Below are 55,954 nucleotides of genomic sequence, written 5' to 3'. Positions count from 1 at the left end.
ATCCGCGCGGCAGCGAGGCGCGCGAGGTGGAAGCCGGACAGGCGACCGGGTATCGGTCACGGTGTCGGTTTCGCGCGCTACAAGAACATGGGCGCATATTGTGCCGCGGTGGCCGAGGTCGAGGGCGACGAAGATATCCGCGTCACCAGGCTGACACTCGCAGTCGATGTCGGCGAGGCCATCAATCCCGATGGCGTCGCCAACCAGATCGAGGGCGGCGCGATTCAGGCTGCGAGCTGGGCGCTGAAGGAGCGCGTGCGCTTCGACCGGCACCGGATCACCAGCACGGGCTGGTCGGACTATCCGATCCTTCGCTTCAGCGAAGTCCCTGATGTTGAAGTCGAGGTGATCCAGCGATCCGACCTCGATCCCGTCGGCGCCGGCGAAGCCGCGCACGGACCGGTTACTGCCGCGATCGCCAACGCCGTGTTCGATTGTCTTGGCGTGCGCGTCCGCAATCTCCCGATCACCCGCGAAAGCCTGATCGCGGCCATGGAACTGAGCCGATGACAAGCTTGAATATCCTGAGTGGCGGCGCGGCGCAGGGCCTGGTGGCCGCCATCGCTCCGGCTTTCACCGCCGAAACCGGCTTTGACATCGCCGGCCAATTCGGCGCGGTCGGCGCGATGGCCGACAAACTGCGCGGCGGGTTGCCGGCCGATATCGTCATCCTCACCGCGGCGCTGGTGGCGAGGCTTGCCGACGAAGGACTGGTCTCGCGCAATTCGAAGACTGACGTCGGGCTGGTCGAAACCGCGCTCGCCGTCCGTGACGGCGATCCGCCGGTGAACGCCATCGACGCCGCCAGCCTGCGCGATGCGCTGCTGGCGTCGGATGCGATCTTCGTGCCCGACACCAAGGTGTCGACAGCCGGAATTCACGTCGCCAAAGTCCTCGCCCAGCTCGGCATCGCCGAGCAGGTCGAGCATCGGCTGAGCGTTTTTCCGAACGGCGGGACGGCGATGCGCCATCTCGCGGAATCCGACGCGCGTCGCCCGATCGGCTGCACCCAATCGACCGAGATCATCAGCACCCGCGGCGTCTCACTGTCGGGCTCGCTGCCGCCGGGATGCGAACTCGCGACGATGTACACAGCCGCCGTGACGACGCGGGCATCCGCGGCGCTACAGGCCGAGCGGCTGATCGCGCTGTTGACGTCGCCGGACGCGCAGGAGACGCGTCGCCGCGCAGGCTTCGTGGCGGCCTAGCGCGCCAACGCGGTCAGGCCAGTCGGCGGTCCATCGACCGTGGTCCAGCCTCCATCGACGAACAACGTGCTGCCGCTGACATAGCTTGCGGCGCGCTCGGATTTGCCTTTAGTCGAAAATTCATATACTAATATATCAATTTTGGGAGCAGAAATGCCGTCGCGAGCGTCGAAGACATCAGAGATCGCGTCCCGCTCTCCCGGCCACCGCCGGGCCGGCCGGCCCCGCGCCGCGACCGCGGCGGCTCGCATCTACACCAATCTGCGTGCCGAGTTGGTCTCGCTGGAGCGCCGCCCGGGCGATGCGATCTCGGAAACCGAGATCGCGCTGTCCTACGGCGTGAGCCGCACGCCTGTACGCGAAGCGATCCTGAAACTGTCGGACGAAGGCCTGGTCGAGATTTTCCCGCAATCGGGCATCTTCGTCTCGCGCATTCCGCTGGCCGCGCTGCCCGAGGCAATCATCATCAGGAAATCGCTCGAGGAGACCACGACGCGCATGGCAACCGAGCGTGCCAGCGCGAGCCAGATCCTCAACCTGCAGTCCATCATCCAGCGCCAGCGCGAGGCCGATGCTGCCGGAGATCGCGACGCGTTCCACCAGGCCGACGAGGCCTTTCACGCCGCCATTGCCGAGATCGCCGGGCACCCGGGCATCTGGAAACTGATCCTGCAGGTCAAGGTCCATGTCGACCGCTTCCGCCGCCTCACGCTGCCGCAACGGGGACGGATGGCCGAGGTGATCGCCGAGCACGAAGGCATCGTGGCGGGTATCGAAGCGCGCGATCCGTCTGCCGCCGGGGCTGCGATGGCCCGGCACCTCGAACGTCTTCGCACCGACATATCGGCCACGCAACACAACAATCCGGAGTTCTTCGACCAGCCCGACTAGCCGACACGACCGCGGCGGGAAGCCGGACGCGTATTCGGGGAAGGAAACAACATGAACAGGACACTTCAACCACGGCGCACCATCGCCCGCCTTGACCGTCGTGATTTCATCAAGATGGGCGCCGGCCTTGGCGCGGCCCTCGCAACCGCGACGTCGCCCGCCCGCGCGCAATCCAAAGCGGTCTTCAAGGCATCCGACGTGCAGCCGCCCGGCTACCCGACCGTCGTCGCGACCGAGAACCTCGGCAAGAAGCTCGCGGCCGCGACCAACGGCCGCCTGTCGGTGCAAATGTTCCCATCGATGCAGCTCGGCGGCGAGAAGGAGACGATCGAGCAGACCCAGATCGGCGCAATCCAGATGCTGCGCGTCAGCGCAGGGACCGTCGGCCCGATCGTCGACGACATCAACGTCGTCAACATGCCCTTCCTGTTCAACAACATGGCGCATGCCGAAAAAATCATGGATGGCCCGATCGGGCAGGACCTGCTCGACCGGATCACCGCCAATGCCAACGCCGGACTGGTGGCCCTGTGCTGGATGAACTCCGGCGCACGCAGCCTCTACAACACCAAGCGAACGATCCGGACGATCGCCGACGTCAAGGGACTGAAGTTCCGCGTGATCGGCAATCCGATCTTCATCGACATGATGAACGCGCTGGGCGGCAATGGCGTTGCGATGGGCTACGACCAGGTGTTCAGCGCGCTGCAGACCGGCGTGATCGACGGCGCCGAGAACAACCCGCCGAGCTACGTCTTCAGCAACCATTACACGGTCGCGAAGCACTTCTCGCTCACCGAGCACCTGATCGTTCCCGAAGTGCTGGTGTTCTCGAAGCGAGCCTGGACCGCACTTTCCGCCGACGATCAAACACTGATCAAGACGTTCGCGCGCGAGGCACAGATGGAGGAGCGCGAGCTCTGGAACAAGTATGAGCGGCAGGCGATGGAGAAGGCCAGGGCCGCCGGCTGCGAGATCGTCGAGATATCAGACAAAACGCCGTTCCAGAATGCGGTCAAGCCGGTCTGGGACAAATACGGCCCCAAATATCAGGACATGATCAAGCGCATTCAGGCGGTCTAACCAAACGCTTTCCAGGGAATACGGACATGGCCGGAACATTCCGCCGAGCGATGGATCTCCTTTATCTGATTTGCGTCGTCATCGGTTGCGTGGCGCTGGTGCTGATCTCGGCCGTGATCCCCTGGGCCGTCTTCACGCGCTATGTGCTGAACAGCGCCGCGTCGTGGCCCGAACCGCTCGCCGTCCTGCTCACCATCGTGGTGACGTTCATCGGCGCGGCGGCAGGCTACCGGCTCAACCTGCACATGAATGTCGCCTATTTCGCCAGCAAGCTGCCCGGTCCGTTCCGCTCTCTCGTCGATCTGATCGTCCAGCTCCTGATGGCGCTGATCGCGCTGTTCATGATTATCTGGGGCTGGCGGCTGGTCGAAGTGACCTGGCACAACACCATCGCCGATTTCCCGTTCCTCTCCGTCGGCGTCACCTATCTGCCGATACCGGTCGGCGGCGTCTGCCTGCTGCTGTTCATCATCGAGCGGATCGTCCTTGGCGCGCCGCCCGATCCGATCGCGCAGCAGCGCGATGTCACCTTCGACTGATCGCGCGAGGCCGCCATGGACATCTTCATCATGCTCGCGACGATGCTGGCCTGCTTCCTGATCGGCATGCCGATCGCCTACTCGCTCGCAATGGCGGCGATCGCCGGCGCGTTGTCGATCGGCATCCCGCTCGAAGCCGTGATGCTGAAGATCTCGGACGGCGTCAGCAAGGTTGCGATGCTGACGATCCCGTTCTTCGTTCTGGCCGGCGCGATCATGGCGGAAGGCGGCATGGCACGGCGGCTCGTCGCGTTTGCGGACGTTCTGGTCGGCCTCACCCGGCTGCGCGGCGGGCTTTCCATCGTGAACGTGCTGGCCACGACCTTTTTGAGCGGCATTTCCGGCTCGGCGGTCGCCGACACCTCCGCGATCGGCTCGGTGATGATCCCGCAGATGGAACGGAACGGCTATCCGCGCGTCTTCGCCACCAATCTGACCATCACCTCGTCGGTTCAGGCCTTGCTGGTCCCACCGAGCCACAACGCGGTGCTGTACTCGCTCGCCACCGGCGGGACCATTTCGATCAGCGCGCTGTTCATGGCCGGTGTCTTTCCCGGCCTGTTGCTCGGTTTCTCGCTGATCATCCTGTGCCTTGCCGTCGCCTATCGCGAAAAACATCCGCATGGGCAGACGGTGCCGGCCAAGGACGCAATCCGGATCACGATCGACGCCGCATGGGGGCTGATCACGCTGGTCATCATCCTGGGCGGCATTCTCGGCGGCATCTTCACCGCGATCGAGGCCGGCGCCGTCGCCTGCGTCTGGGCTTTCTTCGTGACTATGTTCATCTACCGCGACTATCGCTGGCGCGACCTGCCTGTGTTGCTGCATCGCACGCTGCGGACGGTTGCGATGGTGATGACGCTGATCGCTTGCGCCTCGAGCGTCGGCTACATCATGGCATTGACGCAGATGCCGGCGAAGATGACGGCGTTCTTCCTGTCGATCTCGGACAACAAATACGTCATCCTGTTCCTGATCAATATTCTCCTGCTCGTGCTTGGCACGCTCGTCGACATGGCACCGTCGATCCTGATCGCAACCCCGATCCTGCTGCCGGTGATGACCAATTTCGGCGTCGATCCCGTTCATTTCGGCATGATCATGCTGCTCAATCTCGGCATCGGCCTGTGCCATCCGCCGGTCGGCGCGATCCTCTTTGTCGGCTGCGCAGTCGGCAAGGTCACGATCGAGCTGGTGATGCGCAAGATCTGGCCGTTCTACGCGGTGATGTTCTTCGTCCTGTTGTGCGTGACCTACCTGCCGGAACTCTCGCTTTGGCTGCCACGTCAACTCCAGGTCCCGCACTGAACGCGACTTGCGCGCCGAGGCAGAATGAAGCGCCGGCGCGACGTCGTCACAAGAGCTCGATCAAGTCGCTCTGATCAGATCAAGTTTGCGCGACACGCAGGGCGTGCAGTCTTGCGGGAATTCCCGCATCTCCCTACGCTGCCTTCCACAACAAACAAAATAAGGGGAGGCAATCGTCATGACCACACGGCGCAATTTCCTGAAGGCGGGGGTGGCGGCCGCTGCCGGCATCGTGTTCTGCAGCTGCGGAATGGTGCACAACGCAAGCGCGCAACAGCCGCGCCAGAAGCTGCCGGTCGCCGCGGGTGGCAACCGCGTCAAGACCATCGATATTCACGCGCATTGCCACTTCCGCGAGGCGGGCGCGCTACTCGGCGCCGATGCCGACAAGCTGCAGCTGCCTCCGGTCAACGGCGCGCCCGAGGCGTTCGTCGAGATCGACAAGCGCCTCGCCGCCATGGATTCGCAGGCGGTCGACATGGAGGTACTGTCGATCAATCCATTCTGGTACGACCGCGACCGCGATCTCGCCGGGCAGATCGTCAAGCTCCAGAACGAGAGACTCGCCGAACTCTGCGCCGCAAAACCCGACCGGTTCGCGGCGTTCGCGTCGCTGACGTTGCAGGCCCCGGACCTCGCCGTTCACGAACTCGAAACCGCAATCAGGAAGCAGGGCCTGAAGGGCGCCGCAATCGGCGGCGTCGTCAATGGCATCGAATTCTCCGATCCGAAGTTTCATCCGGTATGGGCCAAGGCCGAGGAACTCAGCGTGCCCCTGTTCATCCATCCGCAGGGCGTGCCAGAGCTCGGCAAGCGGCTCTCCGGCAATGGCTGGCTTGGCAACACGATCGCCAATCCGCTCGAGACCACGATCGCCCTCTCGCATCTGATCTTCGAGGGCACGCTCGACCGCTTTCCCGGCCTGAAGGTCATCGCGGCCCATGGCGGCGGCTATCTGGCCTCGTATGCCGACCGATCGGATCACGCCTGCCTGGTCGGGCCGAAGGGGTGCAATCCCGAGGTCAAGCTCAAGAAGGCACCGAGCGAATATCTGAAGCAGATCTATTTCGACTCGCTGGTCTTTACGCCGGAGGCGATCCGCCACCTCGTCGCGCAGGTCGGCGCGAGCCAGATCGTGCTCGGGAGCGACTATCCCTATCCGTGGCAGATGGCGCCGGTGGACCACATCTTCGCCTCCGCATCGCTGAGTGACGACGATAAGGCCAATATTCTTGGTCGCACGGCAGCACGACTGCTTGGCGTGGCGGCATAAGGCAGGCCAATCATCGGTCCATTCGACAAGGTCACGATTGGTGTCAACCCGGCTCCCGGCGAGGCGCCAATCCTGGGCTGTTTGCCTTCAGTAGACCCCCACCGTGCGGATTTCGTTGTGCGGCTCGGCAACGCGTGCCGGCGGCGCAACGTCGGGCACGAAGTCGGTCCCGGCGAATTCGGCCTGCGCCGCGTCGGACACCCATTTGACGGCTGCCGGATGACTGACCACCAACCCGATCAGCGCGATGATGATGAGCACAGGCAGCGCAACAAGCTTGATGCTGAAGCTCTGGTAGTTGCTCTGTTCGTCCGGTGCTCGCTTGTCCAAAGAGCCATGCATGGATTCCTCCACACGGTGAGCGTGCTCCCCGAACGGTCACTTACCGCAGCGCACGCAGAACCAATGTGAATGGTTTCACAGGCTTACCCAGTTCACCGGTTTGTGAGCTGCGGGCCGCCCCGGTCCACGGGCGCTATTCGCCGTCATCGGATCCGGCGTCAACCAGCTCCTGGAGCGCCTGCGGCTTCAGCACGACGATGGCGCCGTGTTCGAGCCGGACCCAACCGCGCCCCGCCCACGCACGCAGCTGCTTGTTGATGCTTTCGCGCGTCATGCCGACCATCTCGCTGATCTCCTGCTGAGTGATCGAGATGGTGCGTCCCTGGGGCTCGAGCTTGTGCTTGTCACTCAGCCGCAGCAGCGCGCTGGCGAGGCGCCCAGGCAGGTCCTGCAGGATGACCTGCTCGACCTGGTCGCTGGTCCAGCGCAATCTCGCGCAGAGCAGCTCGATGAACTTCATCGCGAGCGAGGGCTGGCTGCGCACGAACGGAATGAACTCGCGCCGGTCGATGACAAACAGCTCGCAATTGGTGTTGGCGGTAGCGTCGGCACTGCGCGGCTGCCCATCAAGCAAGGCGATCTCGCCGAAGATCTCACCGGCCTCTATCAGATTCAAAATCGCGTTCCTGCCATCGGGCGAGGAGATGCTGATCTTCACAGTGCCAGAGATGACAGCGATCAGGTTGTTGCCCGGATCGCCCTTGGAAAAGAGCGTAGTTCCCCGCTTCAGGGTGACGTGCTTGGCATAGCGGCAGAGCTGGTCGAACGCTTCAGGCTCGAGATCGGAAAAATAAGGGTGCTTGCGCAGCACTGACAGCTTGCTGCTCGGAAACGGCGGCGCCCCGGCAGTTCTTTCTATGGGCGCAGCGGTCATCGTCATCCAGACAAATTGTGATATCGGAACGGCGCGCCTTCGCAGGAAACGCCAGCAAAACCATCGATCAATGAAGTGGGCTTAACTATAGCCCTGCTGATTGTCTACAGCAACAAAAGGGCGAACGCCGGCACGATGGAAAACGGACAGGCTACAATTCTCGATAAATAGTGCCTGCCTGGAAGACCTTTGATTGGGAAGTGTGGCAGCCCCTGATTCGGGAACCCGAGGCTCTCCCAATCCGCGGATAATCTCGCCTGGCGAAACCAGGCCGTGGGTCGCGATGACTTTGACCCGGGATTCCGGCTATTCCCTCGAAATCCCCATTTCCTTCATCACGCGGGCATATTTGGCGAGTTGATCGCGCGTCGCCGAGCGCAACTCCTCGGCGGCACTTCCGCGCACGGCAAATCCCAGCTCCTCAAGCCTGCGACGGACCTCGGCATCGCCCAGTGCCTTCCGCACCTCGGCGTTGAGCCGGGTCACAATTTCCGCAGGTGTGCCTGCGGTGGCGACGATCGCAAACCATGAGTTGAAGAAGAAGCCCGGCAAGCCGGATTCCGCAACCGTTGGCACATCCGGAATTGTGCCAAACGCGCCTCGGTGGCGACGCCGAGCAACCTGAGTTGACCGCCTCGCACCAGCGCAGCCACCGTGCCAAGCCCCTGGAAGCCGACCGGCACCTGGCCTGCCGCAACATCGGTCGCAGCCTGCGTTGCACCCTTGTAAGGCACATGCGTCAGCGATATGCCGGCCGCAGACGCAAACATAGCCATGGCCAGATGCTGCGGGCTCCCGGGCCCGCCCGAAGCATAGTCGATCTTGCCGGGAGCAGCTTTTGCGGCGGCGATCAGCTCGGCTACCGACCTGAAGCTCGTCGTGTTGCTGGCAACAAGCCCCCACTCGACTATCGCGACCAGCGACACCGGTTCAAAATCCCTCAGGACATCCCATCGCAGGTTTGGCTGCAGATTGGGCACCATGGTCATGATGCTGTCGTTGAAGCCGCCGATCGTGTATCCGTCCGGCGCAGCCCGCGCCACCTGCTCGGCCCCGATCGATCCGGAGGCGCCTGGCTGGTTCAGCACGATGAATTGCTGCCCCATATTGTCCACCATCTTTTGCGTCACGATCCGCGCCGCAACGTCGACGGCGCTTGCGGCCGCAAGCGGAACGATCATCTTGATCGGCCGGTCCGGATATGTGGCCTGCGCCATGGCCCTTGGCGTGGACAAGTGATCTGGTCATCTGCATCGCGACGATCCTCCCCTCGCCAGGCTATGTGGTTAGCGGACCATTATCTTTTTAGCGAAGATTGCATGCATCGTCACAGCCTGCAATTCGCTTAACCAAGAACATTGCTTTACGCCGTGGGCGCGTTTCTCGCCCGTGCAGGCAATAGCCTGTTCATCAAGTTTCGCCAGTCTCCCTACCAAAAGGGGAGAGCGCAATGCCGCAAATTTGGATGACCTACAACGAAATCGCCGACATGCTGGGTTGCGATGCGCGGGCCGCACGCACCGTGACCATCCAGCGCTCGCTCGACAGGAAAAAGAGCCGCGACGGCATGACCCGCGCCAAGCTAGATGCCGAGCTCACGGCGCGATTTGTCGATGCGATCCGGAACGCCGACGCTGCCATCGATGAAGCTGTACGCGATCTGCGAATGCTGCACGAAATGATGCGAGGCAGCTGGTCGAACACTGCGATCGCAGACGCTCCCGCGCGCACCGCCGCGGGCTGATCGCGGCGGATCACCTCAGAGCAGCTTGCCGTCCGGTCCAAAGAACGGATGCGGCCCGTCGAACTGGCCGACCGGGACCTGATGCGTGACCAACCGTCCGAAGTCCTCGCCTGCGAACCAGGCATGGAGATGGAAAGCAGGTGGCTCGATCTTGAAGGACGGCTCGCGGAGCTGTCCGAGGTCGAGATCGACGGCGTGGTTTGGCGCAGGACATATCGTGACGGGAATTCCGGCAAGCGTCGTCAGCATCGCGCGGTGAACGTGGCCGCAAGCGATGAGTTGCACGCGCGGACGGCGTTTGACGATCTCTACCAATTGATCCGCGTTGAAAAGATCTTGCCGATCCATGTGCCAGATGCCGCCCTTGAACGGCGGGTGGTGGAGGAAGAGCAGCGCCGGCCGATCAACCGACGTCGCCAGGGTCGCATCTAGCCATCGCAAGGTCGACCCCTCGAGCAGGCCGTGCGGTTTGCCGGGTAAACTTGAATCAAGCAGGATGAGATCGAGGCCGTTGACCTCGATCTTTTGATCCAGCGGCCCCGAGACATGGGCATAGCCTGCGGCTGGAAATGTGGAACGCATCAGCTCGCGCGAATCGTGATTGCCGGGAATGCCGGCAAACGGAATCTTGAGGGGGGCCAGCAATTGCTTGAGGTATTCGTACTCCTCTGCTGCCGGGGTGTCGACGAGGTCGCCGGAGATCACCACGAAATCGGGCGCCGGCTCGAATGCATTCAGCGCTGCCACACAGCGTTCCAGCGCCTTCGCGGTGTCGACGCGACCATAGGCAAGCGTTCCCGGCGGCTTGATGTGGAGGTCGGAAATCTGGGCAATGAGGACAGGCATCTCGGGCATCGATCAACTCAATCTTCGGGCAAGAGACGAATGGATTCGGGCGCGACTGACAGTCCGATCCGGTCTCCGGCCTTGGCCTGGATCGTATTCGGCGCGTCCACATTGAGCAGCTTGCCGGATGCTCCGCTCACGACCAGGCGCAGGCGATCGCCGACAAAGCTGACGCTATCGATGATACCCGAGAGCGATCCGCCCACGGGTTCCATCACGCGAATGGTTTCGGGACGGATCATGGCGATCGTTCGTGGCGCGGTTGCGTTACCGTCGACTTGCAGACGTCCGCCCGGCAGCACGAGCGCGCCGTTCTCGATCGGCGCTTCAATAATATTAGCCGCACCGACAAACTCCGCGACGAATCGATCCTTCGGCGTGAAATAGATCTCGCGCGGCGACCCGATCTGGGCGATCGCGCCCTTACGCATCACCACGATGCGATCGCCCAATTCCATGGCTTCGGCCTGGTCGTGCGTCACATAGATAGTCGTGATCCCGAGCGCGCGCAGCAACCGATTGAGTTCGCCTCGCAACCGATCCCGCAAGGCGGCGTCAAGCGCGGTCAAAGGTTCGTCCAGCAGCAGGATACCCGGCCGGATTGCCACCGCACGCGCGAGCGCCACGCGCTGGCGCTGGCCGCCGGAAAGCTGATCGATGCGGCGGTTTTCCAATCCGGTGATGTTCGTCAACGCCACCAGCTCGGCAACGCGCGCAGCGCGCTCCTGCTTCGGTACACCACGAATCTTCAGGCCGTAGCCGATATTGTCGGCCACCGTCATGTTGGGGAACAGGGCGTAGGACTGGAACACCATGCCGACATTGCGGCGCTCGATCGGCACGGACGTCATGTCCTTGCCATCGAACAGGACCTTGCCGCCGGGATCCGGCAGCTCGAGGCCGGCAATGATGCGGAGCATGGTGGTCTTGCCGCATCCCGAAGGCCCAAGCAGCACCAGCGTCTCGCCACGGGCGATATCAAGCGTTGCGGGATCGAGCGCGCGCGTGCCGTCGGCAAATGTCTTGCCACAGGCTTCGATCCGCACCGCGGCGCCGTGTCCTGCCGCACTCATCGCTTGTGATCCTTGTCGGTCAACAGCTGCATCGCGACCAAAAGCGGGATGATCATCACGAAGAAGATCAGGGTGTAGGCGGATGCCACCTCGAGCCTCATCGAAGCGTAGCTGTCGGCAAGTCCGATTGGCAGCGTCTTTGTCAACGGCGTATGCAGCATCCAGGTCAGGTTGAATTCGCCCAGCGACAGCGTGACGACCATCAGCGCGCCGGCCAGAATTCCCGGAACGGCGTTCGGGACGATCACGTCCCGAAAGCGCCGCCAGGGGGACGCGCCGAGCGACGCTGCGCCTTCATCCAGCGTCTTGATGTCGACGGTTGCGAACACCGCCATCACCGACCGCACCATGAATGGCATCGTGAAGATGACGTGCCCGACAAGGATGAAGAGCCATGAACGTCTAAAATTGCCGAAGCCGCCATAGGCCAGCAGCAGCGCGAGCGCAATCGCAAGGCCCGGAATCGCGAGCGGTAGCGTGATCACCTCCTCGACGATCCGCGCGAGCCGACCGCCTCGCACGTGCAGCGCATAGGCAGCGGGGACGCCCGCGAGCAAGGTGACCGCAAGGGTCGCGAACGCAATCACGAAGGAAAGCAGGATGGTGCCGGCGTAGAGGTCCCAGACCTGCACGACCCATTGCAGGGTGACGCCGGACTGGATGCCGCGGAAGTAGTTGACGGTGACGCCGGCAGAGATCGAAAGCCCCGCCGGCACGACGAGGAACGCCGCGACGAGCAGCGTGAAGATGAACTGGCTGGTGAAGATCAGGCGATCGCGCATGTCTACCCGGCTGCGGCAACGGCGCTGCCGCTGAACGAGCGGGCAAGCATAAGGATAAGCCAGGTGATCAGGCCAAGACCGACCGACAGGGCCGCCGACGTAGCAAAATTCGCGGCCAAGGTGAATTCGGTGTAGATCAGCATCGGCAGCACGTCGATATTCGTCGCCAACGTGAAGGCCGTACCGAACGCGCCCATCGCCGTTGCGAACGCGATCGCGCCGGAGGCGACGAAGGCCGGCGCCAGCGCCGGCAGAACGACGTCGCGCTGCACGGCCCACGGGCTAGCGCCGAGCGAACGCGCGGCCTCTTCCAGACCGACGTCGAGCTTCTGCACCGCCGCCATGATGGTGAGGATCACGCGCGGGATCGAGAAGTAAAGATAACCCAGGAAGAGTCCATAGATGGAATAGGCAAACACGATCTTGTCACCGAACATGCGGTTCGAGAAATCGCCAATCAGCCCCTGCCGCCCGGCCAGCAGGATGATCATGAAGCCGACCACAACGCCGGGAAATGCCAGCGGAAAGGTCAGCATGGCGATGAGGACGGCGCGGCCGGGAAAGCGATGCCGCTGCAGGAACATTCCGGCAATGGTCGCCACGATCAAGGTGACGATCGTGGTCGCCGCCGCGAGAAGCACCGTATTGATCAGCGTCGCGCGGTAGCGCGGTTCGGCAAGGATAGCGAGATATCCGGCAGGCCCATGCGGGCCTTCGGCACCGGTCACGACCAGCCTCGCCATCGGCAGCAGGAAAAACGCCGTCGTCACCACCGCAAGCGGCAGCAAACAGAGCCAGACGAAGGATCTTTGCGACATCGTAAGCGTGGTGCCCCCAAGCGAGGGGCACCATATTGCCTCAGCGGACCTCGGCGAGATAGCGGTCAACGAAGCCTTTTTGCACGTTTTCCATTTCGCCCCAGTCCACGCTCTTGGCGCGGGCATAGTCGCTGTCGGGCAGGAATTTGCCCTTCACCGCGGCCGGCAGCTCGATCGGACGGGCCGGACGCAGATAGGCATTGGTCCAGATCGCCTGGCCCTTGTCGGAGAGCAGATAGTCGATCACCTTCTTGGCCTTCTCTTTGTCCGGCGCGTTCTTCACGAGGCCGACGACATAGGGAAACACCACCGATCCCTCGCAGGGAATCACAAACTCGAAGTTGCCCTTCTCGGAATATTTCGCGCGATAGGCGTTGAAATCGTAGTCGAACAGGATCGGCATCTCGCCTGAGACCACGCGGGCATAAGACGTCTGCTTCGGCACGATCGGATCGTTCTTGCGCAGCTCCTTGAAGAAGCCGACCGCGGGATCGAAGTTGGTCGACGAGCCGCCGAGCGCTAGGTTAACCGCAACCGCGCCGACATAGCCGACGGCGGCGGACGACGGATCGAGATAGCCGACCATGCCCTTGTAGTCGGGCTTCAGCAGGTCCTTCCAACAGGCAGGAACCGGCTTGCCGCCAAGGGCGTCCTTGTTCACGAACAGGCCGAGCGTGCCGGAATGGATCGTGGTCCAATAGCCGTCCGGGTCCTTGAGGCCCGCAGGGACCTGATCCCAATGGGCCGGCTTGTAGGGCTCGAGCGCGTCCTGCGCCTTGGCCTTCATGCCGAAGGTGACGCCAAAATAGCCGATATCACCGACCGGATTGCTCTTCTCCGCAAGGATCTGCGCCAGCGCCTGGCCGGAATTCTTGTTGTCATGGGGGATGTCGTAGTTGAGGTCGGCCTTGATGGCCTTCAGCATCGAGGCCCAGTCCGCCCACTCCGGAGGGCAATTGTAGCAGATGACGTCGGCCGCCCTGGCGGATTGCAACGGCGCGAGCAGCGTCAGCGCCAGCAAGGCAAGGACGAAGCGGACGGTCTTCATGGGGGGCTCCGGTTTTGGCGGGGAATCCGTGGGGGGATTTCAACATCAACCGGCGGACCAAGTATAGGCCGCGCATGAAGGTTTTGCGACGTCCGTTTTGCTATGCAGCAAACGGGGCCCACGAAACGGGCGAGGCGCATTGCTCGCGGCCCACTGTCGTTTTGCGGTAGGAGTCAGCTCCAAAAGACGAAAGCCCCTGTATCGTCCTGCCGGCCTCACGACGTCATCATATCTTCCCATTCCTGACCGGATGAAAGCCTGGATTCCCAGCGATCCTGACGAGCTGCTGCTGCGTGAAGATCGGCTGCCACACCCAAGTCGATCAACGACCATTCTGAATCTTCTCGTTCGGTTCTCCCATTGAGAACAACGAAATCCTGCGTTCAGAACAAAATCGTTCCATTCTCCGCACCTACCGCCGCGACGACCAAGTCTATGTCAGCCGCCTGGTTGGCCCCACCAAACCAGATACTCTCTCCATCACCTCGCCGAGGCGCCGGAGGACCGGCGCGTCAAGGAAACGGGCGCCTTGCGAAAATGCGGAAGTCCCACCGAGAAGTTTGAAGCTTTCACGCGCGTGCGCCCGCTCTTGCGCCCATTCTACTGCTCTCAGCGAATTCCTCCCACTCCATGGAGAGCAAACGGAATCCCTGAACGACGAGCTTGCAGCGCACCGCAAGGACTCGCGCTTACATGCAGGCAGCAAGCACGCGGTGGCTCACAACGACTAAGTTACGATTGGGGCGGCGGCTCCTGGCGACTGCGGGAGGCGGACGCCTCACCAAAAAGAGCAACTTGAGGCCCACCACGGATGGGAATAGGTTTCCTGTATTGGCGAAGCCAGGAAGACATGGCCCGATAACCCGTCAGCATAGGCGTGGTTTACATGCGCCATACGACTGAGACAGCACCAAACGTCGTCATCCTCGAGGCGTCGCACGCGCGGCGGGGATTTGCAATTTCCTGGATCGCCGCACCCCTCGTCACGACGGCGCTCGTCGGCATCTGTCTCCACGCCGAAGTCGTCGCCTATTTGGCGCGACACGCCAGTGAGCAGGAGATATCCAAGCTCATCACGATCGTCCCGCAGGCCATCGCGCAACAGACCCCATCTCCGATGGGCGACGAGGCGGCGCAGCCCAAGCAGGCGGTCGAGAGCGCGACGGCGGAATCGCAGCAGTCTCCGCAGCAGGAGCACGACACGGCCTTGGCGCTGGCAACCGAGCTGACGAAGGCGTGGCGAGACGTCGAGATGCGCTTACGGGACGTCGAGACGCTGTTATCGGAGCGAAAGATCAACGAGGCGGCGCAGCTCAAGCAGGCGGTCGAGAGGGCGACGGCAGAACTGCGCCAGTCTCTGCAGCAGGAGCACGACCGGGCTGAAGCGCTGGCAATCGAACTGGCGAAGGTGCGGCAGGCCATGGAACAGAAACCTGCTGCCGTGGAAGAGAGGCCCGCTATCTCCTTGCCCGCCTGGGCAAACAGCAACGCCTTCCTGAAGCCCGCCCAGACCGCAGTGCAACCGGACGCCGCGACGGAGAGCGGCAAATCGGCAACTAGCCCGGGTGAAACAGCTCCATTACCAAAGCGCGTTGAGCACGAACCGCGCGGTGGGAATGCCTACGCCTGCCAGCACTATCGGACCTACGATCCGGCGTCCGGAACCTACATGGGCTATGACGGACGGCGGCATTCCTGCCCATAAGTTCGGACGGCGTTTTGGAGACGAGTCTAGCTGACCTGCTATGGACACCAAGATGCACCCGCCCGTCACCTCAGCCGCTGCTTCCTGAGGACGTCGCCGAACGCGGTCATCGAGCCCCATCCATCCCAAGGCTATGCCGGCCGGCAATGCTAACAACCGACAAGGAGCGCGACGTCTGGATGCGCGCGCCATGAGATGAAGCGATGGTGCTGCAGCCGCCATTGTCTGACGATGCGATCAAGTTCGTCATGCGTGGCGAGGCAAAGGACCCTAGCGACTTCACGGCCTCCCGGCTTACCCGGCTCTCGTCGGCTACGCGAGCTTTCGGTCCGCAGCTCATTTCGGCGTAGCCGCTTTCTCGCCGGTCGGCTGTTGTGCGAGGTCGTAGTGTTCGGGATCGGAGCCGATCTCTGTCACCCCCTTCGCAAGCTCGGTTCGGAAAGAGGTCTGGAAGTCCTCTTCGTAGGTCGCGATGCTTGTACTGATTGCCGCTCTCCAATGATCACCGCGATCCCAGGCCTCCACGAATGCGGATGCTAGGTCAGCGTGCTGGCGGTTCGCAATCATGGCTTCGATGATGGATTTGGCCTGAAGGCGATCCTTCGAGCTTTTTGCGCTAGCGTCGCCGTCGGTCTTTCGGCGGGATCCGACAATGAGCTTGTGAATGGCGTAACGTTCCGGTGACGGGATGAGAACCGGCACGCCGGCACCATGTAAGAGAACCGCGCGGATGGGTTGATGGATCAGGAAGTCGAGGAACCGCAGCGGAAATTCCGCGGCTCCACCCAACGCCGGCATGTGGACGGGCTTGCCTGCCTGATCATCCGACCACTGATTGGGCGTAAGGAATTCGACCTTGAACTGGTCTCTTGAAACGAATCGAGTTGAGACCCTGCTATCCGTCTGACTGGGTATCTCGCGAAAAGTTGGATCGACTTCCTGCAGAACTTGCAGGATGGGAGGGATGGAGTCCTTGATGGCCACCGAGGTCTCGTGGAATTGCGCGAAGTCGGCATCACCGGTTTGCATGGCGACTGCGTCGAGACGCCGACCGAGAACGGCGGAGTAGCATTGGTAGGCAACCGTGCCGACAAGCACACCCCTCATTCGGAAGAAGCCCGCCTTCGCCAGTTGTTCGACGACTTGACCTGCGAGCGGGAGCGGACGCGGCAGGTACGCCTCGCGCACGAGTGTGGAAACGAGACGACGACGTCCTTTGAGATCGGCCTTCAGATCCTTGAAGGCTTCTACCCTTTTGGTGATTTCGGGATCTGCCACGGGACCGATGTAACTTCGATCCTGGCCGCCGCCTTCGGGCTTGGGCGTGTCGAAGTACCAGTACTTCTTGTCCTTGACCTCGACGGCCACGAACCTGCCATTCGAGGAGAATTCGGATGTGAAACTCTCATCGAGGCTTCGCTGGACCAGTTCGGAGTAGAGCGTCTGGTAGGAGATATCGAGCCGTTGGGTAGAAGCCATTGCGGATCCTTCGATTATACTACGTTCGCGAAAATAGTATAATCGCCGGAACTTGCAGGCAAGCCTCGTTATACTATTTCCACGAAAACAGTATAACTATTTTAAATCAAAGGCTTACCGTCAGCTTTCCTCCCCCCACAACCCGCGCCTCTGTCCGATCGACCGGGATATTCAGCCGCCACCGATGCTGCCGCTGACCACCTGCCCGCGCGCTCGCTCCAAGACTGGTCGCCAACGCACAGTCGTGGGACCGTTCGATCAAGGCGAATCCGCGCTCTGGGTTCTGTAGCTTGTCGTGACGCCGTAACGTTTGCAAACGGTTCGCCGAACACCCGGAGAACGTTCGCGAACGTGTTCGCGAACAGCCTTGTCCGCTATCCATCGCGCTGATTGTCGGCATTCCGTTCGCCAAGATCGCCCGCGAGTCGCCGTGACCACCGCAGGCTGCTCCAGCCCAACAAAAGACCAAGCGCGGCAAGCGATAGCGCTCTTCGCGGGGAATCATGCAGCCCCGCCGAGATAGAGCCGCCTGACGATGTCATTACCTTTTAACTCGTCGACCGAATCGGCCGCAACGACGATTTCGCCATGGACGATGATGTACCCGCGATTGGCGATCCGGATCGCCTGATTGAAGTTTTGCTCCGCCATCAGCACGGTCAGGCCGCGCTTCTGATTGAGCTCGCCGATCTTGGCGATCGTCTGCGAAACCAAGAGCGGCGACAGGCCCACCGAAGGTTCATCGACCAACAACAAGCGTGGCGACGACATCAGCGCGCGGGCGATCGCAAGCATTTGTTGTTGCCCACCCGACATAGTGCCGGCGAGCTGGCTCTTTCGCTCCTTGAGCGCCGGAAATGCTTCGAAGGCAAGCGCAAGATTGCGTTCGATGTTGCTGCGGGCGGCCTTGCGGAAGGCGCCGAGCATCAGGTTCTCCAGCACCGTCAACCTCGGAAACAGCCGCCGCCCTTCGGGAACCATCGCCACACCAAGATCGACGATATCTTCAGCCGACAGCCGGGATAGATCGTGAACCGTTCTGTCCATCGTGAGCGATATGCTTCCCCGCTGCGGCCGAACGAGGCCGGCGATGCACTTCATCAGCGTGCTCTTGCCGTTGCCGTTGGTCCCAAGCAATGCGACGGTCTCGCCAGCCTCGACACGGAGCGAGACGCCGCGCAGCGCCTTCACGGCGCCGTAACCCGCATCAAGGTCATTGATGGCAAGGCTAAGTGCCAAGGTAGGCCTCCTGCACACGCTGGTTGGCCATGACTTCGGACGGCGCGCCAATCGCGATGATCCTGCCGGCGTCGAGGCACATGACGCGATCTGAGAAACGCATCACCGCCTGCATGATGTGCTCGATCATGATGATCGTGATGTCGTGATCCGCGAGGCTCATCAGGAGATCGAGAACCTCGTCGACTTCTGAGCTGGAGAGACCGGCCATGGCCTCATCGGAAATCAGCAGTTTTGGGTGCGTCGCCAGCGCGCGGGCGAGCTCCATCTTACGCAATTCCACTTGGCTGAGCTTCGTGGCCGAGACGTCAGCCTTGGACGCGAGACCCATCCGCGTCAGGATCGACATCATGGTGTCACGACGTTGTGTCACCGAGACATGCTCGTCCGCAGCAAAGTCGAGCGCCACCATGAGGTTTTCAGCCACCGTCATGCTTCTGAACGGCCGCGGGACCTGGAAGCTGCGCGCGATGCCACGGCGCGTGCGCATATGCGGCTGCAGCGGCGTGATGTCTTCATCGCGAAACACGACGGTGCCGGCCTCGGTCCGGAACGCGCCGGAAATGCAATTGATCAGCGTGGTCTTTCCCGAGCCGTTCGGACCAATGAGGCCGAAGCGCTCTCCCGGAGGAATGTCAACGCTGACATTGTCGAGCGCGGTGAAACCACCAAACCGCTTGGTGAGCGAGACGATCCGCAGCAAGGGCACCCGTGTTTCGGAGACCATCATCCCTTTCCCTCGTTGCGATTGCGGAACGCCTTCTGAATCAGGCCAATGATGCCCTCCGGCGCGCCCACGACAAACAGCACCAACATCACGCCGAGCAACAGCACGTTGACTTCCGACGAGATGGTAACGGTCAGCAATTGCTGCGTCGCGCTCAACAGGATCGCACCAATGACCGGGCCCGTCCAATGCGCCGTCCCGCCGATCAGCGACATCGCGAGCGCCGAGACGGAGTAATTGAGATTAAACGCGGACGCGGGGTCCGCGTACTGCAGATACATCGCGGCGGGCGCGCCGGCCGCGCACATCAGCGCCCCGGAAATAACGCACGCCAACAGTTTCAACCGCAGAGTTGGCACGCCGGTGCATTCGGCGGCCAACTCGTCGTCCTTGAGCGCCTGCAAGCCGCGGCCGATCCATGAGTTCTGGATGTAGCGCGAGATCGCAACCGCCAGCACTACCAGCAGCGCCTGAACGAAAAACAGCATCTGCACATAGTTGCTGAACGGCTCCGTTACGGCTGGCCGCTGGATCTGAATGCCAGCGGCGCCGCCGACATACCGCCAGTTCGTTACCGACGTCTCGATGATGATCGTCAGCGCAATGGTCGCGATCGAGAAGAAGATGCCCTGCATGCGCAGGGTCAGCAGGCCCAGGGCGAACCCCATCAGGGCGCCGACGGCGGCTGCGGCTGCAATTTGCACGGCGAGCGGCGCGCCAGCCACCTTGACAAGAAATACGGCCGTGTAGACGCCCATGCCGAAGAACGCACTGGTGCCGAAATTCACGTAACCGGCATAGCCGCCGAGGATGCTCCATGCGACGGCGAGGACGATGAACTGCAATATCACGTAGCCCGCAAAGAAAGGATACTGGTTGCCGATCACCTGCGTCATCAGTAGCGCAGCAGCGAGAAACAGCGCCGCCCCGATCCAGAAGGAGGCACCGTTGCGCTTCATGACCGCCTCCCAAACAGGCCTTGCGGCCTGACGGCGAGAACGCCGAGGAGCATCGCGAACGAAATGGCCGGCGCCCAGGACGCGCCAAACATGGTGAGGACGATCGACTCGGCGACGCCGAGGATGATGGCGGCGACGAGCGTGCCGCTAATGCTGCCAAGCCCCGCCATAACCACGACGCAGAATGTGCGTCCGATATAGGCACGGTCGAGTGTCGGCTCGACGGGAGCGACAATGATGAGCAAAGCCCCGGCTACCCCAAGCACGCCGGTCGCAATGCCGAACGCCCATTGCTTGATGCGGATCGGGCTGGCGCCCATCAACCGCAGAGCTTCCTGGTCTTGCGCGACCGCGCGGATCGCGCGTCCCATGAAGGTTCGCGACAGATACAGGGTCAGCAGGATGGTCAGCGCACCCGCGACCACAAACGCGACCAGCAGGCGGAAGGGAATCCGGATATCGCCGAGCCGCCAGGCCTTGCCGATGTAAGTCGCAGTGACGGAACGTTGGTCGACACCGAACTGCAGGATAATCAGCACCTCGATGATGAACGCGACGCCGAAGAAGAACGCGATGCCGCGCACGCCGGCTTCGCTGCCACGTCTTTCAAAAGTTTCGTAATACAGGCGATAGGCCGCGAGACCGAATACAAAGAATATCGGCGTGATCAACAGCCCCGCCACGAGCGGATCGACGCCGTATTGCTCGTTGAGGAAGGACACGGCGTAAGACGCCAGCACCAGAAAGGCTGGATGCGCTACGTGCGGGACGTCAAGCAGACCGAACGAGACGGACAATCCGAGACTGACCGCGGCATAGAAGCAGCCGAGCAGCACACCGATCACCACCGCATCGAGCAGCAGGTCCATTGAAAACAATTGAGGTCCCTCTGACCCGGCTTAAGCCCGCCTCCCCGACTAGCCCAAGCCGGGTCATCCAATTCCCCGCCCGTGATTATTCGCCTTGATCCCGGGCAGTCGCGCGACGATCTCGAAAACGCCGTTACTTACGGGCGGCCTCAAACGGAGCAATGAGATCGCCGGATTTCAAATTTTCCGGGAACAGGATCACCTGTTTGCCCGAACTGCGGAATTGCTGCATGTTCTTGTCCACCACGCCGCGGAACTGGGCCTGCAGCACTGCGGTTTCCTTGCGTTCGCCATCCGCCGAGAATGCGATCGGACCAACAATGGTCTTGTGCGTGTTCTCACGCAGATATTTTGCGATCGACTTCTGGTCGAGCGAGCCCACCGCCTTGATGGCCTGCTCGACGAGCTGGCCGCTGGCGTAGCCGAATGGCGCAAGATAGTAGCCCAACGGATCGATCTTGGCTTCCGTGGCGCGTTTCGTATAGGTCTCGAAGAACTCCTTCGTCCCCTCGAAGTACATGCTCTTTTCCGGGAGCCACGTGTTGTAGTTGACAACGCCGTTGAGCAGCGCCCCCAGATTTTCCATCACTGCGCCGAACTGCAGGCCGACCATACCGCCACCAAAAATCTTGACGTTGTCGCCGATCCCGATCTCGTTCACAGCGCGCAAGATTCCTGCCGAATCCGGCGGATAGGATGCGACATAGACGATGTCGGGCTTGGCGGCCTTGATCGCGCGGATGATGCTGGAGAACTCCATGGTGTTGGGCGGATAGGCTTGATCGAAGACGATCGGCATGTTGCGCTTCGTTGCGAGCTCCCTCGCCGTCTTCGCCAGATTCTGAGCGAATTCCTGGTCTGCCGCCAGCAACGCTATCGACTTGCCGCCGGCCTTCTGGGCGATATCGAGGAACGAAGCCGCCCAGCTGTCCGCCGGTCCCCACGGCGCGTTGTTGAACCACATGTCGTGGCCAACCTTGCTGTTCACCTGGAACGAGAAATTGCCGATCAGCAGGAGACCACGCTGCTTGACCATCGGCATGATCGGTGCGGTCGGCACGGTCGCGTAGGGCGCGAACAGCAGATCAACCTTGTCGACGTCGATCAGCTTCGAATAGATGGCCGGGGTCTCCGAAGCGCTCGACTTGTCGTCATAAACCACAAGTTCGACCTTGCGGCCGAGCAGCCCCCCCTTGGCGTTGACGTCGTCCCGCCAGATCTCGATGCCGAGCAAGGAGGCCTTGCCGCCGCCGGCGAGACCGCCGGTCAGCGGCATGCTCATACCAATCCTGATCGGCGGCTGCTGAGCGTCAACGCTTGAATTCAGCCCAAGCAAGGCTACGGCAATCGTTCCACCGAGAAGTGTCCTGCGTTTCATTGATCCTCCCCATACGTCTCATTTTTTGCTCGTATATTGGATGAACACACCGAACGTCACAACGAAAAAGCATCACGTCCGTTAGTAGGGGCGCCTCCTCATCAAATCCGCCGCAACGCCGTCAGAACAACCTGAGGTGTCAGCGGAATCTCGGTGATTATCGTGCCGAACGGCCGCAGGGCATCATTGACCGCATTGGCCACCGCCGCAGCGGCACCCGCCGTACCCGCTTCCCCAGCTCCCTTTGCCCCCAGCTCCGATTCCAGCGTCGGCGACACCACGTGCCCGACATCGATATCGGGCATCTCAGCGGACATCGGCACCAGGTAATCGGCCATGTTGGCGTTGGTCAGCTGGCCCCGCTCATCATAGACGCATTTTTCAAACAGCGCAGCGCCGAGCCCCTGCACCACGCCACCCCGGATCTGCTCATCGACCAGCTGCGGGTTGATGATCGTTCCGCAATCCTCGACCACCCAATGCTTCAGGAGCTTGACGAACCCGGTATCGATGTCGACTTCAAGCCACGAAGCCTGGACACCGTTGGTGAAGGCGAAAGGATACTCGCGCGGGACGAAATGCCGCGTCGCCATCAGCTCGGGCTGGATGCCCGGCGGCAGCGTGTCCGGGCGGAAATAGACGATCCGTGCCAGCTCGCTTAGCCCGATGCGCGGCGCGCCGTCACTGGCATTGACGATGCCATTGTCAATGATGTCGAGCTCGCCAGCCGTGGACTGCAAGATAGCTGCTGCAACGTCAAGGATGTTCTTGCGCAGGACCTTGGCGGCCTGCAGCGCTGCCTCGCCACCGATCCCCGCGCCGCGCGAGGCCCACGTGCCGCCGCCATACGGCGTATTGTCGGTGTCACCGAGGATAATCCGGACGCGCTCCATCGAGACCCCGAGCACACTGCCCACGATCTGGGCAGTCAACGACTCCGATCCCTGTCCCTGCTCGGTGATGCTGGTCTGGCAGATGACCGCCCCCTGTGCGTCCAGCCGAACGGCGACGCCATCCTGAGACGATATCCTGGCGCCGCCGACGCCATAGAACGCCGCACTCGGGTTGGTCACCTCAATGAAACTGGCGATACCGATGCCGCGATGGATGTTCCTGCCACGCAGAGCGGCCTGCTCCGCTCGCAGCGCGTCGTATTCCATCATGTCGAGCAGCTTCGCCAACGATGCATGATGCGACAATCGCTCGAACCGAAGGCCCGAGGGCGAGATGCACGGATACGCGTCATCGGCAATGAGATTGCGCCGCCGAATCTCGACCGGATCCATGCCGATCCTCGCGCCAGCAAGGTCGACCAACCCCTCCGTCACCGAGCAGGCAATCGGGTGCCCGACTGCCCGGTATTGGCACATGACGTTTTTGTTCTGGAAGACGACCCGAGCCCTGGCCCGATAATTCTGGGTAACGTAAGGGCCTCCGACGAGATTGACGACCTGATTGGCCTCGATGGCGCTCGTGCGCGGGTACATCGAATAGGGGCCGATCCCGGTCAGATCATCGATCTCGAACGCCGTGATCGTGCCATCGCGCCGGATCCCGATCCGCCCCTTGCATCGATGATCCCGGGCGTGAATATCGGTATTGAAGCTTTCGACACGATCAGCAACGAACTTGATCGGCCGGCGCAGGAGCTTCGAGAGCGCGTAGGTCGCCATTTCATCGGCGTAGATATGGACCTTGATGCCGAACGAACCACCGACATCTTTGCAGATCACTCGAACCTGCGATTCATTGAGTCCCAAGTGCAGAGCCGCGATATTCTGCACCATGTGGGGAGCCTGCGTCCCCTGGTAGATGGTGAGCCGTGCTTCCGCGGCGTTCCAGTCAGCGACAACGGCCCGCGGCTCGAGCGTCACACCCGTGTGCCGGCCGAATACGAACTCCGCCTCGACCACCGCGTCGGCATCCGACAGAGCCCTATCGACATCACCTGCACTATGATTTCGTTCGAACGCAAGGTTATCACCAAGCGACGCATGGATGACTGGAGTCGACGGGTCGAGCGCTGTGCGCATGTCCGTGACTGCCTCAAGCTCTGCGTAATCGACCGAGATCCGCTCCATGGCATCTTCGGCCGCCGCACGGCTAATCGCAACAATCGCAGCAACCGCCTCGCCCTGCCAGCAAACGCGCTCGATTGCGATCGCGCTCTGTGGCGCCGACTTCAACCCCTTTAGATGCGAGAGCACGCCGACCCAAGGTGTGATCACGGCTGCGAGTTCGCGGCCGGTCACAATGGCAATCACGCCCGGCATGCGCTTTGCGGCCTCGGTGTCGATCTCAACGATCCGTGCGTGGGCATGCGGCGAGCGCAGGAAGACCACATGCGCCATACGCGGCAATTCCAGATCGCTGACATAAAGTCCGCGCCCTTGGAGCAGCCGATCGAGGTTCGGCCGCGGCACGGTCCTGCCGATATATGAATTTGGCCGATCGAGCACCGAGACTGCCGACGGGCGCGCCGAGGTCATGACGATCGCTCCAGTCGCGCCCTCGCCGTGGTTTCCACCGCATCGACAATGGCCTGATATCCGGTGCAGCGGCAGTAGTTCCCGGAAAGATGCTCACGGATCGCATCCCGATCAGGCGCTGGCGACTGCTTCAGCAGATCCTGTGCCGTCATCAGCATTGCCGGCGTGCAGTACCCGCACTGCAGCGCGTTGCGCTGGCGGAACGCGGCCTGAAGGTCGGCAACTTCTCCACTATCCGAAAGCCCTTCGATCGTCTCGATCGATGTGCCCTGCGCCTGCACGGCCAGCATCAAGCAGGAACGCACGATGTCGCCGTCGACGCGAACCGTGCAAGCGCCGCAGACTCCGTGCTCGCAGCCGACATGTGTTCCCGTGAGCTTCAGGTGCTCCCGAAGAAAGTCCGCTAGATTGAGCCGAGGCGGAACAAGAGCATCCACAGGCTCGCCGTTGACGTGCAACGATATCGATATCGGAGCAATCACCCGGATGCTCCATCTTGCAGGTCCGGGCGCGACAGCAGCGTCGCCACACAACGCGCCAGCAAAACACAGGCGAGGTGCCGACGCATGGCAGGCGACGCTTGCTGATCCGCAGGGGGATCGAGCTCCTCGGACAGAACAGCAGAAGCAGCAGCCAGTGCGGCGGGTGTGACGGGCACGTTGATCAATGTACCGGAGGCCGTGGCCAGCATGGGTCGGTCGCCAACCGCAAAGTAGCCTAGCCGCAGATCAGAAAACATTCCGTCCTTAAGAAGGGCCTGGGCTGCGAGACCCACGATGGCGTAGTCGCCGTGCCTTCGCGCGAACTCCTTGAAGAAATGAGCCGAATCCTTCGCCGCCACCGGCAGCTCGACCGCAACCAGCAGTTCCTGCGGCAACAAGGCCGTCTCGTAGATCCCCGTGAAGAACTCGGTCGCAGCGATCCTGCGGTCGCCCGTTGGACCGCGGACGACAATGGTCGCGCCTAGCGCGACCATGCAGGCCGGCAACTCCGACGCCGGGTCGGCGTGCGCCAGGCTCCCTCCAATCGTCCCGCGATTGCGAATTGCGGGATGCGCGACATGAGCGATGGCCTCTCGCAACAATGGCGCGTGCGAGGCTATCTGCGGCGATCTCTGCAAGTCGACATGACGCGTCAGCGCGCCGATCACGAGCACATCACCTTTCGTCTCGATGCCGCGCAGCTCGGCCAGGCTACCGATATCGATCAAAATATCCGGAGCAATGAGCCGGAGGTTCATCGCCGGCATCAGGCTCTGCCCACCCGACAGGACCCTCGCCTTGTCGCCGTACGCGGCAAGCAGCTCCAGCGCATTCACGACGCTGGTCGCCCGGGCGTAAGCGAAAGCCGCGGCTTTCATGTTGGGCGTGGCCTCCCCGGCCAGATGTTGGCTTTCGCGGATTAGACGGTGCCCCTTTTTAAACGTCAAGCTTGTTTATCGAGTGATTATTTGGCCGATGGGACTTGTCTTCGCGCCGCGAAGGACGCACGTTCCTCGCCAACAATGAGCCTGCCCGCCGGGGGAGCCGCAGACCATGAGGCTCGGGTTCTTTACGATGCCGATCCATCCTGTCGACAAGGATTGGCGGCAATCGCTTCGGGAGGATCGTGAAGCTTTCCTGCTTGCCGATGAACTCGGCTTCACCGAGGCTTATGTCGGCGAGCACACGACCGACCGGGCGGAGAACATCACTTCAAGCATAGCGTTCATCGCCTGGATCGCGGCCGCCACGCGGCAGATCAAGCTCGGGACCGGCACGATCAATATGCCGAACGCGCATCCGGCGGCCGTCGCCGCGTCCATAGCGATGCTCGACCACTTGCTTGATGGCCGCTTCATTCTTGGGATCAGCCCCGGTGGGCTACTGTCGGATGCCGAGGTGTTCGGCAATCTCGATGCCGATCGCAATGCAATGTTCCTCGAGGCGATCAATCAGGTGCTAACGATCTGGTCGGAGAAACCACCGTATGATTTGCAGGGCAAGTTCTGGAATATCTCCGTAAAGAGGACGTTGATCGAAGACATCGGGCAGGGCTTCATCGCCCGCCCCTTGCAAACGCCGCACCCGCCGATTGTCGTCACGGCTGTCGCCCCGTTCTCGAAGGGTGTGACCGAGGCCGCTGCGCGCGGCTGGGATCCGATTTCGGCAAACTTCCTGATGCCGGCCTGGGTCAAGAGCCACTGGCCAAAATATGTCGAAGGCTGCGAACGTGCGGGGCGCACGGTCGACGCAGCAAACTGGCGCGTCGCGAAGAGCGTTTTCGTTGCGAAGGATGAGGCGACGGCGAAAGCCTATGCCACCGATCCAAACGGACCGTACGTCTACTACTATTACCAGCTGTTCACGAAGCTCAAACGCAGCGGCCGGCTCGAGCTGTTCAAAACGCGACGGGATCAGGCGGACGCAGAAGTAACGCTGGAATCGATTTGCGACAAACTCATCATCTACGGCACGCCGGAAAGCGTAGCCGACCAGTTGCTGGCGTTTCAGGAGGAGGTCGGCACGTTCGGAACCCTCCTTTATGCCGGCAAGGACTGGAAAGATCGCGACCTAGGGCGTCAGTCGATGATTCTGATGGCCGAAAAGGTTCTGCCGCGGGTCAACGCGAGCGCCTCCACCTAAACGACAAGCAGGGAGTACTCCCGTGGTCTTTACCGATCGTATCTCCTATCAGGCTCAGGTCGACCGTCCCAAGCTTACCTTGCCGGGCGGAAAAAAGCTCGCCGTTTGGGTGATCCTCAACGTCGAAGAATGGCGGATCGAAAATGCGATGCCGCGCACCGTGCTTAGCCCGCCCATGGGTCAGCCGCTACTGCCGGACGTGCCGAATTGGTCATGGCACGAATATGGCATGCGCGCTGGATTTTGGCGACAGTTCAAGGCGCTGACCGAACGGAATATCCCGGTGACGCTCGCGATAAACGCCAACGTTTGCAATACCTATCCGCGCGTGGCGTCTGCCGCGCAGGAGGCTGGCTTCGAATTCATGGGCCATGGCTTCGTTCAGGGACCGATGCACAAGGTCGAGAACCAGGGCGATGCGATCAAACGCTCGGTCGAGACCATCGCAACATTCACCGGCAAGCCGCCTCGATCGTGGGAGAGCCCGGGCCTGACCGAGACCGAAGAAACCCTCGACCTCTTGCGTCTCAACGGAATCGAATATGTGGCAGATTGGGTGATCGACGACCTTCCGCAGGACATCACCACCACACACGGCACCATTACCACGATCCCCTACTCAGTCGAGACCAACGATATCGTCATTCACGCTCTGCAGCACCTTTCATCCGAACAATTTCTGAAGCGCTGTACCGACCAGTTCGACCGGCTTTACCTCGAGGGTGCGACGAATGCACGGGTCATGGCGATTTCGATCCACCCCTACATCACAGGCGTACCGCACCGGATCAAATATCTTGAAGCGTTACTCGATTACGTCATCGGGCACGATGGTGTAGCGCTGATGACCGCGAGCCAGATTGGAGATTGGTATCGCGCCGAGATGGCCAAAGCATAACAGGCTCAGCCTACGACCTTGATTGGAGGCCGTCGTCGATCGGCGGACTCTTCGGCTATTCGCTCAAAGCCGGCAAGGAAGACATCCAGCGCATCACGAATCATCTGCGCCTTGTTCTCGAGCACGGGCGCCTCGTAGATGTACTTCCGCACACCGTAGTAGAATATCCCGCCGTGAAGCACCCACGCCAGTTCGACCTCTGCCGCCGTCGGTCTGCTCTGTACCGCCAGCCCCGCATCGTGGCGACATTCCCTGACAATGCGTGTCAGAATCTTGTCCTTAACCATGCCAACGTACCAGCGATTGATATCGAGCCCTTTCAGGCCCGAATAGAGATAGATCCGAAGCCATTTCCGCGTGAAGATCGCGTCCGTGTAGGCTTCGTAAAACTCCTGCAGCCGCGCCTGGAGCGAGCGGGATCGATCGGACAGCAATTTCTCCCAGCCAGTCTCCAGCGGATCGAGATAAACCTTGCGATAGACTTCCTTGATCAGGTCGTCCTTGCTCGGAAAATAGCGATAGAGCAGCGGCTGCGTTACACCGAGCTTGCGCGCCAATGCACGCGTACCGCCGCCAAAACCTTCCTCCGAGAAGAACTCGGTCGCCTTCGCGACGAATTCGCTGCGGCGATCGTCAGGAGACCGCCGCCTTTGTCTGACAGTCGTTCGCTTGTCCGGCTCTTTCCGGCTCATGACGTTGTGCTGCCGTCGCCGGCGCGAAACCGGCCGAAACTGCCACGAGCAAACAACAGCGGCTCCTGGCCGTTGTAAGCGTAGGCTTCAACAGCCCCGAGGAATATGACGTGATCGCCGCCATAGTAGCGATTGGCGGCACGGCATTGAAAGTTGGCAACGACATCGGCGAGCACGGGCGCATTTCCCAGTCCTGGCGTCCAGCTCACCCCAGCGAACTTGTCACCGGATGATTTCGCGAACCGCGCAGCCAGCTCCTGCTGTGATACGCCAAGGACGTTCACCGCGAAGTGGCTGGCATTCTGGAAGATGGTCAGTCCCTGCGAGAACATGCCGAGGCTCCAAAGCACCAACGGCGGATTGAGCGACACCGACGCAAAGGAATTGCAGGTGACGCCGTACGGCTTTCCTTCGGCCGACATCGCAGTAACAATAGTTACGCCGGTGGCAAATGTGCCGAGCGCATTGCGAAAATCGCGGGGATCGATCGCTGAATTGTCACTTGCGAGCTCATTGGCTGGATCCGCCGGATGCTTGTGTGCGTCAGACATCCGTCAGCCTCAAAGCGTCAAATTCTCGGACGGCAACCCAAGGGCAACACGTCCATAGTTGGTCCCCGCAGCGTCGAAATTGAATGCGAGGTGCGAATTCACCGCGTGGGCATCGCGAAATTGGCGTTGCAGGGTGCCCGAGGTGAACAAGCTGCGAGCGCCGCTCGCGGTGAACAAGAGCGATACCGCATCGGTGCACAAATTGACTGAGAATGCGCCGTCGCGCCGCAACCTCGTCTTGGCTGCAATATCCGGGACGTGGCCACGCCGGGCCTCAGCCAGCGCATCGATGCAGTTCGTTCGCATGATGAGGCGCGCGGCATCTATCTTGGCCGACGCCTCCGCAATCTTGATTTGGGTGGTCTGCAGATCAGCAAGTTTTGCTCGATTGTATGTCGAGGCGCGATGTCGAGCGATCTCCACGTAGTCGTCGAGGCACGCTTGCGCGTTGCCGAGCCCAACCCCCGACAGCACGTATGGAAACAATGAGAACACGGGAAGCGCATAGAGCGCATTCGGATTGACAATGCTGCCTGGCGTCGGACCGCCCGCCAGGTCCGCGACAGCGACCGTCATCTGTTCGGGAACAAAGGCATCCGTCACGCGAACATCGTTCGATCCAGTTCCTCGCAAGCCTGTCGCATTCCAGGTGTCGTTGACCTTGTAGTCACGCTTGTTCAGCAGAAAGATCCGGTACTCGATTCCGTCGGCCTCATCGTCGGACGCGACGATGCTGGCGAGCATGTTCCACTCGCACGACTCCACCCCGGAAGAGAACGGCCAGTGGCCGCTCAGCACATATCCGCCATCGGCCTTCCTGGCCCGGCCGGCCGGAAAAACGAAGGACGACGCGATCAGAGCGTTCGGATCCTCTCCCCAGACTGCATTTTGCGCTCCGGGCGTGAACATGCCGAGCATCCAGTGATGGCTTGCCAGATTGGCAAAGTTCCACGAAACGGATGCGTCCCCCTGCCCGAGGGCGTCGGCACAATCCACAAGCGCAACATAATCGAGCTCGCTTCCTCCGACGCGCTTGGGCTGCAAGATCCGAAACAGCCCGCTATCATGGAGGTCCCGCTCCGTTTCCGGCGGCAATCGCCGCAATTCTTCCGTCTTCGACGCCCGTTCGCATAACGCAGGAATCAACGCCCTGGCCCGCGCGACTATGACTGCGTAGCGATCCGCGCCAGGTCCCGCCGGCACATCTGCATCGGGAATACGGCCATTCCCAGCCATTGGCGTTTCCTTAGTTCGGTCTTGGCTTGCACAGGGCACGGCCAAGGCCCGCCATGTAGTTTATCGATTGATCACCGATGATCAAGACATCTCGGGATCTGCCTTGAGCGCACAATCGCGCCCCCTCGGGGGGCTGCCCAGTCCCTTGCGCGAACCTCGAAATGGACCAAAATCGAGTCAGTCGAGCCGCAATGCCGCAGCCCTCAACATTCTACGCGCTGAACGAAATCCATAAAATGCTGCAAGTTGGCTTGGACGGCAGGAAACTGCCTTCATCGAAACTGGTGCAAAACGAGAAATCGCGCTGCCGATCTCCCGCCGACGGTCGTATGATTGTTGGGATGATGTCAGTGTGCCGCTGATTTGCACGGCCCGTCAGGCCGGAAATCGGAGACCGCGCGCACGACATCAGGACAGTTTGGCCGGCGCTGGTCGAAACGGCCCGCCCGTTACTCGCGTCGCAAGGAGGCGTCGATGTATTTCGTTGCTGCCGTGCTGGCGGTTCTGTCAGGTCTGTTCTATGCCGCGAGCCATCATGAGATCGGGTCGCTCGGCGCAACGATGTGCAGCTACGGCGGGACGTTCTGCGACAATCCGTTTCTGGTTCTGGTCGGCGCCGGGCTTGCCGCGGCCTGGGGCATGTTCGTCAGCGTTCGCTGATCTGCCCGACGAGTCAAATTCTTTCCGGACCGCCGGGCTTCTTGCCGAAACGGCGCTTGAGGCGATGAACGATGCGCGCGACGCACGAAGGCGCCGCGGGCCGCGCCGCGGTCACGCCAAGCTGGCGCTCAAACGCCGCCGCTGGCGGCCGAGGCTAGAATTTGCCCTTGGTCGCGTCCTTCGTTGCAGACATCACGCTGCCAGTGATCTGGCGCATATGCTCGCCGGCGTTGGTGAACTGGCTTCGCAAGAATTCAGATTGGATCCGCATCGCTTCCTGCAGGTCGGTCGCATGCACGAGCTTTCGCGCGTGTTCGAACGCAGCCTTCATGTTCTGCTCGGTGAACGAGAGAGCCTGTTTGGAGATCTCCGTTCCCGAGCCCGGCATCGCCGTCATCGACTTGCTGGCGGCATCGAAGAACATGCCGAAGGCCCTCTCGGCCTGATCAATGGTCTTCTCCGCGAGGTCGCGCAACTCGGCAGGGACTTCAAGCTTCGGCTCAATCATGATCGCTCCCCTGACTTATAGTTGGTCACATTAGCATAGAAGCGGCGTCATTGCGATTGCCGCAATCCGTCCTAGGACAATTTACCTAGAATTGCACCTGCCGCCCTAACGTCATCTTCGTCGATGACAACACAGAGCGAGTGTCGAGCATTGTACGAAATCAATGGGCCGGGTCCGCAGCTCCTTTAGGCTCGCCTGGCCGTGCGTCGATCGACGGCGACAACGGGGAAATCTGTGCTAGAGCTAGCCCGCAGCGACCCGATCCTTCTGGGCGAGAGGTGTGATGAAAGGGATTATTCTTGCTGGTGGAACCGGGACGCGGCTCTACCCCGTGACAACGGTGGTGTCCAAGCAGTTATTGCCGGTCTTCGACAAGCCGATGATCTACTATCCCTTGTCCACGCTGATGCTGGCGGGCGCAAGGGACATCTTGATCATCTCCACGCCGGAGGATCAGCCCCTGTTCCGCCGGTTGCTCGGCGATGGCGCCGAGCTCGGTCTCACGTTCTCCTACGCGGTCCAGCCGCAGCCGCGCGGGCTTGCCGACGCCTTCATCGTGGGCCGCGATTTCGTCGGCGGCGACAACGTCGCGCTGATCCTCGGCGACAACATCTTCTATGGCCACGGACTGGTCGACAGGCTAAAGCGGGCTGCCGACAGGGCCAAGGGCGCGACAATTTTCGGCTACACTGTCAGCGCTCCGCAGAACTATGGCGTCGTCGAGCTCGATCATCGGGGACGACCGACCTCTCTCGAAGAGAAACCGGCGCTGCCGAAGTCGGATGTTGCGGTGACCGGCCTCTATTTCTACGACAATGCAGTGCTCGATATTGCGGCCTCGGTCAGGCCGTCGGCACGTGGCGAGCTTGAGATCACCGATGTCAATCGCGCCTATATGGAGCGCGGTGATCTTTCCGTCGAAATGCTCCACCGCGGATTTGCGTGGCTCGACACCGGCACCCATTCGTCGCTGGTCGAGGCCAGCCACTTCGTTCAGATCCTGGAGCAGCGGCAGGGCCTGCGGATTGCGTGTATCGAGGAAATCGCGCTGCGAATGGGAAACATCAGCCTCGATCAATTCCATCGCCTTGCGCAACGGTCCGCCAAGAGCAGCTACGGCGAGTACCTGCTGTCGGTCCATCGCAGCTTCGAGAAAGCGCAGCGCTAATCATCGCACGTTCGAGCATGAGTCAGCACCAATCAACGATCTTCGTCACTGGGGGCGCAGGCTTCATCGGGTCTGCCGTCATAAGGCATTTCCTTGCAACGACCAGCACCGCAATCGTCAACATCGACAAGTTGACCTACGCCTCGAGCCTGGACTCGATTCCGGAACCCGCGCGGCAAACCTCCCGCTATGTCCTTGCAAGGACCGATATCTGCGACGGCGAAGCCTTGCGGGAATTGTTCGCCCGGTACCGGCCGCAAGGGGTGATCCACCTCGCGGCGGAGAGCCATGTCGATCGCTCGATCGATGGTCCCCAGGAATTCATAAAGACCAACATCAACGGCACCTTCACGCTCCTGCAGGAAGCGCTACGCTATTTTCGGACACTGGCACCGTCGGAACGCAAGACGTTTCGCTTGCTGCACGTCTCGACGGACGAAGTGTTCGGTTCGCTCGGGCCGGAGGGCGCCTTCACCGAACAGAGCGCCTATGCGCCGAACTCGCCCTACTCCGCCAGCAAGGCGGCCTCCGATCATCTGGTTCGCGCCTGGTGCGAAACTTACGAGTTGCCGTGCCTGATCTCGAACTGCTCGAACAATTACGGCCCGTATCAGTTTCCCGAGAAATTGATCCCCCACATGATCATCAGGGCGCTCGCCGAGGAGAGCCTTCCGGTCTACGGCGACGGACAGAATGTCCGTGATTGGCTCTACGTCGAGGATCACGCGCGTGCGCTGCAGACGATCCTGGCGCACGGCAAGATCGGCGAAACCTACAATGTCGGTGGCCGCAACGAGCGGACCAATCTCAATGTCGTCGATAGGGTCTGCCTACTGCTTGACCGGCTTCAACCGTCAAGCCGCGGAGATCGCAGCCGGCTGATCTCGTTTGTGGCCGATCGCCCGGGCCACGATCGCCGCTACGCGATCGACGCATCGAAGCTGGAGCGCGAGCTTGGCTGGAAGGCGAATGAGAATTTCGAGAGCGGGTTGGAAAAGACCGTTCGCTGGTATCTAGCGAATAAAGCCTGGTGGCAGGCCATTCGGCAGTCCGGCTATGACGCAAGCAGGCTGGGGCTGGTGGCTCCAGCCGCACAAGATGGTGCGCGCCTCGGCTAGCCCCCTGGTTCGATACCATTATAGAGATGATATGCGTGGATTACGGCGTACAAATGAGGTCGGTCCCGATCGGGTTGCGGGACCAAGAAGGACAGACCGATCGCTGCACTTCCAGCAATTCGGCCGGAAGCCTCTTGCACGCGCCAGAGCGCCGGGCGTCGGCGCCGTCCTAGCCGCTGAGTACCGCCGCCCCCGTCGACGTCAGCACCGGCTCATCCTCCTGCAATTCGACCAAGCCGAGTTCCATCAGCACGCGCAAATCCTCGTCGCTGACAGGGGACAATTTCAGCCGGCGGGCATGGATGTCCCGCAGCGTCCAGCGCAGGCCAATTGCTCTTTCGAGGGGGAATTCAGCAAACGGGTTATCAGCCATTCGCCCCGATTAGTTCGGCATTTCGATCAGACTTTGGCTTTGCCGCGGCGTCTTCGTGAACGCCACAGGATGGCCGAGACCCGTCCGCATCGAGGTCGGGTCTGCTGCAGCAGCGCGAAATACGGAAACTCTCAGTACCGATAGGGTTCGATATCGAGCAACGGGAAAGCGCTGAACACGCTTGGCAGGTTGGTTGGCGTCGCCGGATACAGGTAGGACTTGTCCAACTCGGAAAAACGAGTAACGCCAAGCAGCCCGAGGCAGCGGATCACTTCATCCTCGAGCAGTTCCAGCATACGCACGATCCCGGCCTCACCCGCGGCGGCGAGGGCCCAGCACTGAAGTCGGCCAATGCCAACGAGATCGGCGCCGGAAATAATCGCCTTCACGATGTCGGTGCCGCGGCAGATCGAGCCGTCGACCATGATCTTGGCCCGGCCCGCGACCGCCTCGACAATCTCGGGCAACACTTGCATTGAACCGCGGCCGTGGTCGAGCTGGCGCCCGCCGTGGTTCGACACATAGATCCAGTCGACTCCATGATCGAGTGCGGTCTTTGCGTCCTCCGCGGTAGCGATGCCCTTCAGGATCAAAGGAATCTTGAATTTGTCCTTGATGAGCTTCACCGTCCGCCATTCCAACCCTTTCTGGAAATCGCCGCCGGTAGCGCGAATGCGGCTCTCGCGAACGTAACGCTTGGCGATGTCGCGCTCGCGCCGGCTGTAATGGGCGGTGTCGACCGTGAGGCAAAACGCGGCATAGCCGTTGGCGATGGTACGGCTGACGACGTCTTCGACGAAGCTGTCATCGCCGCGCACATACAGCTGAAAGATCCGCAGCGCGTCCGGCGCGGCCTTCGCAGTATTTTCCAGACCCGGCTCGGAGACTGAGCTCAACATGTGCGCTGCACCAAACGTCCCCGCCCCGCGTGCGACCGCGCCGCCTGCATCGGGATCGAAGATTTCAAGGGCCCCAACCGGGGCGATCATCACCGGGATGCGCAGCTTGCGCCCGAAGACTTCGGTCGAAGGGTCGACATGTGTGACGTTGCGCAGCACGCGCGGCCGGAAAGCGATCTCGTCGAGCGCCATCCGGTTGCGACGCATCGTGGTCTCGGTCTCGGAGGCGCCGACGATATAGTCCCAGGCGTTCTGATTGAGCTTGGCGCGGGCCTTCCGCACGAATTCGTGCAGATTCTGATATTCCTCGCCGCTGGCGCCAAGTTCGACATTGCGCTCCGGCCGGATGGGGGTCCCGTCATTCATAGTGCTTCTCTCCCGATTTGGCCGGCACATTAGCCGCAGACAAACCGGAAAAGCTACCGCCTAGAACGGGTGAAGCCGCGCGCGAAGCCCTGCCATTCGCTAACGAGATAGATGGGACATCGGCGGGAAAATCCCGTCACCGAAATGCGTCAAGGCACGAGGAAGTTCGTGGCGGTACACTGGCGCGGCGGCTCGTGCTTATCGCCCTGAAAAGCGGCTTCGGTATTCGGTTGGTGAGACGCCAAGGTGCCTTAGGAAGGCTCGGCGCATGCGCTCGTCATCGCCAAAGCCCGCGCGTTTGGCTACCTCGACCACACCGCCGATCTGGCGGCTCTCGAGCAACAGACGCGCCGTCTCCACGCGCAACGCCTCAACGCCGCTTGCGGGCGTCATGCCGGTGCGGCTGACATAGGTGCGGGCAAACGTGCGGGGCGTCATGCCGGCCTTTTCGGCGAGCGTTTCCACCTTGAGATCACTCGCGATGTTCTCGATGATCCATGCATGCAACGCGCTGAAGCGTCCCTCGACGTCGGACGCCTGTGCCGCGAGCACCGTCGAAAACTGGCTCTGGCCACCGGGCCGCTTCAAGAACACCACCAGGCGACGCGCAACGTCGAGCGCGGTTGTATGGCCAAAATCCTCCTCGATCATCGCGAGCGCCAGGTCGATGCCGGCGCTGACGCCGGCCGAAGACCACACCCGTCCGTCCTTCACGAAGATGGCGTTCGGCTCGACGCGGATATTGGGGAAACTATCCTGCAGCCGCGGACAATAGCGCCAGTGCGTTGCAGCACGCTTGCCGTCCAATATCCCGGTCCAAGCCAGCGCGAACGCTCCAAGGCAGACCGAAGCGACACGGCGCGCCTTCGGCAGCGCCTGCATGACCCACTTCATCAACTTCGCATCGTTGCGCATCTCCCAGATGCCCGGCCCGCCGGGGATCACCAGGGTGTCGATCTCACCGGGCTGAACCTCATCGATGGGTGATGTGTCGATCATCATGCCGACATCGGTCGGCACAAGCCCGCCCGAGGCCGACAGATAGGCCAGCGAATAGCCGGGTCCGGGCAATTCGATCGCTTCCAATTCCGCGAATACCTGCGCCGGGCCGGATATGTCGAGCAGTGTCACCCCCGGAAAGGCGACAATCGCGATCAGTCGCGTGGGCGCTTTCTCCTGGGGCTCGGGCCGGGACGGTTTGGCAGTTTTCGAGGGCATATTGTCCTTTAGGCCATTCGAGGCCCCCCTGTATAGCTCACGATGCACTCTGGAGTTCCTCCATGTCGCGAAGTCTGAGCAGCCGATATCAGGCGATCAAATCACCCTGGTCAGACTATGCGATCCAGAGCTTCCCCGATGCCTCCCAAATAGATCATGCCGATCGCCAGCCGTTGATGGACGCCATGAACGGCATCATCGCCGTCAACTGGCAGGCCACCGAGCCGCACTGGACCGCCGCCTCCTCGCCGTTCGACAGGAAATACAGCCTTATCCTGGTCTATGACCGGTCAGGTCTTGTGGCCTTTTCGGTCTATCGCGTCCTGGAAATCTCGGCCGGACCTGCGATCTATCGCAGCGGCACCGAGGTGCTGCCGGCGCACCAGGGGCGTGGTCTTTACGGGTTCTTTACCACTGAGGTCCTGAAATGCTCGGGCGCAGCCGAAAGAGCCGATGGCGTGCTCTACGGCTGGCGGACCCGCAATCCCATCGTTTGGGCTGCCAACGCCAAGATTTGCGAAAGGGTCACGCCCTCGTTGCTGGACGATGCGCAGGACCCCGCCTTGCAGGCGGCCTGCGTCGAAATGTGCGCCTCGCTTTATCCAGGCAAGGCGCTCGAACTGCCCGACATGATCATGCGGGGTGCCTACGGCCATATCAAGCACCACCGCCAAGCCTATCACGGTACTGCGTCGCTCGTTGATGCGGCGATGTCACGCAAAATTCCGAATTCCGCGGATGCCCTGTTCTCAGTCGGTTACGCGAGGGTGTGATGTCGATGGTCGGACAGCAAGCCGTATACGCCCCGACCTCGCGCCTGGCCGACCGCGCCTATCTGGCATGGGCGACCGTGGCCGCCGCCTACGCAATCGCCTTTCTGCAGCGGGTATCGCCGCAATCGGTCAGCCTGAGCTTCATGCACGACTTCAACACCGATGCCGCCGGTGTTGCGATGCTCGCCTCAAGCTACTTCTGGGGCTACACGCTGATGCAGATTCCGGCGGGACTTCTGGTCGACCGCTACGGGGTCAAGCGGGTTGTGCTCGTCAGCATGATCGCTTCTTCGCTTGGAAGCGCGGCATTCGCGCTGGCGCCGAACCTCCTCAACGTCTTTGTAGCACGTCTGATCGTGGCCTGCGGTGACGCCCTGGTCTTCACCGCACTCCTGAAACTCGTCGCGCAGAGCTTTTCCGACGAACGGTTTGGCGCGATGTCCGGCATCTCGCAGGTATCAGGTTATGTCGGCGGTGTGATCGCAACCACGCCCCTTGCGGCCGCCGTGGCCGGCTTCGGCTGGCGGGCCTGCTTCCTGTTCATCGCCTGCATCGGCCTTGCCAACCTGGCGTTCGCCAAGGTTGCGCTGAAGCCCGATCCCGCGTCCCACAGCAACAAGACGCTGAAGGGCGTCGTCGCAGCAGCGCGGCAATCGCTGACGCATGTTGCGAACTGGGGTTGTGCGATGACCTTTGCGTCGCACTTTGCGGTCGTCACGACGCTGTCGGGCGTCTGGGGCATCCCGATGGTGGCGCACTTCTTCAACATCTCGCCAGCGACCGCGGGCACCCCGCTGCTCGCTTTCATGATCGGAAACGCTCTTGGTTCAATCTTCCTGGGTCATGCCGCCGATCGCGCTGCTGCTGCACTCGACAACGCGCTGATCCGCATTTGCCTGCTGCGCATGGTCCTGATCGCGATGCTGCTGCCCCCGGTCGCGCACGCATTCGGCTTCGTCTACGTCACCATCGTCTTTACCGCGCTCGGTCTCGTCGCCGGCGGGACCGTCCCGCTGGTGCTGAAATGCGTCAAGAAGCTCTACACCGCTGACCTGATCGGTGTCGGCGCGTCAGTGAACACGACAGCGGCCGGAATCTTTGCCGGCGCTTCGCAGCCCGTCATCGGGTTCGCCATGCTTGCCGCAAGCCAGGTCTCCGGAATCGACGCCGTGCACAACGCGGCTGTGATCGGCGATGCCGGTTACGGCGCCTTGATTGCCATTCTGCTGCTCATGTCGCTGCCGGGAATTGTCGGGCCGCTGCTGATGAGGAGCAAATTGATAGCTGGTTAATCTCATTAAGAGTGAAGGGGACGTTATGGAACGTTTATTTCTAAGACGAGGCGAGGTTACCGCGAACTATCCGGTGAGCAGTTGGCAAAGCGTGATGTTCTCCGAATTCGAAGCGCAGATGAGCAGCGAGGCGCGGCCGTTTCCCTGCATTTTCGGAGTGACGGGACATCGCCAGGATCAGCTCCGCTATCTCTTCCTCGATCCCTACGACGTCGGAGTCCTCGGCGAACAACTCGCGCAATATGTCGCACAGTCGCGTACCTTCGGGCCCAACACTTCGCTGATCGTGTTCACGCGGCCCCGCCCCGTGCAAACGCTCGACGCCTATTATCGCAAGATGTGGCTGACGCTCGATCAGCTCGCTCGCCTGGACAGGCGCCCGTGGCCGACCGACATTCCCGAGCAGATCGACCATCCGATGTGGGAGTTCTCGTTCGCCGGCGAGCCGATCTTCGTGGTGTGCACGACACCCGCGCATGTGATGCGACAGAGCCGCCGCTCCAGCGCCTTCATGCTCACCTTCCAGCCGCGCTGGGTATTCGAGAAGATCCTTGGAACGGAGAAGGCGGCGAACGCCGCGTTCGCCGAGGTCCGCAAGCGCCTCATCCCCTACGACAGTGCGAGCCCCTCGCCGCTTCTCGGACGCTACGGCGCATCCGACGGGCGCGAATACCTGCAATATTTCCTGCACGACGATAACGATGCGCGCGGCGGCTGCCCATTCGCCAAGCTCGCGCAGAACAAGACGCCATCCATCGAGAACAAGGAACAGGCAGCATGACCCAGATCATTGCATCTACGAAGACCGAATTCGCCATCGATCCGGCGATCCTGAACCTGCTTCCGGCGCAGGGCTCTGTCGAACTGCAGCACGATGCGGCGGGCAAGGTGCACGCCTTCCACACTCACCCGGTGGACGAGATCCTGATGATCGTCAGCGGACGGCTGAACTTCATCTGGGATGGCGGCGAACGCATCGTCAGCGCCGGCGACACCATCCTGTTGCCTGCCGGAACACGCCACCAATCGGAGGCGCTCGAAGGTGGCGCGGTCTATGTCATCGCGACGCAGCCGCCGGCCAATCCAATCAAAAATTGACGATCAGGGAGAATGCAAGGCCTTCAACACAATGAAGGATCATCCGGCGGCTGAGCCGCCAAACGCTCGATCAGCTCGATAACTTCGGAACGCTGATCGGGCGCAAGCCGAAGGAAGGCCTTCAACAGTCGCAGGCTTTCCAGTGTTTCGCTCGATGGAGCTCCGAGCTTCTTCTGCAGCTCTGCAACATAAGTTGGATTTTTCATCTCGCACCTTAAGTGAGGATCACAAATGGCATACCCAGGAAAACGTGAAGGCTTGGCCCAGAAGGTCGACACCGCATGCCAGGAGGCTGAGCGTCTCGGCCTGACGACGGCAACCTTGATACTCCGGATGGCACGCCTCGAGATCGATCGGGCGGAACCCGAAGAAGTTGAAAGTATGCCAAGGAGCAACCTGCGCAGCAAGCCGAACTGAGGCCCAGACGGCCCGATTTCGGCCAATCAGGCTCGCCGCAGCGGGCCGGTATACGCGCTAATGAGCTCAAGGGCGAGCGGTCCCCGCTCACCGGGGGTTGATCTGACCAGTGGTCGATATGACCAGTGATGTGCTGGCGCTGCGTCCTGGCAGGCTAGCCGGTTTTCCCCGGCTTGCCGAAAGCCCCAGCCTTGGCCAGTTCCGCGATGCGCCGGTCGTCGTAGCCGAGCGTCCTGCGCAGCACGTCCTTGGTGTGCTGGCCAAGCAACGGAGCTGCTACCGGGTCGATGGTCGGCGTCAGGCTCATGCTGACCGGCGATTCGATGTTGGGCACCGTTCCGGCGGTTGGATGGGGGATTTTGCTCAGGCGGTGCCGGTCGCGGACCTCAGGTGCATTGAACCCCTCCTCGACCGTACGCAGGTAGCCGACCGGAATGTTGGCCTTCTTCATCTTCGCCATCCAGTTCTCGAGCTTGTCGCTCGCAAACACGCCGGCGATGATGGCGCGCAGCTTCTCCTTGTTGGCGGTCCGCGCCTTGCGATGCGCAAATTCGGGATCGGTCACAAGATCCCGCCGCTCCAGCACCTCCGTCACCAGCCGCCGATACAGGCGATCGTTGGCACAGGCTATGTAAAGCGGTCCATCGGACGCCTGATAGACCCCCACCGTCGGCGAGCCGTTGGGTGAGTTCCCGAAGCGACCCGGGTTGTTGCCATTGATCAGATAGGCCATGCCGTAAAAGCCGGTCATCGCCACGGCGGTGTCGATCAGGGCGACCTCAACCTGCTGGCCGCGGCCGAGCCGGTCGCGCGCGATCAATGCAAGCAGGATCGCGTTGCAGGCTGACATACCCGTCGCCATGTCGACGATCGGCGGACCGGTCCGAACCGGCTCGCTGTCCGGAAAGCCGTTGAGCGACATGAAGCCACTTTCTGCCTGCGTAATCGGATCGAAACCCGGACGCAAGGCGAAATCGCCCTTGCGGCCGTAGGCCGAAATCGAACAATAGACTAGGCGCGGATTGGTCGGCGCGACCGATGCGTAGTCGAGGCCGAATTTCTTCATCACGCCACCGGAGAAATTCTCCACCACAACGTCCGCCCTGGCGATCAACGCGCGCGCCACCTCCAGCGCAGCCGGGTTGTTGAAATCGAGCGCAATGCCGCGCTTGTTACGGTTCAGGCTCAAAAACGCAGCACTTTCGCCGCCTATCTCCGCGTGCTCATACGCGCGCGTGTCATCACCGCCATCCGGATTTTCGATCTTGATGACCTCGGCCCCGAAATCCGCCAACGTCTGCGTACAAGCCGGCCCGGCAACAACGCGGGTGAAATCGACGACCAAAAGACCATCAAGGGCCGTCGGGACGCCGTTTCCGCGCGGCGTACGCTCCGGCAGTTCTGGTCTGGTCGTCATGATCGGGCGCTTCCTCTTCTTATTTTGCCAGGCGAAATTCGATAATCGCGGCGCAATCGCCTTTTACCGGAAGCCCTCCAGCAACGCCAAACCCGGATTTTGCAGGGCCGGACTTCGGGCCGGCATGGCTGTCTTAGGGCGAGCGCCCTCCCTTCAAATCCGGCCTTGCCTCCAAAAGAAAAGCCGCCCGATCCCGGCATGACCCGGTATCGAACGGCACCATGAACGCAGATCGTCGGCTTGCTCGCTGCCGCGCTGTCGTTATCGCAGTATAGCCTACTCGGCGACCATTTCGCCCGAGCCGCCGAACTCGGCCGGGAAATCCTTCAGCTTCGGCAGGCCGTCGCGCATCGGCAGCACCGTCTCGGCATAGTTGACGTGGACTCCGGGCGTAAAGACAAGCGTCGGAATCGTAGCGGTGAAGACATCGACGAGCCCGAGCGTCGGGTGGTTGGTCATCAGATGACCCCCGCACTTGGCGCAATATTTCCTTTGGCTCATCGGTGTCTTTTCGAACGTCGCGAGATGCTGCGCACCCTTGGTCACCTGCACGGCTTCCGGCTTCCAGAGGCTGAATGCATTCACCGGGCCGCCGGACCAGGAACGGCACGAACGGCAGTGACAGTAGCCCATGGCTTCCGGCTCGCCGGTAACCTCCAGCTCGACAGCGCCGCAAAAGCAGTTTCCAGTATGCTTCATCAGACAGTTCTCCTTTGATGAACCCGATCAGGACGGCTTTCGCCACGGCACCAGCATCGACACATGCTGCCTGTAATCTCGGTATTCGTCACCAAACAAGTCAACGAGATCGCGCTCCTCGAGCAAGATGCCAACGAAAATGTAACCCGTGGTCACCGCCGCAAACAACAGGTGTCCGACGGTCATGGTCGGCGCCGCCCAGAAGGCGATGATAAAACCGAAATAGATCGGATGTCGCACGAATTTTTAGTACAGCGGCGTCCGAAATCTCGGCGCCGGCATCGTCCGCCCGACAAGGTTGTTCATGACCTGATGCAATCCGAACAATTCGAAATGGTTGATCAGGAAGGTGCTGGTGAAGACGATCACCCAGCCGAGAAAGGACAGTCCCGTGACCACCGATGCCAATTCCGGATTCGCCACCTGCCAAACGACCGCGGGCATCGGCCGCCACTGCCAGAACGGCGAAGGCTGCCTTGCACCAGCTGCGCCGGACTCAGGCCAACATCTCGCTGGCCTGGATCGCAACCCAGCTGCCCTGGAAGCTCGGCGGCGATCGCGAGCACTACCTGGGAGGCTTTCGTCGCGCCGGACTGGAATAGCCGCGCGGGGAAGTACATTCGGTCCATCAGCTCCGCCCTATCCCGGAAGATCCTTCACGGGATTGGATGCCGCGTGGCAGAACCGTATATCAATGCCGCCCGACTTGGCGTTGGATGCTCCTTCCAGCCGTCACCTCGCCGGTAATCGATCGCGATCCGCAGTTGCGATAACATTACATGGCTCTGCTCAATGCCGATCTTCGTTTGATCGATCGAGCCACTCGCTGGCGAGGGAGGGATCGCCTGACTTTTTATTGGTCTTCTTGCGAGGACCTCTGTCTTGGCAAAGCTTCTGAGTTGCCAGAGGGATTCAAGTTCAACCGCCACCGATCCACCTGCTCCTGAGCCAGATAACCGCTGCGCCGATCAGAGCCATGAGCAGGCTGCTCCACCAGCTCGAAGGCGATCGTGCGGCACTGATCGACCTGAGGTACAGAAACGCTCCCAGCAAGAGACCATAGTGTTTTCGAAATTCCCCGCTTCTGCGAGCGATCTCAATGAGGTCCGAAGACCTGACGTGTTCATCCGACATCACTGAACCCCAACGCATTGAGATCAGATTATAGGAGCGAGTCGGATGGAAGGTCGAGTCAAATTTCCGATTTTCCGAATTTGTGATCGGGAACCGATATCGCGGCGCGGGATCGAAGCCGGACCTGAGGCGAAGCGGCACGGTTCAGGAGAACCTGTGCTGCATCCTGCGGGCGCGCGCCCCAGGCTATCCTGGACAATCCGGGAGGCGAGCGCGCGAAGCTCCCGGCCATGAGAATCAGCATGTCATCTTGCCCAGCGCTTCAAGTGATCAGCGCCGCTGCACCCAGGGTCCGGCGCGATCGAAGATTCTATCCACAGGCGCCACGGTGCCCGCCTCGACCGGATCGGCTAAATTGCAGGCCCGCGGTAAGGTGACCGTCGATCCCTTAAGCCCAAGATATGACTGATCATCCAACCCTGGCCGACATGGCGGCGACACTGGAGCAATCACCTGACTACCGGGTGTTGCGTCGTCTCGTTCCTCGTCCTGAATTCTCCCCAAGCGATGGCGAAGCGGCCAAGACCGCGCTCTTGCTCGACGTCGAAACCACTGGTCTCGATGCGGCCCGCGACGAAATCATCGAACTTGGCATGGTCAAGTTCAGCTATCTGCCGGACGGCCGGATTATCAGAGTCATCGACACCTTCAGCTGCTTCAACCAGCCATCGATCACCATCCCTGCCGAGATCGTCGCGCTGACTGGGATCACCGACGAGATGGTCCGCGGCCACGGGCTTGAGAAAGAACGCGTCAACCAGTTCGCCTCAGACGCGGTCGTCATCATCGCCCACAATGCCGCCTTCGACCGCAAGTTCATGGAGCGGTACGCGCCTCTGTTCCAGCACAAGGCGTGGGCGTGCTCGGTCAGCGAGATAGAGTGGCGCAGCCATGGCTTCGAGGGATCGCGCCTCTCCTACCTCTTGATGAAAGCCGGCCTGTTTCACGAGGCGCACCGGGCGGTCGATGACTGCCTGGCGCTTCTGGAGATCCTCGCGCTTCGCCTGCCGCATCTCGATCGCACCGTCCTGTCTGTTCTGCTCGAACGCGCCCGTCGCAAGACCATCAGGATCTGGGCCGAACATTCGCCGTTCGAGCTCAAGGACGAACTCAAGCGGCGCGGGTATCGCTGGAGCGACGGCGCCGACGGCCGGCCGCGGTCCTGGTACATCGATGTCGATGAAACCGGTCAGGCGGCAGAGATCGAGTATCTCCAACGCACGGTTTATCAGTGCGAAGTTGAGGTGCGGATCCAGACCCTGACCGCGTTCGACCGCTTCTCCGTCAGGACCTAGGCCAACAGGATCTAACGGCCAGCTTTAATATCCGTGACCTCTCGCCATCCTTACGGGAACGAACTGTCACCCATCCTTCAGGAAGGGCACAGGCTTTTCTTCAAGCTGAGCGCTCCTCTCGGGCCAGCGGTGCCAGGAAGGTATCATCGTCCAGTCCTTGCTCATAGAGGAGGACAGTCATGATCAACTCACACCAAACGCCCCAATGGCCCCGACATCGCCGCGCGGGAGCCAGTCACCCCCGCGGCCGCTCACCGGCTCGCGAGCCGCCGACCGGCGGCCAGTCGCGGCGTAACGCTCACAAGCCAAGTTTCAATGGCGCATTGGCACTGTCGAGAAACTCAACCGTGGTGAACCACAAGTCGGTATCGCCGACGTTTTCGAGATCGTGGATCTTGTATTCGCCCTCTCCATAGGCGAAGTGGCGCGTCTGGCCGGCCGAATAGACCGCGTCGCCGACGATGCCTACCGCGTAGATGTAGGGAAGCCCGAACAGCAGCTGGATCAGCTTGCCGGCGCCCACCAACTGGGCGATCAGATAGAAGACCACAATCACGAGCGTGTTTACGCCGGCGACCGCCCTCACCGGCACCTCGGCCAGCCGATATGCCGCCACGTCGGCAAAGGTGTAGCGGCCGAGATTGCGCAACGGCTCGGCAATCAGGAACAGGATCATCGGGAAGCCGACGAGAAAGCCGATCGCATAGATCATGCCGTCGTAGCCTGAGGTGTAGACGAGCGCCGTTACTCCCAGAAACGTCGCCGCCGACGTGTAATCACCGGCGATCGCGAGCCCGTTCTGCACGCCCTTCAGGCCGGCGCCGGCGGCATAGAAGTCCTTCGCCGTACTCGTCCCCCGTCGCGCAGCCCACAATGTGATGGCGAGACTGATCGCGACAAAGCCGAGGAACATGGCGATCGCCGTCGCGTTCAACGGTTGCCGTATGCCTGTCGCTGATGTCAGCGCGTCGGCCGCCGCAGGACCGGAAACCATGGCGAATGCAGTTGCAAACAAGGCTCCGCAAGCCGAGCGTGACGTCATCGGAGATCCTCCAGAAGAAGCTGACTGAGGCTATCGAAACGGGAATTGGCTCGCCTGGCATAGACTGCTGTAAGCAAGAAACCGAGTGCGATCAGGCCGACGCCGATCAACACGCCCCAAGTAATCACGGTGCCGCTCCACAGCGGATATGCGAGCAGCCGAGGCCAGAATGCGATGGTCAGGATGTAGGCGAAGTAGGCGGCTGCCATGACGATCGACATCCCGACGCCAAGGCGTGTGCGTTCGCTCGCAAGCTGCCTGAACGCGGGATGGTGCTGGATGGTTTGCAGGTCCATTGGTTACTTCTCCTCCCTCCTTTGAGTTTGCCTAGGCGGCAATGCCCGTCGCCACCGCAGTCTCCGCCATCACCGCCTCGGGACTGCGATGCTGCTCCGCCATCGCCCGTTCTTCGGCCGTGGCGATCTGCGCCTGCATGTATGCGCCGAGCTGGCGGGCGCGCCGGACGACCGCGGCTCCAAACGGAAGCCGGGTCGACTCGAACTTCGCGAGCGCCGCTGGCAGATCGACCGGATGAGCTCGCAATGCATCGACCAGAGCCGCCGCATCGGCCGCAGCTTTCGTCACGCCCATCCCGACATGGGGCCTAGCCACGAATGCGGAATCGCCGAGGATGACCGTCCGGGATCCGAGCGCCATGCACGGCGTCTCGAGATCCAGGATGGCCTGTATGAACGGCTGCGGCGTCAGGTGAACGACTTCGGCAAATTGCGGCGCCAGCAGTCGCTCCGCGTCCCGACGCATTGAGGCGATCACATCGGATCGTATCCTGGTCGGCGGAATGGATAGTTCGTGACGGACTCCGTCGATATCCGTCAGAAGATCCGCCAATCCATCGTCAGCGTCGGCCGGGCGGTACCAGACGAAATTGAAGCGGCGCTCGCCGACATCCATCTCTTCGTTGGGTCCCGCGACGGGATAGCCGAGCATTTGCTCCCCGGGAGGCAGGCTAAAGGCGAACCAGTCGCACAATTCCGCGCGAGTCCGGGCCGACAGGTCGCATTCATTGACGAGGCCCCGCCAGGCGACATAGCCGGCGTATTTGGGACAGACGTCCGCCGCGAGCTGCGCCCTGACGCTTGAGAATATGCCGTCCGCGCCGATCAGCAGATCTCCCGAGGCCTCGGAGCCGTCCGAGAAGCGCGCCACCACGCGGTCGCCACACTCACTGACTTCCTCGAGGTTCTTGCCGTGATGGTAATACTCTGCAGGCAGCGCTGCCTTCAAAAGCCCGTAGAGGTGCCCCCAGGACGTGAGCACTTGCCGCAAGCCGAGCTCGCCCGCGATACGGCCGCGTTGATCCAACACGCGCCGCCCCGGGACGACGACCCCGACCGCTGCGGCTGCGGTATCGATGCCGGCCCGGCCCAATACCTCGAACAACTCCGAATGGGTAACAATGCCCGCACCACGGCCTGCGAGCTCGGCGCCGATACGCTCGTACACATCGACGATCCAGCCTTCCCGCCGCAACAGCAACGCGGCGAAAAGCCCGGCCATTGACCCACCGATCACGAGTGCTTTCGGCTGCACCCCACGCTTCCAGCGGTCGTCGCTCATGAGCATCCTCCCTTCGGTGATCGGTTCGCGCGGCGTTGCGTTGCCTTGCTTATTTATCAAATGATCAATTATCGGCATGCGGTTGATCCAAGTCAACGACTATTTATCACCTGATAAACAAAATGTGATGGTCGCCGCCCCGGTCGGCCCCGGCGGCAAATCGGTGTATGAAGGTGCGAAAGCGTACTCAAACTGACGAATCAGGTGTGAAGCAGCCCAGAAGAGTGCGTCTTCCGACGCCGATCCGAGAGCAGCAGAGGCTGGACCCGTCCGAGCGGGAAGCCATTATCGCGCGGGAAGCCGTGTCGTTTTTCGCCGAGCACGGGTTCGAGGGGCAGACCCGCGAACTGGCGAAGCGGCTTCGCATTACCCAGCCCCTGCTCTATCGCTATTTTCCCAGCAAGGAAGCCCTGATCGAGCGGGTCTATCAGGAAGTCTTCGTCGGGCGCTGGAAGCCGTCCTGGGAGAAGATCATCACCGATCGCTCGGTCCCCCTGAAGGCCAGGCTGATCCAGTTCTATCGCGAGTACGCCGAGGTCATTCTCACCTACGAATGGATTCGCCTGTTCATGTTCGCAGGTCTCAAGGACCTCGGATTGAACGCCCGTTATCTCAAAATGCTGCGCGAACGCGCGTTCGAAAAGGTGATCGAGGAGATCAGGATCGAGTATGGACGCCCCTCGACCGATGAGCTCCCGACCACTGATCTCGAAATCGAGATGGTGTGGGGCCTGCACGCCGCGATCTTCTATCTCGGAGTTCGCAAGTTCATCTACTCGATGCCCCTGGAGACCGACGTCAATTCGATCATCGATGCGAAGGTAACAACGTTCCTTGGCGGCGTTCGCTTCGTTCTCCCGTCGAAAGCGACGGCTTAGATCCCTGTTCCTCCAATTACGCTCCGATCGCCTTCTTGATGCGGGCGGGACTGAATGGGAGTTCGTGCATGCGAACGCCGGTTGCATCTCTGATCACGTTTGCGATCGCGGCTCCCGTCGGCCCTTGCGCGGCCTCTGCCACCCCATAGAAGCCGTCGCCGGGCCGATCTATCAGGTGAACTTCAACCGACTCCGGGACGCTGTCAAACCGCATGATCGGATAGGCAGACCAATCCACCGACGTGACGCGGGTGCGATCGAACGTTACGCGCTCGAACAGCGTCCAACTCAGTGATTGCAAAATGCCGCCTTCGATTTGGTTGCGAACACCGTCCGGGTTCACGACCTGCCCCGTGTCCACTGCCGCCACGACGCGGCGGATGCGAACCACGCCGCTCAGGCGCGCGACGTCGATCTCGACGGCCACCGCGCACCAGGCCTCGAGGTTCTTGTAACGTGCAAAGCCAAACCCGAATCCTGCGCTCTCCGAACGCTTGACCCGCTGTGCCCAGCCGAAGCGCGATGCCGCCGTTTCGATGACTTCTCGCGCTCGGGGATCGACAGTGTGGCGAAGCCGAAACGTGACGGGGTCCTGCCCTGAGCGCGCCGCCAGTTCGTCGAGCATGCTCTCGATCGAAGGCACGTTGAGATAGCCTCCGAGGGAGCGCATCGAGGAACCACGCAAGGGCATGTCAGGCAGGAAGTGACTGATCACCTTGCAGTTCGACCTGCCACCCCGCAAGCACGAAGTATTTCGCAGATGACCTCTTCATTCCGAATGTCGGCGTGCCGAAAGACGAGCGACCGCCCCCAGATGGATGGTACCCCGTTCCAGAGAGGTTTTGTTGCTGTTGGAGAGATTGTCGACTCCGACGACATCGAGCCCGGCGTATCGCGACACAGAGATGGGACCGATGTAGCCAGCGCCTTCGGTCAGCAAGATCATTTCGGCCACTTTCCGTATTCGCCCAACCGACTTCCGTGCAATGGCTGCCAGGCGCAGGCTGTGCTCCCCAGGGATCGCGTGAATTAACTTTTCCAACCGTCGAGCATGATGCTCTCCGGCTGCTCCCGCGTGTCGTACAAGATCGCGGCGCTGTCGAGTTGACAACCTGAAGTGCGAAGATTCGTCGGATGGAAGTCGGCTTCTTACCGCTCCCGCAGGGCTTCCTGCTTATATCTTGCCAGCGGCGAGAGCAGATAGCTGATCATTCTGCGCGAACCCGTCTTAATCTCGACCGTCACTGCCATGCCCGGGCCGAGCTTGACGAGCTTGTCCTCCACCTGCATGTGCGTACGGTCGAGCGAAATGCGTGCGGCATATTCCAGGTCCTGACCTTTCGGCTCACTGCTGCTCTGCGCTGCGCCCGATGCCCGGTCATTCGACCCGCCCTGCGGCCTGTCGCGCGTGATCGCGTCCGTCGACACGCTGAGCACGTCCCCATGAAGGAGCCCGTAGCGCGTGAAATTGAACGTATCGACCTTGATCTCCGCCTTCTGTCCCGGATGAACGAATCCGATGTCGCGGTTGGAGAGCATGGCCTCGATCTCGAGCTGGCTCTCGCTCGGGACCACCACGGCCAGCGCCTGAGCCGGTGTCACCACGCCGCCCACCGTATGAACGGCGAGCTGCTGCACGACCCCGTCGACCGGTGCGGTCAAACGCTGGAGTTTCGTGCGCCTATCTGCCTTGACGACCTCCTGCGCGGCGCTCGCGGCCTTCTGCTCGGCCTTTGCAAGCGCTTCATAGGTCGCGCGGCGATACTCCGCTGCGGTCTTGTCCTTCGTTTCCTTAAGCAAGGCGATGGCCGCATCGGCCTCGCGCAGCCGGCTTTGCTGCAGGACGAGATCCTGCTGCATGGCGACCAGCTCCTGATACTCGGAGAGATAGACGACTTTCGACGCCAGTGCCTTGTCGACGAGGCCCTTGCGGATGTCGACTCGCTCCTGCAGCACCGGGATCGTCGCCTCTAGCTTCGCGACGCTCGCGGAGGTGGTCGCCCGTTCAGCCTCCTTCTGACTCTGCTGGCGCGAGATCTCGGAAAGCTTGGCGCTCTGCTCGGCGCGCTGGCTGATCAGGAACTGGCGATGCATCTCGACCTCGGCGGCGCTTGCGCTCTGCGGCGGCCGGAAGGCGGCAAGCGGATCCGCCGCGAGCGCCGCGCGCAGCCGCGCGACGTCGAGCTTGGCCGCAAGGAGATCGCTCTTCTGGCGCTCCTGATCGGCTTCCGTCATCGTCGGGTCGAGCTCGATCAGGACGTCGCCGGCCTTGACGCTCTGGCCGTCGCGGACGTGAATGGCGCGGACAACGCCGGTCTCGAACGGCTGGATCAGCTTGGTGCGCCCGCCCGGCACGATCTTGCCGGTCGCGGTGGCGACTATATCGACACTGCCGAATGACGCCCACGCCAGCGCGATGCAGAACACCGCGATGATGCTCGCCCCGATCGCGCGTCCGATCGGCGACGGCGGCATTTCAGTAATCTCGAGCGCCGCCGGCAGGAAGGCAATTTCGTGCTCGCGGCGGCGGGGTTCGCGTCTCGGAAACGGGACGATGTTGCGGCTAGCGGACGTCATGGATCCCGGCCTGCAGATAGTGAAGGTTCGCGTAACGCCCGTTCGACCGGATCAGCTCATCATGGCTGCCGTCCTCGACGATGCGGCCATGCTCGAGGGTGATGATCCGGTTCGCATTGCGCACGGTCGACAGCCGGTGAGCAATGACGAACACAGTCCGTCCGGCGGAAATCCGCTTCATGTTCTGTTGGATGGCGCGCTCGCTTTCGTAGTCCAGTGCGCTGGTTGCCTCATCGAGGATCAGGATGCGTGGATCGGTGATGAGAGCGCGCGCGATCGCGATACGCTGGCGCTGCCCGCCGGACAGGCTGCTGCCGCGCTCACCCACGACGGTGTCATAGCCCTCGGGCAGCTCCAGGATGAAGTCGTGAGCGCCGGCGAGCGATGCCGCCTCGATGACGCGCTCCATCGGCATGGCCGGATCGGCGAGCGCGATGTTCTCGCGGACCGAGCGGTTGAAGAGCACATTCTCCTGCAGCACGACGCCAATCTGACGCCGCAGCCAGCTCAGATCGACCATCGCGAGATCGACGCCGTCGACCAGCACACGTCCGCTCTCCGGCACATAGAGACGCTGGATCAACTTTGTGATGGTGCTCTTGCCCGAGCCCGAGGAGCCCACGATGCCGACAACCTGGCCCGGCTCGACGCTGAAGGACACGTCGTGCAGCACCTCGGGGCCGTCGATGCGGTAGCGGAAGGTCGCGTGCTCGAATGTGACCTTGCCGCGGATCGCCGGCAGCGCCGCGCGGGCAGGAGTGAAGCTTGGCTCGGGAATGGTGTTGAGGATGTCGCCGAGACGATCGATCGACAGGCGGGCCTGATGGAAGTCCTGCCAGATCTGCGCGAGCCGTAGCACCGGCATGCTCACCCGCGCGGCCAGCATGTTGAATGCAACAAGCTCGCCGACGGTCAGATCGCCGCCGATCACGAGCCGGGCGCCGAAGTAAAGCGTTGCGGCGACGACCAGCTTGTTGATCATCTGGACAGCCTGGCTCGCCGTGTTGTTCAGGCTGAGCACGCGGAAGCTCGCGGCCACATAGCCGGCGAGCTGCTCCTCCCAGCGGCGTTGCATCTGCGGCTCGACTGCCATGGCCTTCAACGTCTCGACGCCCGTGACGCTCTCGACCAGGAAAGCTTGGTTCTCGGAGCCCCGATTGAACTTCTCATCGAGGCGCCGGCGGAACAGCGGCGCAGCTCCCGCGGAGATGCCGATGTAGAACGGGAAGGACGCCATGACGATCAGCGTCAACGTCGTCGAGTAATAGAACATTACCGCAAGGAAAACGACGGTGAACAGGAGATCAATGACCAGCGTGAGCGCCGAGCTCGTCAGGAACTGGCGGATATTCTCGAGCTCGCGGACGCGTGCCACCGAATCGCCAACGCGCCGGGTCTGGAAATACGCGATCGGCAGCGCCATCAGGTGACGAAACAGCCGGGCGCCGAGCTCGACGTCGATACGGTTTGTCGTGTGCGCGAACAGATAGACGCGCAGCGTCTCGAGAACGGTCTCGAACACCGTCAGCGCGACAAGGCCTATGACCAGAACGTCCAGCGTGCTCATGCTTCGATGCACGAGCACCTTGTCGATGACCACCTGGAAGAACAGCGGTGAGATGAGGGCGAAGATCTGAAGGAAGAACGACGCGACGAGCACTTCGCCGAGAAGACGGCGATACTTGTGGACCGCGCCGAGAAACCAGCTGATATCGAAGCGGCGGGCGAGGTCGGTCAGCGCCGCGCGCCGGGCCATCAGGATGATGTCACCGTCCCAGATACCCTCGAGTTCGGCCTGCGTCATTGTTTCGGGTCGGGCAGACAACGGGTGCTGAACGAGGAGCTTGTCGTCGATGACCTTGCCGAGGATCAGGAAGCCGCCGTCGCGCAGCAGCGCTATTCCCGGCAGCGGCGTGACCGCAAGCCTGTTCCAGCTCGTCCTTTGTGCCCGTGCCTTGAGCCCGAACTCCTTGGCACAGCGCAGGATTTCGGTAACACCCAGGCGCGCCGCGCCCATGCGATGGCGGATTTGGCCCGGGTCGGCCGCGATGCCATGGCAACGTAGCAAGATCGCAACTGCGATCAGCCCGGATTCAACATCAATCTCAGATTCAGTGCCCGCTACCTGGAATTCGCTGCTCCCCGCGTGGGTCGCCGTATCGCTTCGATCGGCGAGACGCCCGCGCATCAACATATCGCGGGCAAGCATTAGGATATCCCGGGCACGCGTCAATGGACCGCGGATGCGGATCAGGGCATCGCGCGCACGTTCCGCCTGATCACGCCCGCGGACAGCCATGCCGGCAAGAGCATGAAACACCCGATTGGCGACGTTCTGTGATCCGGTTAGGATCAAGCGGCCGTCCCAGATTTCTTCGAATTCCGCACGCGTCATCAGTTTCGGATGCGCCGATTTCGGATGGAGCACGAGCGCCCCTTTGTCGTCGACCTTTCCGAGAAGCAGAAATCCGCCGTCATGGAGCGATGCGATTCCAGGCAGCTGGATGCTCGCAAGTCGCGTCCAATGCGTCGTACGCGAACGGACCTTGACTCCAAATTCGCGCGCGCAGCGGAGCATCGCGCGGATGCCGACCTCATCGCTCCCGCAGCGGTCGCGGAGCTGGTCGGGCTCAGTGTTCACGCCATGAAGACGCAGGAACAGAGCCAGGGCTCGGAGCCCCAGATCTGCGGCGTGGGCATTTCCGTTCTGGATCGCCATTTCTTACTCAACCCTTCGCGGCTACCCGGCCGCGTTTGATGTCCCTTCTCATGCATTTCCAAAACTGGTGGTACCGCACCCGAACGCCAGGCGCCTGGCCGCGGAAGCGGATCAGTGCTGAGGCCTGGTCGGGAACGGGCCCTGACCCCAGATGGCGACATTCGACGCCGCCACCACGATCTGAACGGATCGACCCGGCCTGGATTACCGGCCAACGCACTTGTGGACACTCCACGACCTCTTTGGCAGGCCAAATTGAAGACGGGGAATTCCACTGCCGCGCATCGCGAAGGCGCGCGACATACCGCACGCTCGCAGCCTAGGACCACGAGCAGATTTCAAAGCATTGCAGCCTCGAACCGCGAGGAGATTTCAGAGCAGTGGGATTTTGGAAGCTGGCCCCCCAACTGCTAGGCCGGTTGGTTAATAAGCAAAAATGGCGAAAAAACTTTCAAAATGTGAGTATACACACGTATGCAGCGCCCCACTTGCGCTACACGCATGTATTTTGCGCCGACACGCGCTCGGTTAGTCGGAAGACACACGCTTGATTTTTCCGGCACATTGCTCGGCATCAAAGCTGCGGATAGATCGCGAGCCGCAGAGCCACCCGAGAAGATGAACGCTCGCAAGTGACTATCCATTCCTTTGCCGTTGCCTGCGGCGTTCGATGTTTCTTCTGCATTTCCAAAACTGATCGTTCTGCACCCCGGCGCTGATGCGCCTGGGTGCAGAAGCGGATCAAGCTTGCGGCCTGGTCAGGAAAGCTTCCCGACCCACCCCGGACGCTTGCGACACGGCGGCCACGATCTGACCAGAATCGACCCTGCCGGTGTTGCCGGCCAGATACTGGTTCAGCAGCGCGAAGCTCTGGCTTGCCGCGGACGCGGTGGAGACGCCTGTCGCAAGCTGAGCATTCGCAAGAGTGGTCGCCTGCGGAGCGGTGGTCGCCAGAGTATTGCTGACCGAGCCCAATTGCTGCTGCAGCAGCTCAAAGCCTCGGCCTGCCAGGAAGCCTGCGTTCGCGGCAGTCGTAAACGAATGGTCCGGTACGACGGTCGGCTGCGACGACGTTGTGGTCGCGGCGCTCCAAGACGGAGGAGTCGTCACGGTGGTCGTTTGCGACGACGGCGCAGTCGTGTTGATCGCAGGTCGCGGATCCGTCACGGTGATGGTCTGCGGCGAGGCTGTCGAGACGGTGCCGGCGACCGGATCCATCGCGCTTGCGGTCAGAGTGAGTGTTGCGACGGGATGGCCGCCGCCCCTGTAGTACGAGTGCAGCGTCAGTCCGCTGTCGACCTGCGCGGCGGTCAAGGTGATGTCGTTACCCCCCCTGAATGTGTGACCATCCAGGTTGTCGGTGATCGTCTCGTATCTCGGCAGCCCCGTGATCTTCACGGTGACGAGATCGTTGGAGTCGGTCGTGGTCACCTTTGTCCCGAGGTCGACCGTGCCGCCTCTTCCGGCCACCCAGAGCGAGTTGTCCGCGATGGTGAGGACCGGCGCGATCGATGACGGGGTCGATGGGGTGGTCGGGGTGGTCGGAGTCGTTGGCGTGGTCGATGACGTCGGATCGACCTGTAGCCCCGAGAACGTCTTCACCGCGCCCGAGAGGTCCGCCGCGAGACCGCCGGCATCCTTGATGCTCGCACCGCTCGGAAGGTTGACGCCGGTGATGGCGAGCGCCGAAGTATTGGTATCCGTCGACGCGACAGTCGTTTTGAAGGTGAGCGAGCTCGTCCCGGAGCCGCCGACATAGGTGGCCGTTCCGCCGTCATTGAGCTTCAGCGTGGGCGTACCGGTGACGGTCACGGCCTCGCTGAAGCCGAGCGTCATTGTGATGGCATCGCCGACATGCTCGATTCCCGTCCCCGGCGAGGCGGAGGCCTGCGTCACTGTCGGCGCGACGTTTGGCGGGGTGGTGGGCGTGGTTGGGGTCGTTGGCGTGGTCGATGACGTCGAGATCTGGAGACCAGAGAATGTCGTCACCGCGCCCGAGAGGTTCGCTGCGAGACCGCCGGCATCCTTGATGCTCGCGCCGGTCGGG

The 55,954-nt window shown here is 61.7% G+C and carries 53 protein-coding genes and 5 pseudogenes (1 of these 58 running past the window's edge); 22 read left to right on the top strand and 36 right to left on the bottom strand.

The features are described 5' to 3' along the window. A protein-coding gene (locus ACFFWD_RS28145) for a xanthine dehydrogenase family protein molybdopterin-binding subunit (protein ID WP_376970789.1) crosses the window boundary here: on the top strand, positions 1-510 show its end. 1,629 nt of this gene lie to the left of the window's left edge; 510 of the gene's 2,139 nt are visible here — the last part of the coding sequence; the start codon falls outside the window, past its left edge; it ends in the stop codon at positions 508-510. Beyond that, the gene (locus tag ACFFWD_RS28140) at positions 507-1,208 is read left to right on the top strand and encodes a molybdate ABC transporter substrate-binding protein (RefSeq protein ID WP_376970787.1); all 702 of its coding nucleotides are present in this window, start codon (positions 507-509) and stop codon (positions 1,206-1,208) included. Before ACFFWD_RS28145 ends, ACFFWD_RS28140 begins: the two co-directional genes overlap by 4 nt. Here the strand turns inward: ACFFWD_RS28140 and ACFFWD_RS28135 are convergent. Beyond that, a pseudogene (locus ACFFWD_RS28135) lies at positions 1,205-1,300 on the bottom strand (3-oxoacyl-ACP reductase); the annotation flags it as partial. The gene ACFFWD_RS28140 and the pseudogene ACFFWD_RS28135 overlap by 4 nt on opposite strands. A 61-nt stretch (positions 1,301-1,361) precedes the next feature. On the opposite strand from ACFFWD_RS28135, the gene ACFFWD_RS28130 reads away from it, so the two are divergent. The 5 genes from ACFFWD_RS28130 (at position 1,362) to ACFFWD_RS28110 (ending at position 6,305) form a co-directional block, all read left to right on the top strand. Continuing rightward, the gene (locus ACFFWD_RS28130) at positions 1,362-2,099 is read left to right on the top strand and encodes a GntR family transcriptional regulator (RefSeq protein WP_376970785.1); all 738 of its coding nucleotides are present in this window, start codon (positions 1,362-1,364) and stop codon (positions 2,097-2,099) included. 51 nt (positions 2,100-2,150) lie between these two features. After that, entirely contained in the window at positions 2,151-3,182 is a 1,032-nt protein-coding gene (locus ACFFWD_RS28125; protein ID WP_376970783.1) for a TRAP transporter substrate-binding protein, read from the top strand. A gap of 26 nt (positions 3,183-3,208) precedes the next feature. After that, complete coding sequence (locus ACFFWD_RS28120) at positions 3,209-3,721, top strand: TRAP transporter small permease (RefSeq protein WP_376970781.1); 513 nt, start codon at positions 3,209-3,211, stop codon at positions 3,719-3,721. Between the two features lie 15 nt (positions 3,722-3,736). Then, positions 3,737-5,032 carry a TRAP transporter large permease gene (locus tag ACFFWD_RS28115; RefSeq protein ID WP_376970779.1) on the top strand — a complete coding sequence of 432 codons (1,296 nt, stop codon included), beginning with the start codon at positions 3,737-3,739 and terminating at the stop codon, positions 5,030-5,032. A gap of 178 nt (positions 5,033-5,210) precedes the next feature. Next, a complete protein-coding gene (locus ACFFWD_RS28110; RefSeq protein WP_376970777.1) occupies positions 5,211-6,305 on the top strand; it encodes an amidohydrolase family protein in 1,095 nt (364 codons plus the stop codon). Positions 6,306-6,392: 87 nt separating this feature from the next. Here ACFFWD_RS28110 and ACFFWD_RS28105 read toward each other — a convergent pair whose 3' ends face one another. From ACFFWD_RS28105 to ACFFWD_RS28095, 3 genes and pseudogenes are all read right to left on the bottom strand, one after another. Beyond that, complete coding sequence (locus tag ACFFWD_RS28105; RefSeq protein WP_376970775.1) at positions 6,393-6,647, bottom strand: hypothetical protein; 255 nt, start codon at positions 6,645-6,647, stop codon at positions 6,393-6,395. A gap of 133 nt (positions 6,648-6,780) precedes the next feature. Next, positions 6,781-7,521, bottom strand: a complete 741-nt coding sequence (locus ACFFWD_RS28100) for a Crp/Fnr family transcriptional regulator (RefSeq protein WP_376970825.1) — start codon at positions 7,519-7,521, stop codon at positions 6,781-6,783. Between the two features lie 306 nt (positions 7,522-7,827). After that, positions 7,828-8,627: pseudogene (locus ACFFWD_RS28095) on the bottom strand (Bug family tripartite tricarboxylate transporter substrate binding protein). A 344-nt stretch (positions 8,628-8,971) separates the two neighbouring features. Between ACFFWD_RS28095 and ACFFWD_RS28090 the strand changes: the two are divergent. Beyond that, on the top strand, positions 8,972-9,265 hold the full coding sequence (locus ACFFWD_RS28090) for a hypothetical protein (protein WP_376970773.1): 294 nt from the start codon (positions 8,972-8,974) through the stop codon (positions 9,263-9,265). Positions 9,266-9,280: 15 nt separating this feature from the next. Here ACFFWD_RS28090 and ACFFWD_RS28085 read toward each other — a convergent pair whose 3' ends face one another. From ACFFWD_RS28085 to ACFFWD_RS28065, 5 genes are read right to left on the bottom strand one after another with little or no spacing between them, the layout of a single operon-like run. Further along, the gene (locus tag ACFFWD_RS28085) at positions 9,281-10,120 is read right to left on the bottom strand and encodes a phosphodiesterase (RefSeq protein ID WP_376970771.1); all 840 of its coding nucleotides are present in this window, start codon (positions 10,118-10,120) and stop codon (positions 9,281-9,283) included. Between the two features lie 8 nt (positions 10,121-10,128). After that, on the bottom strand, positions 10,129-11,184 hold the full coding sequence (locus ACFFWD_RS28080) for an ABC transporter ATP-binding protein (protein ID WP_376970769.1): 1,056 nt from the start codon (positions 11,182-11,184) through the stop codon (positions 10,129-10,131). Then, positions 11,181-11,966, bottom strand: coding sequence for an ABC transporter permease (locus ACFFWD_RS28075; protein WP_376970767.1), 786 nt, complete (start codon positions 11,964-11,966; stop codon positions 11,181-11,183). The genes ACFFWD_RS28080 and ACFFWD_RS28075 overlap by 4 nt, the downstream gene beginning before the upstream one ends. Before the next feature lie 2 nt (positions 11,967-11,968). After that, positions 11,969-12,784, bottom strand: coding sequence for an ABC transporter permease (locus ACFFWD_RS28070; RefSeq protein ID WP_376970765.1), 816 nt, complete (start codon positions 12,782-12,784; stop codon positions 11,969-11,971). Between the two features lie 40 nt (positions 12,785-12,824). After that, on the bottom strand, positions 12,825-13,832 hold the full coding sequence (locus ACFFWD_RS28065; protein WP_376970763.1) for an ABC transporter substrate-binding protein: 1,008 nt from the start codon (positions 13,830-13,832) through the stop codon (positions 12,825-12,827). An 886-nt stretch (positions 13,833-14,718) separates the two neighbouring features. On the opposite strand from ACFFWD_RS28065, the gene ACFFWD_RS28060 reads away from it, so the two are divergent. Further along, positions 14,719-15,537, top strand: a complete 819-nt coding sequence (locus ACFFWD_RS28060) for a BA14K family protein (RefSeq protein WP_376970761.1) — start codon at positions 14,719-14,721, stop codon at positions 15,535-15,537. Positions 15,538-15,873: 336 nt separating this feature from the next. Here the strand turns inward: ACFFWD_RS28060 and ACFFWD_RS28055 are convergent, their stop codons facing one another. From ACFFWD_RS28055 to ACFFWD_RS28015, 9 genes are all read right to left on the bottom strand, one after another. After that, entirely contained in the window at positions 15,874-17,016 is a 1,143-nt protein-coding gene (locus tag ACFFWD_RS28055; protein WP_376970759.1) for a nucleotidyltransferase family protein, read from the bottom strand. 501 nt (positions 17,017-17,517) lie between these two features. Then, on the bottom strand, positions 17,518-18,255 hold the full coding sequence (locus tag ACFFWD_RS28050) for an ABC transporter ATP-binding protein (RefSeq protein WP_376970757.1): 738 nt from the start codon (positions 18,253-18,255) through the stop codon (positions 17,518-17,520). Next, positions 18,245-18,985 (bottom strand): ABC transporter ATP-binding protein, encoded by a 741-nt coding sequence (locus ACFFWD_RS28045; RefSeq protein ID WP_376970755.1) that lies wholly within the window; start codon positions 18,983-18,985, stop codon positions 18,245-18,247. Before ACFFWD_RS28045 ends, ACFFWD_RS28050 begins: the two co-directional genes overlap by 11 nt. After that, positions 18,982-19,941, bottom strand: a complete 960-nt coding sequence (locus ACFFWD_RS28040) for a branched-chain amino acid ABC transporter permease (protein WP_376970753.1) — start codon at positions 19,939-19,941, stop codon at positions 18,982-18,984. The genes ACFFWD_RS28045 and ACFFWD_RS28040 overlap by 4 nt, the downstream gene beginning before the upstream one ends. Further along, positions 19,938-20,810: a branched-chain amino acid ABC transporter permease gene (locus ACFFWD_RS28035; protein ID WP_376970751.1), complete on the bottom strand. Its 873-nt coding sequence runs from the start codon at positions 20,808-20,810 to the stop codon at positions 19,938-19,940. Before ACFFWD_RS28035 ends, ACFFWD_RS28040 begins: the two co-directional genes overlap by 4 nt. A gap of 133 nt (positions 20,811-20,943) precedes the next feature. Continuing rightward, complete coding sequence (locus tag ACFFWD_RS28030; RefSeq protein WP_376970749.1) at positions 20,944-22,188, bottom strand: amino acid ABC transporter substrate-binding protein; 1,245 nt, start codon at positions 22,186-22,188, stop codon at positions 20,944-20,946. A 101-nt stretch (positions 22,189-22,289) separates the two neighbouring features. Then, complete coding sequence (locus ACFFWD_RS28025; RefSeq protein ID WP_376970747.1) at positions 22,290-24,677, bottom strand: xanthine dehydrogenase family protein molybdopterin-binding subunit; 2,388 nt, start codon at positions 24,675-24,677, stop codon at positions 22,290-22,292. Beyond that, on the bottom strand, positions 24,674-25,135 hold the full coding sequence (locus ACFFWD_RS28020; protein ID WP_376970745.1) for a (2Fe-2S)-binding protein: 462 nt from the start codon (positions 25,133-25,135) through the stop codon (positions 24,674-24,676). Before ACFFWD_RS28020 ends, ACFFWD_RS28025 begins: the two co-directional genes overlap by 4 nt. 20 nt (positions 25,136-25,155) lie before the next feature. Continuing rightward, positions 25,156-26,037 carry an FAD binding domain-containing protein gene (locus ACFFWD_RS28015; protein WP_376970823.1) on the bottom strand — a complete coding sequence of 294 codons (882 nt, stop codon included), beginning with the start codon at positions 26,035-26,037 and terminating at the stop codon, positions 25,156-25,158. A 175-nt stretch (positions 26,038-26,212) separates the two neighbouring features. Here ACFFWD_RS28015 and ACFFWD_RS28010 point away from each other — a divergent pair, with 175 nt between their 5' ends. After that, positions 26,213-27,301 carry an LLM class flavin-dependent oxidoreductase gene (locus tag ACFFWD_RS28010; protein WP_376970743.1) on the top strand — a complete coding sequence of 363 codons (1,089 nt, stop codon included), beginning with the start codon at positions 26,213-26,215 and terminating at the stop codon, positions 27,299-27,301. A gap of 22 nt (positions 27,302-27,323) precedes the next feature. Further along, the gene (locus ACFFWD_RS28005) at positions 27,324-28,199 is read left to right on the top strand and encodes a polysaccharide deacetylase family protein (protein WP_376970741.1); all 876 of its coding nucleotides are present in this window, start codon (positions 27,324-27,326) and stop codon (positions 28,197-28,199) included. Between the two features lie 5 nt (positions 28,200-28,204). Here ACFFWD_RS28005 and ACFFWD_RS28000 read toward each other — a convergent pair whose 3' ends face one another. The 3 genes from ACFFWD_RS28000 to ACFFWD_RS27990 are packed head-to-tail and all read right to left on the bottom strand — an operon-like array spanning position 28,205 to position 30,678. Continuing rightward, on the bottom strand, positions 28,205-28,891 hold the full coding sequence (locus ACFFWD_RS28000) for a TetR/AcrR family transcriptional regulator (protein ID WP_376970739.1): 687 nt from the start codon (positions 28,889-28,891) through the stop codon (positions 28,205-28,207). Further along, positions 28,888-29,442: a flavin reductase family protein gene (locus tag ACFFWD_RS27995; RefSeq protein WP_376970737.1), complete on the bottom strand. Its 555-nt coding sequence runs from the start codon at positions 29,440-29,442 to the stop codon at positions 28,888-28,890. The genes ACFFWD_RS28000 and ACFFWD_RS27995 overlap by 4 nt, the downstream gene beginning before the upstream one ends. 9 nt (positions 29,443-29,451) lie before the next feature. Next, on the bottom strand, positions 29,452-30,678 hold the full coding sequence (locus ACFFWD_RS27990) for an acyl-CoA dehydrogenase family protein (protein WP_376970735.1): 1,227 nt from the start codon (positions 30,676-30,678) through the stop codon (positions 29,452-29,454). Between the two features lie 474 nt (positions 30,679-31,152). On the opposite strand from ACFFWD_RS27990, the gene ACFFWD_RS27985 reads away from it, so the two are divergent. Further along, complete coding sequence (locus ACFFWD_RS27985; RefSeq protein WP_376970733.1) at positions 31,153-31,338, top strand: hypothetical protein; 186 nt, start codon at positions 31,153-31,155, stop codon at positions 31,336-31,338. 154 nt (positions 31,339-31,492) lie between these two features. Here ACFFWD_RS27985 and ACFFWD_RS27980 read toward each other — a convergent pair whose 3' ends face one another. Beyond that, positions 31,493-31,846: a phasin gene (locus tag ACFFWD_RS27980; RefSeq protein ID WP_376970731.1), complete on the bottom strand. Its 354-nt coding sequence runs from the start codon at positions 31,844-31,846 to the stop codon at positions 31,493-31,495. A 283-nt stretch (positions 31,847-32,129) separates the two neighbouring features. On the opposite strand from ACFFWD_RS27980, the gene rfbA reads away from it, so the two are divergent. Then, positions 32,130-33,014, top strand: a complete 885-nt coding sequence (rfbA, locus tag ACFFWD_RS27975) for a glucose-1-phosphate thymidylyltransferase RfbA (protein WP_376970729.1) — start codon at positions 32,130-32,132, stop codon at positions 33,012-33,014. A 17-nt stretch (positions 33,015-33,031) separates the two neighbouring features. Further along, positions 33,032-34,132: a dTDP-glucose 4,6-dehydratase gene (gene rfbB / locus ACFFWD_RS27970; protein ID WP_376970727.1), complete on the top strand. Its 1,101-nt coding sequence runs from the start codon at positions 33,032-33,034 to the stop codon at positions 34,130-34,132. A gap of 169 nt (positions 34,133-34,301) precedes the next feature. Here the strand turns inward: rfbB and ACFFWD_RS27965 are convergent, their stop codons facing one another. The 3 genes from ACFFWD_RS27965 to ACFFWD_RS27955 form a co-directional block, all read right to left on the bottom strand. Continuing rightward, the gene (locus ACFFWD_RS27965; RefSeq protein WP_376970725.1) at positions 34,302-34,505 is read right to left on the bottom strand and encodes a hypothetical protein; all 204 of its coding nucleotides are present in this window, start codon (positions 34,503-34,505) and stop codon (positions 34,302-34,304) included. Between the two features lie 131 nt (positions 34,506-34,636). Next, a complete protein-coding gene (locus tag ACFFWD_RS27960) occupies positions 34,637-35,770 on the bottom strand; it encodes an alpha-hydroxy acid oxidase (RefSeq protein WP_376970723.1) in 1,134 nt (377 codons plus the stop codon). A 198-nt stretch (positions 35,771-35,968) separates the two neighbouring features. Next, positions 35,969-36,988 carry a GlxA family transcriptional regulator gene (locus ACFFWD_RS27955; RefSeq protein ID WP_376970721.1) on the bottom strand — a complete coding sequence of 340 codons (1,020 nt, stop codon included), beginning with the start codon at positions 36,986-36,988 and terminating at the stop codon, positions 35,969-35,971. Between the two features lie 185 nt (positions 36,989-37,173). Here ACFFWD_RS27955 and ACFFWD_RS27950 point away from each other — a divergent pair, with 185 nt between their 5' ends. From ACFFWD_RS27950 to ACFFWD_RS27935, 4 genes are all read left to right on the top strand, one after another. Continuing rightward, positions 37,174-37,761, top strand: a complete 588-nt coding sequence (locus ACFFWD_RS27950; RefSeq protein ID WP_376970719.1) for a hypothetical protein — start codon at positions 37,174-37,176, stop codon at positions 37,759-37,761. Beyond that, entirely contained in the window at positions 37,761-39,053 is a 1,293-nt protein-coding gene (locus ACFFWD_RS27945) for an MFS transporter (protein ID WP_376970717.1), read from the top strand. Before ACFFWD_RS27950 ends, ACFFWD_RS27945 begins: the two co-directional genes overlap by 1 nt. A gap of 73 nt (positions 39,054-39,126) precedes the next feature. Beyond that, positions 39,127-39,834 (top strand): YqcI/YcgG family protein, encoded by a 708-nt coding sequence (locus ACFFWD_RS27940; RefSeq protein WP_376970715.1) that lies wholly within the window; start codon positions 39,127-39,129, stop codon positions 39,832-39,834. Then, positions 39,831-40,151: a cupin domain-containing protein gene (locus ACFFWD_RS27935; protein ID WP_376970713.1), complete on the top strand. Its 321-nt coding sequence runs from the start codon at positions 39,831-39,833 to the stop codon at positions 40,149-40,151. The genes ACFFWD_RS27940 and ACFFWD_RS27935 overlap by 4 nt, the downstream gene beginning before the upstream one ends. A 23-nt stretch (positions 40,152-40,174) precedes the next feature. Here the strand turns inward: ACFFWD_RS27935 and ACFFWD_RS27930 are convergent, their stop codons facing one another. After that, positions 40,175-40,357 (bottom strand): hypothetical protein, encoded by a 183-nt coding sequence (locus ACFFWD_RS27930; RefSeq protein WP_376970711.1) that lies wholly within the window; start codon positions 40,355-40,357, stop codon positions 40,175-40,177. Between the two features lie 52 nt (positions 40,358-40,409). Here ACFFWD_RS27930 and ACFFWD_RS27925 point away from each other — a divergent pair, with 52 nt between their 5' ends. After that, positions 40,410-40,568, top strand: coding sequence for a hypothetical protein (locus ACFFWD_RS27925; protein ID WP_376970709.1), 159 nt, complete (start codon positions 40,410-40,412; stop codon positions 40,566-40,568). 154 nt (positions 40,569-40,722) lie between these two features. On the opposite strand, the gene ACFFWD_RS27920 is transcribed toward ACFFWD_RS27925, so the two are convergent. The 3 genes and pseudogenes from ACFFWD_RS27920 to ACFFWD_RS27910 form a co-directional block, all read right to left on the bottom strand. Next, positions 40,723-41,985, bottom strand: coding sequence for a CaiB/BaiF CoA transferase family protein (locus tag ACFFWD_RS27920; RefSeq protein ID WP_376970707.1), 1,263 nt, complete (start codon positions 41,983-41,985; stop codon positions 40,723-40,725). 276 nt (positions 41,986-42,261) lie between these two features. After that, the gene (locus tag ACFFWD_RS27915) at positions 42,262-42,684 is read right to left on the bottom strand and encodes a GFA family protein (RefSeq protein WP_376970705.1); all 423 of its coding nucleotides are present in this window, start codon (positions 42,682-42,684) and stop codon (positions 42,262-42,264) included. Positions 42,685-42,711: 27 nt separating this feature from the next. Further along, positions 42,712-43,146: pseudogene (locus tag ACFFWD_RS27910) on the bottom strand (methyltransferase family protein); the annotation flags it as partial. 14 nt (positions 43,147-43,160) lie between these two features. Between ACFFWD_RS27910 and ACFFWD_RS27905 the strand changes: the two are divergent. Together ACFFWD_RS27905 and ACFFWD_RS27900 are read left to right on the top strand one after the other, a co-directional pair. After that, positions 43,161-43,286 carry a hypothetical protein gene (locus tag ACFFWD_RS27905; protein WP_376970827.1) on the top strand — a complete coding sequence of 42 codons (126 nt, stop codon included), beginning with the start codon at positions 43,161-43,163 and terminating at the stop codon, positions 43,284-43,286. Positions 43,287-44,219: 933 nt separating this feature from the next. After that, positions 44,220-45,113, top strand: a complete 894-nt coding sequence (locus ACFFWD_RS27900; RefSeq protein WP_376970703.1) for a 3'-5' exonuclease — start codon at positions 44,220-44,222, stop codon at positions 45,111-45,113. Positions 45,114-45,567: 454 nt separating this feature from the next. Here ACFFWD_RS27900 and ACFFWD_RS27895 read toward each other — a convergent pair. The 3 genes and pseudogenes from ACFFWD_RS27895 to ACFFWD_RS27885 form a co-directional block, all read right to left on the bottom strand. Further along, positions 45,568-46,107: pseudogene (locus ACFFWD_RS27895) on the bottom strand (sodium:solute symporter family transporter); the annotation flags it as partial. Positions 46,108-46,151: 44 nt separating this feature from the next. Further along, positions 46,152-46,451: a DUF485 domain-containing protein gene (locus ACFFWD_RS27890; RefSeq protein WP_376970701.1), complete on the bottom strand. Its 300-nt coding sequence runs from the start codon at positions 46,449-46,451 to the stop codon at positions 46,152-46,154. 31 nt (positions 46,452-46,482) lie between these two features. Further along, a complete protein-coding gene (locus tag ACFFWD_RS27885; RefSeq protein ID WP_376970699.1) occupies positions 46,483-47,733 on the bottom strand; it encodes an FAD binding domain-containing protein in 1,251 nt (416 codons plus the stop codon). Between the two features lie 302 nt (positions 47,734-48,035). On the opposite strand from ACFFWD_RS27885, the gene ACFFWD_RS27880 reads away from it, so the two are divergent. Further along, positions 48,036-48,611 (top strand): TetR/AcrR family transcriptional regulator, encoded by a 576-nt coding sequence (locus ACFFWD_RS27880; protein WP_376970697.1) that lies wholly within the window; start codon positions 48,036-48,038, stop codon positions 48,609-48,611. Between the two features lie 16 nt (positions 48,612-48,627). On the opposite strand, the gene ACFFWD_RS27875 is transcribed toward ACFFWD_RS27880, so the two are convergent. From ACFFWD_RS27875 to ACFFWD_RS27860, 4 genes and pseudogenes are all read right to left on the bottom strand, one after another. Further along, positions 48,628-49,236, bottom strand: a complete 609-nt coding sequence (locus tag ACFFWD_RS27875) for a molybdopterin cofactor-binding domain-containing protein (RefSeq protein ID WP_376970695.1) — start codon at positions 49,234-49,236, stop codon at positions 48,628-48,630. A gap of 524 nt (positions 49,237-49,760) precedes the next feature. Then, complete coding sequence (locus ACFFWD_RS27870) at positions 49,761-51,188, bottom strand: HlyD family type I secretion periplasmic adaptor subunit (RefSeq protein WP_376970693.1); 1,428 nt, start codon at positions 51,186-51,188, stop codon at positions 49,761-49,763. Beyond that, positions 51,175-53,907 carry a type I secretion system permease/ATPase gene (locus ACFFWD_RS27865; protein ID WP_376970691.1) on the bottom strand — a complete coding sequence of 911 codons (2,733 nt, stop codon included), beginning with the start codon at positions 53,905-53,907 and terminating at the stop codon, positions 51,175-51,177. The genes ACFFWD_RS27870 and ACFFWD_RS27865 overlap by 14 nt, the downstream gene beginning before the upstream one ends. A 741-nt stretch (positions 53,908-54,648) precedes the next feature. After that, positions 54,649-55,954: pseudogene (locus ACFFWD_RS27860) on the bottom strand (hypothetical protein); the annotation flags it as partial.

Source organism: Bradyrhizobium erythrophlei (assembly GCF_042430365.1).
GTDB lineage: Bacteria > Pseudomonadota > Alphaproteobacteria > Rhizobiales > Xanthobacteraceae > Bradyrhizobium > Bradyrhizobium erythrophlei.
This window is presented reverse-complemented; position numbering and strand designations above follow the sequence as displayed.

Bases quoted from the DNA above. Each gene is read 5' to 3' on its own strand.
- ACFFWD_RS28140 (WP_376970787.1), top strand. From the start codon at position 507: ATGACAAGCTTGAATATCCTGAGTGGCGGCGCGGCGCAGGGCCTGGTG.
- ACFFWD_RS28130 (WP_376970785.1), top strand. From the start codon at position 1,362: ATGCCGTCGCGAGCGTCGAAGACATCAGAGATCGCGTCCCGCTCTCCC.
- ACFFWD_RS28125 (WP_376970783.1), top strand. From the start codon at position 2,151: ATGAACAGGACACTTCAACCACGGCGCACCATCGCCCGCCTTGACCGT.
- ACFFWD_RS28120 (WP_376970781.1), top strand. From the start codon at position 3,209: ATGGCCGGAACATTCCGCCGAGCGATGGATCTCCTTTATCTGATTTGC.
- ACFFWD_RS28115 (WP_376970779.1), top strand. From the start codon at position 3,737: ATGGACATCTTCATCATGCTCGCGACGATGCTGGCCTGCTTCCTGATC.
- ACFFWD_RS28110 (WP_376970777.1), top strand. From the start codon at position 5,211: ATGACCACACGGCGCAATTTCCTGAAGGCGGGGGTGGCGGCCGCTGCC.
- ACFFWD_RS28105 (WP_376970775.1), bottom strand. From the start codon at position 6,647: ATGCATGGCTCTTTGGACAAGCGAGCACCGGACGAACAGAGCAACTAC.
- ACFFWD_RS28100 (WP_376970825.1), bottom strand. From the start codon at position 7,521: ATGACCGCTGCGCCCATAGAAAGAACTGCCGGGGCGCCGCCGTTTCCG.
- ACFFWD_RS28090 (WP_376970773.1), top strand. From the start codon at position 8,972: ATGCCGCAAATTTGGATGACCTACAACGAAATCGCCGACATGCTGGGT.
- ACFFWD_RS28085 (WP_376970771.1), bottom strand. From the start codon at position 10,120: ATGCCCGAGATGCCTGTCCTCATTGCCCAGATTTCCGACCTCCACATC.
- ACFFWD_RS28080 (WP_376970769.1), bottom strand. From the start codon at position 11,184: ATGAGTGCGGCAGGACACGGCGCCGCGGTGCGGATCGAAGCCTGTGGC.
- ACFFWD_RS28075 (WP_376970767.1), bottom strand. From the start codon at position 11,966: ATGCGCGATCGCCTGATCTTCACCAGCCAGTTCATCTTCACGCTGCTC.
- ACFFWD_RS28070 (WP_376970765.1), bottom strand. From the start codon at position 12,784: ATGTCGCAAAGATCCTTCGTCTGGCTCTGTTTGCTGCCGCTTGCGGTG.
- ACFFWD_RS28065 (WP_376970763.1), bottom strand. From the start codon at position 13,832: ATGAAGACCGTCCGCTTCGTCCTTGCCTTGCTGGCGCTGACGCTGCTC.
- ACFFWD_RS28060 (WP_376970761.1), top strand. From the start codon at position 14,719: ATGCGCCATACGACTGAGACAGCACCAAACGTCGTCATCCTCGAGGCG.
- ACFFWD_RS28055 (WP_376970759.1), bottom strand. From the start codon at position 17,016: ATGGCTTCTACCCAACGGCTCGATATCTCCTACCAGACGCTCTACTCC.
- ACFFWD_RS28045 (WP_376970755.1), bottom strand. From the start codon at position 18,985: ATGATGGTCTCCGAAACACGGGTGCCCTTGCTGCGGATCGTCTCGCTC.
- ACFFWD_RS28040 (WP_376970753.1), bottom strand. From the start codon at position 19,941: ATGAAGCGCAACGGTGCCTCCTTCTGGATCGGGGCGGCGCTGTTTCTC.
- ACFFWD_RS28035 (WP_376970751.1), bottom strand. From the start codon at position 20,810: ATGGACCTGCTGCTCGATGCGGTGGTGATCGGTGTGCTGCTCGGCTGC.
- ACFFWD_RS28030 (WP_376970749.1), bottom strand. From the start codon at position 22,188: ATGAAACGCAGGACACTTCTCGGTGGAACGATTGCCGTAGCCTTGCTT.
- ACFFWD_RS28025 (WP_376970747.1), bottom strand. From the start codon at position 24,677: ATGACCTCGGCGCGCCCGTCGGCAGTCTCGGTGCTCGATCGGCCAAAT.
- ACFFWD_RS28015 (WP_376970823.1), bottom strand. From the start codon at position 26,037: ATGAAAGCCGCGGCTTTCGCTTACGCCCGGGCGACCAGCGTCGTGAAT.
- ACFFWD_RS28010 (WP_376970743.1), top strand. From the start codon at position 26,213: ATGAGGCTCGGGTTCTTTACGATGCCGATCCATCCTGTCGACAAGGAT.
- ACFFWD_RS28000 (WP_376970739.1), bottom strand. From the start codon at position 28,891: ATGAGCCGGAAAGAGCCGGACAAGCGAACGACTGTCAGACAAAGGCGG.
- ACFFWD_RS27995 (WP_376970737.1), bottom strand. From the start codon at position 29,442: ATGTCTGACGCACACAAGCATCCGGCGGATCCAGCCAATGAGCTCGCA.
- ACFFWD_RS27990 (WP_376970735.1), bottom strand. From the start codon at position 30,678: ATGGCTGGGAATGGCCGTATTCCCGATGCAGATGTGCCGGCGGGACCT.
- ACFFWD_RS27985 (WP_376970733.1), top strand. From the start codon at position 31,153: ATGTATTTCGTTGCTGCCGTGCTGGCGGTTCTGTCAGGTCTGTTCTAT.
- ACFFWD_RS27980 (WP_376970731.1), bottom strand. From the start codon at position 31,846: ATGATTGAGCCGAAGCTTGAAGTCCCTGCCGAGTTGCGCGACCTCGCG.
- rfbA (WP_376970729.1), top strand. From the start codon at position 32,130: ATGAAAGGGATTATTCTTGCTGGTGGAACCGGGACGCGGCTCTACCCC.
- rfbB (WP_376970727.1), top strand. From the start codon at position 33,032: ATGAGTCAGCACCAATCAACGATCTTCGTCACTGGGGGCGCAGGCTTC.
- ACFFWD_RS27965 (WP_376970725.1), bottom strand. From the start codon at position 34,505: ATGGCTGATAACCCGTTTGCTGAATTCCCCCTCGAAAGAGCAATTGGC.
- ACFFWD_RS27960 (WP_376970723.1), bottom strand. From the start codon at position 35,770: ATGAATGACGGGACCCCCATCCGGCCGGAGCGCAATGTCGAACTTGGC.
- ACFFWD_RS27955 (WP_376970721.1), bottom strand. From the start codon at position 36,988: ATGCCCTCGAAAACTGCCAAACCGTCCCGGCCCGAGCCCCAGGAGAAA.
- ACFFWD_RS27950 (WP_376970719.1), top strand. From the start codon at position 37,174: ATGAACGGCATCATCGCCGTCAACTGGCAGGCCACCGAGCCGCACTGG.
- ACFFWD_RS27945 (WP_376970717.1), top strand. From the start codon at position 37,761: ATGTCGATGGTCGGACAGCAAGCCGTATACGCCCCGACCTCGCGCCTG.
- ACFFWD_RS27935 (WP_376970713.1), top strand. From the start codon at position 39,831: ATGACCCAGATCATTGCATCTACGAAGACCGAATTCGCCATCGATCCG.
- ACFFWD_RS27930 (WP_376970711.1), bottom strand. From the start codon at position 40,357: ATGAAAAATCCAACTTATGTTGCAGAGCTGCAGAAGAAGCTCGGAGCT.
- ACFFWD_RS27920 (WP_376970707.1), bottom strand. From the start codon at position 41,985: ATGACGACCAGACCAGAACTGCCGGAGCGTACGCCGCGCGGAAACGGC.
- ACFFWD_RS27915 (WP_376970705.1), bottom strand. From the start codon at position 42,684: ATGAAGCATACTGGAAACTGCTTTTGCGGCGCTGTCGAGCTGGAGGTT.
- ACFFWD_RS27900 (WP_376970703.1), top strand. From the start codon at position 44,220: ATGACTGATCATCCAACCCTGGCCGACATGGCGGCGACACTGGAGCAA.
- ACFFWD_RS27890 (WP_376970701.1), bottom strand. From the start codon at position 46,451: ATGGACCTGCAAACCATCCAGCACCATCCCGCGTTCAGGCAGCTTGCG.
- ACFFWD_RS27885 (WP_376970699.1), bottom strand. From the start codon at position 47,733: ATGAGCGACGACCGCTGGAAGCGTGGGGTGCAGCCGAAAGCACTCGTG.
- ACFFWD_RS27875 (WP_376970695.1), bottom strand. From the start codon at position 49,236: ATGCTCGACGAACTGGCGGCGCGCTCAGGGCAGGACCCCGTCACGTTT.
- ACFFWD_RS27870 (WP_376970693.1), bottom strand. From the start codon at position 51,188: ATGACGTCCGCTAGCCGCAACATCGTCCCGTTTCCGAGACGCGAACCC.
- ACFFWD_RS27865 (WP_376970691.1), bottom strand. From the start codon at position 53,907: ATGGCGATCCAGAACGGAAATGCCCACGCCGCAGATCTGGGGCTCCGA.